This is a genomic window from Sphingobacterium phlebotomi (assembly GCF_008180195.1).
GTDB classification, from domain to species: domain Bacteria; phylum Bacteroidota; class Bacteroidia; order Sphingobacteriales; family Sphingobacteriaceae; genus Sphingobacterium; species Sphingobacterium phlebotomi.
This window is the reverse complement of sequence record NZ_VTAV01000011.1, coordinates 57,672-115,342: the sequence shown is the minus strand read 5'-3', so window position 1 is coordinate 115,342 and position 57,671 is coordinate 57,672. Positions and strand designations below refer to the sequence as shown.

Below are 57,671 nucleotides of genomic sequence, written 5' to 3'. Positions count from 1 at the left end.
GGTGAATCCTTTATCCTATTGTAACGTTGCGCATACCCTACTTCGAAACGCAAATTATATTTCGGGTTCAATACATAAGCAGCTTTTACATCGGCATAATAAAGGTCATTCCTTACCCCTTGTCCAATATAATTGCCATGCATATCGGGGATCGTTCGATATGATTGAAAAATATCGCCTCCCATGTTCGTCAATGGGTCAGGATCTGTGCCATAACGGCTGTACACCCCCTGTACAGAGAAATCGAAACGGTTCCACGAATAGTTGGCCATCCCAATGAGCTCTCGGAAATTAGCCCCTCTTGGATGTGCTAATGGTTCGCCGTTATTACTATAGTTGGATATAGACACAAAATGTTGATAGGTATACGGTCGTACGACATTATATTCTGCCAAAAAATTGAGATTCTGCACCTTAAATATATTGAAGCCTTTCACCCCTAGTTGCGTACCCCATTTATTATGCGCATAGCCATTTCCGGCGAAAAACTCTTTAGCCGTAAACTCTCCTAATAAGAATTGTCCATAAGCCGTAAGGTTATCCAGCACTTTATATTTGGCATTCAGCCCTAAGAACATCTTATCGGGCGAAGTCGAGTTATTAGATTCTACCGGACGTAAGAAAATGAGAGGATTAGCGTAATTAAAATCAAATCCACGATGCCCCGCTTCATTACGATTAGCCCACACAACGGCTTGGAAAAAACCAATCGACAAGCGATTTGTGGCGTTATAATCCAAATACTGGAAAGCCCCCCATTTGATACCATCACCGAACCGACCACCGGAGTTGAGCGAGTCTATGCGGGGGTTTCTCGGGTCGTTCATATAGGCCCATATCGATGTATACTGCACATTCCCGATCTTACCCGTGAATTTCAAATGCGCATAATTTGAAGAGAAGTCCGATAATAACAAAGAACGATAACCATCTCCAATATGGTTCTTGTCATACGCTAATGTTGCCTGGAAGTAGTCACTAAAGTCATAACTTAAGTTCGCTGTAGCATACATCCAATCTTTTTTATTGCCAGCTAAGTCTTTCACGTTTCCCTGTCCAGGAATCACGCCAGCTCTGTCGATATAATCGGTAAGGTAATTCGGAAAAACACCTTGATTTTCAAAAGCATTAGCATAAAAAGTAAATTTATCCTTGATATTCAATCCAACCTGAATACCACGGGTGTTCAACCAGGTCGTTCTTTTATCCGCACCGATCATTTCTTTTCCGATTACAAAATCAGGCAGAAAGTCCAAATAAAAGCTATGGTCTTCTTTATGAATTTCCACAAGGTGCTCATTGAATATTTTCCGCATGAAAATATTGTCCGACCCCACTTGATTCAAGCTTTGGATAGAATCATACTTGGCCAATAAATCTCCTTTAAAAAGAAAAGGTTTGGTCGCGGTATGCATCCGTGTATTCGGCGAATAAAGAAGTTCGTCGTATTTTTGATAGTGTTGATATGAATAGGGTTGGTTCTTAACCTGTGCTTTTATGACCGGCATTGTAGTAATCAATGCAAACGACACAAAAAAAAGAAAGTAATGAAACTTCATAGATGAGAAATATATTATACCTGTTCTTCCTAACAATTATTATTCCTAATTTTATTTAACACCAAAGGTAACGATATTAGAGTTGGAAAACTTACAAAGAAAAACCATCTTTGCCTAACAAAAGAAACGGGTAGAAATATAATGATAAATACTGCAAAGCAAGGCCCAATTGGCATATTTGACTCTGGTTTCGGAGGATTAACCGTTTTTCGGAAAATTAAGACCGCCTTGCCTTCATACGATTATATCTATTTGGGAGATAACGCACGCGTTCCCTATGGGACCCGATCGTTTGAAGAAGTTTATGATTTCACAAAAGAATGTGTATTCAAATTATTTGAGCTAGGCTGTAACCTCGTTATCCTTGCATGCAATACAGCATCTGCAAAAGCTTTGCGAACTATTCAACAGAACGATCTCCCTCCAGGAAAGAAAGTACTGGGCGTTATTCGTCCTACCACAGAATCCATCCATTATTACACCAAAACCAATGAAGTAGGTGTGCTTGCCACCCCGGGCACCGTATTATCTGAATCCTATAAAATAGAGATCACCAAGTTTCATCCGGAAATAAAAGTATATCAACACGCCTGCCCATTGTGGGTACCACTTGTTGAAAGAAATGAAATAGACGGAGCAATTGCAAGTGAAATTGTGAGAAAAGATATGCAGCATATACTTGGTCAGAACCCTCAGATTGACACCCTGATTCTAGCTTGCACCCATTACCCCCTATTGCTACCCCTCATAAACCAACACACGCCTCCTCATGTGCAGATCTTGCCTCAGGGCGAATTGATTGCAGCAAGCCTGGTCGATTACTTTAATCGTCACCCCGAAGTGGAGGAAACCTGTTCAAAAAGCGGTCGTATACAGTTTTTCACAACGGATAATCCCGTTGATTTTGAAGAGAAGGCAGCGGTATTTTTTGGAGAAAAAGTACATGCTCAATATATCTCCGTATAGACACAACAAAATATCTTACGCCCTCATCTGCAGCGCCACAGCATACAATTTCATTTGTTTTACCATGGATAATAAACCGTTTGCACGTGTCGGAGATAGATGTTCTTTCAATCCAATTTTGTCAATAAAATAAAGATCCGTCTGTGCTATCTCCTGCGGTGTATGCCCAGATAGCACTTTTACCATCAAGCTTACCAGGCCTTTGGTAATAACCGCGTCACTATCAGCCGTAAAATATACTTTTCCATCCCGCAGTTCCGGATATAACCACACCTTTGATTGGCATCCTTTAATAATATAATCGTCTTTTTTATATTCCTCTTTGATCAAAGGGACTTCCTTTCCCAACTGGATGATGTATTCGTATTTCTCCATCCAGTCTTGATAAAAAGAAAAGTCTTCAATAAGTTCTTCCTGTATCTCGTTTATAGTCATTTTTCGTATTTACTCCTACAACAACATGTTTAACGCTCTCTTCAATCCCTCGATTAGGGCGTCTACTTCTTCTTTGGTATTGTACATGGCTAACGATACCCTGACGGTCCCTGGAATATCAAAGGCGTCCATAACCGGTTGTGCACAGTGATGCCCCGTTCTTACCGCTATGCCCAACTTGTCCAATATGACCCCGATATCATAAGGGTGTACACCATCCACAACAAAAGAAATAACCGAAGATTTTTGTTCTGCTGTTCCGATAAAGCGGATTCCCTCTATTTCTGACAAGCGCGATGTCGCGTAAGCCAAAAGTTCATCTTCATAGGCTTTGATCGCATCCAAACCGATGCCTTCGATGTAATCTATAGCATCGCCCAGACAGATGCCTGCCTCGATATTGGGTGTTCCTGCCTCAAACTTAAAAGGCAGCTCATTATAGGTCGTCTTTTCAAAGGTCACATCCTTAATCATATCCCCCCCCCCTTGATAAGGCGGCATTTTATTTAACAGTTCTTCTTTTCCGTACAATACACCAACTCCCGTTGGACCATACATCTTATGCCCCGAAAAAGCGAAGAAATCCACATCAAGTGCTTGCACATCTATTGCTACGTGTTGTATAGCTTGTGCTCCATCGACCAATACAGGCACACCATGTTCGTGCGCAATATCGATCATCTCTTTTACAGGGTTCACCGTCCCTAAAGCATTGGATACGTACGTGAAAGAAACAAGCTTCGTCCGCTCCGAAAACAACGATTTGTAAGCTTCTATAGCTAACTCTCCGTTATCGTTCATCGGGATAATACGTAGCTTACAACCTTTTTCATCGCAAAGCATTTGCCAAGGCACGATATTCGAATGATGCTCCATAGCGGAAATGATAATTTCATCCCCTGCATCTATAAATGGACGACCATAGCATGAAGCAACAATATTGATAGCCTCTGTTGTTCCTTTAGTGATGATGATTTCATGCTCATGTTTCGCATGAATGAACGCTTGTACTTTACGGCGTGTTACTTCGAAAGCATCGGTGGAAATCTGGCTCAGATAATGCACGCCACGATGCACGTTGCTGTTCATATCGGCATAATAACGTGTAATGGCATCAATAACCTGCTTCGGTTTTTGTGTAGTTGCCCCGTTGTCAAAATAAACCAACGGTCTACCATTCACTTCTCTGCCCAAAATCGGAAAATCTGTCCGTATCTTCTCTATATCAAATATCATCAATATCTATACTCCTTAAATATCCTACAAAGTTAGTATATTAAGCACGAAAACACGTCAAGAGGATGTATTTTATTCTCAATTAATTATCTTTGTATAAGATATGCAAGAATTACCATTAAATATCCCTGAGGGCTCGAGAAAAGAGGTTATGGCATATTTAGAGCCGTTCATGCTGAATGAAATGAGCGAGTATCTAAAGCCTGTAGAAGAAATGTGGCAACCTGCTGATTTCTTGCCAGATGCCTCGCGCGATACTTTTTTTGAAGAAGTGCGAGATCTACAGGAAAGTGCAAAAGAGCTTCCTTATGATTTAGTCGCCGTACTTATTGGTGATACGATCACCGAAGAAGCCCTCCCCACCTATGAGTCCTGGTTAACTATGGTGGAAGACGTCGAGAAAAATGAACAAGGTGGATGGATGAAGTGGGTAAGAGCGTGGACTGCGGAAGAAAACCGCCATGGCGATTTGCTGAACAAATACTTATACCTGTCGGGCCGTATCGATATGCGGCAATTTGAAATATCAACCCAATATTTGATAAAAGATGGTTTTGATATTGGCACGGGTGCCGATCCTTACCGCAATTTTATTTATACCTCGTTCCAAGAGTTGGCGACGAATGTATCGCACCGTCGGGTAGCCGGTATTTCAAAAAAGTCTGGGGATAAACTATTGGCTAAAATGTGCGGCATCATAGCAGCCGATGAAGCCCGGCATGCAAAAGCTTACATGTCATTTATATCACATGCCATGAAAGTAGACCCCAGCGAGGTCATGATAGCGTTCGAAGATATGATGCGTAAAAAGATTGTCATGCCTGCCCATTTTTTACGGGAAGCCGGCGAGCCCCAGGGCGAAGCATTTGCACATTTCTCCGATGCAGCACAACGTATCGAAGTATACACGGCTTTGGATTATATCGATATCCTCCGGGAACTCAACAGCGAATGGGCTATCGATAAAGTGACGGATTTAAACGAAAAAGGGGAAAAAGCACGAGACTATCTGATGAAATTGCCCGATCGCCTCACCAGGTTAGCAGAAAGAACAAAAATCCCCGAGATGCAATATAAATTTAAATGGATTCATGGGTAATACAAAAAAGGCTTGGACAAAATCCAAGCCTTTTTTTTGTAGTGTATTAATCTTTTCGTAAATTTACTTGTCACACTAATAATTGTCATGAAAAAAGAACAATATACCCAGTATTCTTTCCTATTGGATCGAACCGCCAGACGGGTAAAACAATATGCGCAGTCTTCCTTTTCGGAAAAAGCTTTTGATATCACCATCGATCAATGGTCCGTTTTGAAAGTCTTATATAATGAAGACCCCATGACACATAAGGAGTTGGCTGAAAAGACAGGAAAAGATCAACCCACCTTAACCCGCATCGTTGATATTATCATAAAAAAAGAATTGGTAGAACGTGTGGGCCATCCAGAGGACAGGCGATGTTTGCTGGTACAGCTTACAACTAAAGGTCAAAAGAAAGTAAAGGAACTTTCTCCCGAGATCGCCCAGATTCGCATGAAAGCCTGGGAAAATCTTTCAGAAGAAGATTTCAAAAATTTCACCAAAATACTGAATACAATATATGATAATTTGACTGTATAAGTAACTAGTAAATCACTTCATAACTAAATATAACACACATGATAAAAACAGATATATGCATTATAGGAGCAGGTCCGGTTGGTTTATTCGCTGTATTCGAAGCCGGTTTATTAAAAATGAGGTGTCATTTAATAGATGTATTACCGCAAGTTGGCGGACAACTTTCGGAAATATATCCCCATAAGCCGATCTATGATATTCCGGGCTATCCCAGTATTAAAGCGCAAGAGCTTATCGATAAACAAATGGAACAAATCGCACCATTCCAGCCCACATTTACACTTGGGGAGCGCGTAGAAGGTTTGCGAAAGCAAGACGACGGTTCCTATCATGTTATCGGTTCGGATGGTACTGTCATCCACTGCCAGGTGGTCGTCATTGCTGGCGGGTTGGGCTGCTTTGAACCACGAAAGCCTGACTTGGTCAATCTAGCGCTTTATGAAAAATCGCATGTGCATTATATGGTCAAAGATCCAGAGCGCTTCCGCGATAAACGTATCGTAATCGCTGGCGGCGGAGACTCCGCGCTCGACTGGACGGTTTATCTTGCCAACATTGCAAAAGAGGTAACACTCGTACATCGCAATGATTCGTTCCGGGGCGCACCCGATTCTGCAGAAAAAGTCTATCGACTGGCGCAAGAAGGAAAAATAAGCCTACTCTTGTCGCATAATTTGGTTTCGCTTGGTGGAAACGGTCATTTGGAACACATTCACCTTACAAACAAGCAGAAGGAAGACATTGTGGTGCCTACTGAAGATTTTATTCCGTTGTATGGGTTAAGCCCAAAATTGGGACCAATTGCAGCGTGGGGATTAAATATTGATAAAAATGCGATAGAAGTCGACACATTTGATTACGCGACCAATATGGAACGAATCTATGCTATTGGCGACATCAACACGTATCCCGGAAAACTTAAATTAATTCTCTCTGGATACCACGAAGCCGCTCTGATGTGTCAAAGTGCTTTCCAATATGTTTATCCGGATCAAAAATTAAGTTTTAAATACACCACCGTAAACGGCGTTAACGCATTTTAAATGGAAAACATTATCCATATTACTGTCGAAGATCGTGATGGGGCAACGCAAACCATCGAAATTCCTACAGATATCAATTTAAGTCTCATGGAAATCCTAAAAGCTTCGGAATACAATATTTTGGCTACCTGTGGAGGTATGGCACTCTGCGCGACCTGTCATATACAAGTATTAAACGGCAGCGACAACTTGTCGGAAGCTACAGACCAGGAGCTGGATATGTTGGATACCCTACCGGATGCAGACATGGAAAGCAGGTTAGCCTGCCAATTGCATCTCACGAACGACAATGACGGGTTGCGGTTAAAAATTAAGGGGGCATTGCAATAACAAATAGCGTAAAAATTTACGCTAGGTTTTCGTACTTTTGCCCCCAAAATAGAACAAAATTAGTTTATCATGTTATTAGATCGTTCTGAAAGAAGCTTTCCGAGAGTGATTATTATCGGCGGTGGTTTTGGTGGTGTCGAAGTTGCCAGATGTTTAAAAGACAAAGAAGTTGAAGTATTGCTAATCGACAGGAATAACTTCCATACTTTTCAGCCACTGATGTATCAAGTAGCTACCGGAACATTAGCTGCGGATGCCATTTCGTTTCCTATCCGGAAAATGTTCAAGTCACAGCAGAATTTTCGATTTAGAATGGCTGATGTTACCGAAATCGATCATACGGAGAAGATTGTTAAAACATCGGTTGGCGACTATGATTACGATTATCTGGTTATCGCGACCGGCGCTACGTCCAATTTCTTCGGTAACAAACAAGTAGAGCAATACGCTTTGCCTATGAAAAGTATTCATGAGGCTTTAAATATTCGAAGTTATGTTTTGCAAAATCTGGAGGAGGCCGTGCTCCGCAAAAACTATCATGACCGGGAACGCTTTCTTAATTTCGTTGTGGTAGGTGGTGGCCCTACAGGTGTAGAACTTTCTGGAGCTATAGCCGAAATTCAACTCCATATGCTCAAAAAAGATTACCCGGAGCTGTCCAAAAATGAAATGAAAGTATATCTCGTAGAAGGTACCGGAAACATATTAGCGGCGTTGTCGGAAAAATCTTCACAGGACGCCGAACGTTACTTGCGGGATCTTGGGGTAAATATATTGCTCAACACACAAGTGACCGGCTATGACGGAGATACCATTAAGTTTTCTAATGGAGAAAGTATTCCGACTAAGACTGTAATTTGGGGGGCTGGTGTGATGGGACAATTTCCGGCAGGAATACATCCCGAAATTATTCAACGCGGTAACCGTATCCAGACAGATGGGCAGTGCCGCGTAAGTGGAATGGGCAACGTCTATGCTATCGGTGACGTCGCAGCGATGATTACCGAAGATACCCCTAGAGGACTCCCCGGTGTGGCTCCTGCCGCACAACAACAAGGTGCATATGTCGCCAAACATATCCTAAAGAACATGAACAATCAGCAGGCTGCTGATTTTAAATATTTCGATAAGGGTTCCATGGCCACCATTGGAAGAAACAAAGCGGTAGTAGATATGGGGCGTTTTCACATGAAAGGATTTATCGCTTGGCTTACCTGGATGTTTGTCCATCTGGTTTCTATTTTTGGATTTAGGAACAAATTGGTGACCTTTGTTAACTGGTCGATCAAATTTTTCACCAAAAACAGCGGTATCCGCTTAATCATAAACAAATACAAGCGACCAGACGTAGAAAAGGAAACGGAGCCCGAATATCATTCATAAAATAATCATGGAAAACAAAGCCATAGCCAAAATTTTCAAATTGTACAGTCAACTCATGGAGTTGTTCGACGAAAATCCGTTTCGAACAAAAGCTATGGCTTCTGCCTCCTTCAAGATTGATAAATTGCCTTTCTCAGCGGCAGGTGTTACCATAGATCAGCTTAGTACACAACCGGGCATTGGTAAAAGTACAGCCGAAAAGATTATAACGATTTTGGAAACAGGTTCATTCCCGGAGTTAGACAACCTTATTGCCCAAACTCCACAAGGCGTTTTGGCTATGCTGACGATAAAAGGATTAGGTCCCAAAAAAATTCGATCCATTTGGAAGGACCTAGGTATTGAATCTATCGGAGAACTCCTCTACGCTTGCAATGAAAACCGATTAATGGAAGCTAAAGGTTTCGGTCTGAAAACACAAGAAGAAATCCGCAAATCCATTGAGTTCTCCAATGCCAACCAAGGATTGTTTTTATACGCTAAAGTAGAGAAAATTGCAGCAACCCTGTTAGGAAGTCTGGTTTCTCATTTTCCAGATCAACAACATGTTTTTACGGGCGACATGAGACGGAAATGTGAAATCATCTCGTCCGTTGATATATTGACAACCTGTAGCATCTCAGAAATACAGTCTTTTTTGAGAGAGATGCCGGCGTACACTGCCGAAGAACAGCAAGATACTGCTGTTCAGTTAAGCGATGAACTAGGGGTTCGCTACCGTATACAAACCACATCCGAAGAACGGTTTGCGATCGATTTGCTGATTACAACAGGGAGTGAGACGCATATAAGAGAACTGCAGACCATCCGACGTACCTTACCAACTTTCGCATCCGAAGAGGCAATCTATGAAGCACTCGGCCTATCGTATATCGAACCCGAATTAAGAGAGGGGGCGGGAGAAATCAATTGGGCGAAAAACGGACAATTACCCCAACTTATTACATATGCCGACTTAAAAGGCACGTTACACAATCACTCCACCTATAGTGACGGCGTACATTCATTGGAACAAATGGCGATGTACTGTAAAGATGAACTGGGATTAAGCTATTTCGGTATTTGTGACCATTCCAAAACAGCCGTTTATGCGGGTGGGCTTAGCATAGAACGTGTAAAAGAGCAATGGATAGAAATTGAACAGTTAAATCAAAAACTAGCTCCTTTTCGGATTTTCAGCGGTATAGAGTCGGATATTCTGTCCGACGGTAGTTTGGATTATCCTGATGATATTCTTGCAAAATTTGATTTCGTTGTGGCCTCTATCCATAGCAATTTACGCATGGATGAAGAAAAAGCTACCCAACGGCTAATTACGGCTATCGAAAACCCATATACCACTATCCTTGGGCATCCCACAGGCCGTTTGCTACTCAGCAGACCGGGCTATCCTATTGACTATAAAAAGGTAATAGACGCCTGTGTGGCTAACCAAGTGGTCATCGAAATCAATGCCAATCCGTTACGGCTGGACCTTGATTGGCGTTGGCAAAGATATGCGTTGGAAAAAGGGATTTTGCTATCCATTAACCCCGATGCGCACCGTACCGAAGGCTTAACGGATATGCAGTATGGCGTATATGTCGCGCGAAAAGGCGGGCTATCTCCCGAGCGTTGTCTTAATGCTTTTTCTTTGGAAGAGATCGAACAATATTTCGCTAAGAAGAAAAGATAAAAAAAGGGCTCGCAAAATGCGAGCCCTTTCCTTTTATTATTTTTTATAATACTGCATCGCTTGCGGGATAAGTTTCTGAATATCAGAAACCCGTCTGGCATCACTAGGGTGTGTACTCAAGAATTCCGGTTGTGCATTAGCTTTTGATTTCGCCGCAGCCATACGCTCCCAAAAAGATACCGCATGCTGTGGGTTATACCCCGCCATCGCCATAAACATCAAGCCGAGCTGATCTGCTTCCGATTCGTTGCTACGCGAGTATTTCAATAATGCTAATTGGCCTCCAATACCATAAGCATTGTTTACCAATCCCTGCACAATCGTATTCTTTCCCGAAGTTGCAACACCTAATACCTGGGCTCCCACCTGTAAGGCGTACTGGTTAGACATCTGTTCCATCGAATGGCGGGCTATCGCGTGTGCAATCTCGTGCCCCATAACCGTGGCTAAACCGTCTTCATTAGCCGTGAAAGGCAAAATACCCGTATACACGGCTACTTTTCCTCCCGGCATGCACCAGGCATTTACATCACCGCTTTCTACCAGATTGAACTCCCAATTAAAATTAAATTGGTTTGCCAGACCTTCCGCTTTCAAGTATTGGTTCACCGCAGCGGCAATATTGTTTCCCACTTTTTTTACTAATGTGGCATTCGATGTTCCGGTCACTACTTTTGTATTCGGGTCACCTAAGAACTCCTTATAAGCCGCAGCCGCTTGCTGCTGTATCTGATCGTCACTCACAAGCGACAATTGCTTTCTACCCGATAACGGCACGGTAGAACACGCTGCCAAAATCGCAACAATTGCTGCTAAAGACGTATATTTTAAAATCTTCTTCATAATAGCTCCAGTTTGTTTACAAACGTAATATATTAAAAACAATATGATACAAATCCTATGCCTAAAACTTTGGAGGTGCCGTTTTTTCGCTACAAAAACTAGCTCTTCTTTTTCTTAAACAAATAAATTTTGGATTCGTGTCCTTTTAGCAGTCTTTCAATATTCTTTTGATGCGTGACCAATATCAAGGCACAGATGGCAATTCCATAAAGCAACACGGCCGGAACCGATGTGTGGAAAATAAATGCGATACTAAATGGGAAGGTAAATCCTGCCAGTATCGAGCTAAGCGACACATAGTGTGTGATAATCAATGTCAGCAAAAACACACTTACACAACATAATGCCGCCTCGGGATGAATGGCAATAACCATTCCGAATAGTGTCGCTACTCCTTTACCACCCCGAAAGCCGGCAAAAATGGGAAAAAGATGTCCCAATACCGCAATAACGCCTAGTGCCAATTGGAAGTTAACAAATTGCACAGAACTCGGTATACCGACAATGTTAGCATCTAAGAGATAAGGTAGATTGGTTGCTGTCCAACCTTTGAATATATCAACAAACATGACAATCGACCCGGCTCTTTTACCCAATACGCGAAAGGTATTTGTTGCTCCGGCATTCCCGCTTCCATATTCCCGCACATCCACTCCATAGAAAGCTTCACCAAACCACACCGCAGATGGGATGGAGCCAAACAGATAAGCTAAGATAACTATGCCTATTAGATAAATCGAAATCATATATTAATTTAAGCTTCCTAAAGATAACTATACAATTTTAGCTTTTAAGCTTAAATCCAAACTTTTTACAGAATGCGTTAATGCACCCACCGAAATATAATCAACTCCAGCCAACGCATAACCGCGGATTGTTTCCAATGTGATTCCACCAGACGCCTCTGTCACTAAACGGCCGTTCACCAGCTGTACCGCCTTCTCCACATCCTTCGGGGTAAAATTATCAAACATTACACGGTCCACATATTCATTGGTCAATACTTCTTCTAGTTCCTGAAAACTACGTACTTCTATTTCGATAGGGATAGATAAACCTTTCGTAGTTCGATAAGCCTGGGCGCGCGCTATAGCATTGGAAATTCCCCCAGCATAGTCTACATGGTTATCTTTGATGAGAATCATATCGTAAAGTCCAAATCGATGGTTCGCTCCCCCTCCAATACGCACGGCTTCTTTTTCCAAAAAGCGCAACAGTGGCGTCGTTTTTCGGGTATCCAACACCTTCGCTTCCGTTCCAACCAATTGTTTAGCGTAAAGATTAGTCCGTGTGGCAATTCCTGACATGCGTTGCATCACATTCAACACCAACCGTTCAGCCTTTAAAATACTGTGCACACTACCTTGCACAAAAAGCGCAATATCTCCTGGTTTGACTTCCAGACCATCTTCCAATACCACATCAATCTTTAAACTGGGGTCTATGATATGAAAAATATCTTTTGCCACGCTGACTCCCGCAAGCACACCCGTGTCTTTTACAAGCAGTTTTGCTTCTCCCCGTACATTTTCTTGAATAGTGGATAAGGAAGTATGGTCGCCATCTCCTACATCTTCTTGCAGTGCTAACGCCACAAACTGCTCCAGTTTACTCAACTCAACTGCCATTTATTCGAATTAAATTAATAAGCGAAGATGACAAAAATATATTTTATTATAAAATCCTATAGCAACTTTTAACAGCTTACTCCTACTCAATCCGTAACTCAGCAATCTTAAATTCCTTATTGTTAGTCTGTACAAATTTTATAAATACCCGATAGTTTGTGGAATTAGCTTTTAATGAAAAGACAACGAAAGAGGTAGTTGAACTATTGGCGCGCTGCATCTCTTTCAATTCATCCACTTTATTTGTCCGGAAAAAATCATTCAATAATAGCTCTGCTTGAAATTTTGTAAAGGCTCCCTCGTCTCGTTTCACAGAAAGATTGACGCTGTTATCGAAAATAGCTGCCAATTTCTTTGCGTTACTCTCCTTTAATGCTGTCGATGCATTTTTCACCACTTCGTCAAACGAGGTATTCATCGCAAATGCCGACATGTCCGACATACACCACAACACCAAAACAGTGTATTTAAATACCATGTTATACCTCATAAACTCTTCTTTCTATTTCTCTTCGACAACCTACTAAAACTATGCCAATTAAGCAATACGTTATGGCGTGCGAGTTATTGCCATTGTTCTATAAAATCAATAATTTCCTCTATTAAAATAGCCCTTGATGGCAGAGGAGAGCGAAATAAACTCATTTTATATTGTGCATAATTAAATTGCATATAAAAGTGAATTTATTTAGGTTTGTATGTGAGTAATTTAGAAAACAAAAGAGTAGCACTACTAATCCTAGATGGTTTAGGCTACGGCAAAGACGATAATTCAAATGCTGTACGGGCAGCAAAAACCCCATTTTTAGATCATTTATTAGCGACTTATCCACATTCTCGTTTAGAAGCTTCTGGAGAAGCCGTAGGGCTTCCGGAAGGACAAATGGGCAACTCGGAGGTGGGGCATATGAACCTTGGCGGTGGTCGTATTGTTTACCAAGAGCTCGGACGGATAAATAAGGCTGCAAAAGACGGAGAATTCAACGCCAATCCTGTAATTAAGGAGGCTTTTGAATATGCCAAGGCACAAGGAAAAAAGGTACATTTTATTGGGTTATTATCCGATGGAGGTGTACATGCCCATATTAACCACTTGAAAGCACTCTGTGATACAGCACAGGAAACCGGACTTCAGCAAGACCAAGTATTTATCCATGCTTTTATGGATGGACGTGATACCGATCCCAATGGCGGACTCGGTTATATCGAAGATTTACAAAACCATTTAGCCCATTCTACGGGAACTATAGCCAGTGCAATAGGACGCTATTATGCTATGGATAGAGACAACCGATGGGAACGTGTCAAGGAAACGTATGACCTCTTGACAAAGGGAACCGGTAAACCGACAACAGATGTAAAACAAGCCGTGAAAGCGTCTTACGACGATGGAATTACGGACGAATTTATCAAACCCATCGTGGTTACAGATGCGGATGGAAAACCGCTAGCGACGATCCAGGAGGGTGATGTTGTATTCTGTTATAATTTCCGTACGGATCGTGGTCGTGAAATCACCATTGCGTTGACACAACAAGATTTCCCTCAATACGATATGCATCCATTGTCATTATACTATGTAACCATGACATCCTATGATGATACATTTAAGCATGTACATGTCGTGTTCCACAAAGAGAATTTGACGAATACATTAGGAGAAGTGTTAAGCGGTCAAAACAAAACACAAGTTCGTATTGCGGAAACAGAAAAGTATCCACACGTTACCTTTTTCTTTTCCGGAGGTCGCGAAGAAGAATTTCCGGGCGAGCGTCGGTTGCTTATTCCTTCTCCAAAGGTAGCAACCTATGACCTTCAACCCGAAATGAGTGCGGAAGGCATTACGACAGCAATCTGCAATGATATAACGGAAAACAAACCAGATTTTATCTGTTTAAACTTTGCCAACCCGGATATGGTAGGACATACTGGCGTCTTCAATGCAGTCGTAAAAGCGGTTGAAACCGTAGATGCTTGTACCAAGAAAGTCGTGGAAACGGGGTTGGAAAATGGTTACTCCTTCATTATCTTGGCCGATCATGGAAACTCCGAGTTTATGATTAACGAAGACGGTTCCGTAAATACGGCCCATACCACCAACCTTGTACCCTGTATTTTGATAGATAAAGACTATCAACATGTAAAAGATGGAAAACTGGGCGATATTGCTCCTACCGTATTAAAATTATTGGGTGCTGATATTCCAGCAGATATGAGTGGCGATGTATTGGTATAAAAAGAAAAACACACAGAACAAAGCAGTAATAGCAGTAGCTGTTACTGCTTTGTTCTTATCATGCACTGCGAATCCAAAAGATGGAACAGGAATACGGGAAACGTATTTCGATATTCCGGGATACTTTAAAACGGAAATAGCGCGATTGACACAGGAAAAACCTGTTGTGGACAAAACAGTTGTCAAAGACAGCCTATCCGAAACCAAAGAAATACAAATTCCTGATTGGGAGAATGAGCTTTCTAGTTTTACCTCGATTGATTTAAACAAACCTGCTTACGCGGGCATCCTAAAAAAGGATAGCACAGCTAATAAAATAAAAATAACCTCCTCCGATCCTAAAATTGATATTGCTGCTGTTGAAATTGAGTATAGTGAAAATGGAGAACCAGCTGCATTTCGTATACAACGAAATATTCAGAATTCATTATACGAAACGCATGAAACACTCCATTATGCCAAGAATAAAGGATATAGCTTAGAAAAAAATCAGTCGGTGTTGATCCTTGGTGATAAGTACTATCACATCGAGGGCGTGTTTAAGAATCAAACCGTGCCAGAGAAATCACGCGGTCGCTGAAGCGCGTCAAGCGTCCTTCACTCTGCAAGAAATCCAAGCTAATGATAAATGCATATCCGACAATATCAGCTCCCAGTTTTTCCAATAGCTTGGAAGCTGCCACAACGGTTCCACCCGTAGCAAGCAAATCATCATGAATCAGTACCTTGCTTCCAGCGGCAAAAGCATCCTCATGCACCTCGATAGTCGCCTGTCCGTATTCTAACTTATAGGATTCGGATATCGTTTTAAAAGGTAATTTCCCTTGCTTTCGGATGGGAATAAAAGGAACATCCAATCTATTGGCCAACAACATTCCAAATAAAAAGCCACGGCTTTCTACCCCAGCGATGGCATCAATCTCTATTCCTTGCAGACGCTCAACCAACTGGTCGACAATCTCTCCGCAGAGCTGTTGATCTTTTAAAATAGGTGTAATATCTTTGAATACAATTCCCGGTTGCGGAAAATCGGGGATATTCCGAATTACCGATTTGAGACGTTCTTCTAGCATGCTTTTCAATTAAAATCCAAATAAGGTGCAATTTTACGCAAAAAATTATCATTTAAAGCATACATCTTCTCTAAATCAGCCAACGATGCGAAAGCACCATGCTGTTCTCGATAACGTACGATATGCGTAGCCTCCTTACGGGAGATATAGGGATGTTGTGTCAGTTTTTCTATCGGCAATTGGTTTATTGCCCACTTCTTAATAGTCGTATCGCCTATTGCCAAAGAAGATTCCATTTTTATATATTGCTCTTCGGAAATACCGTATACCTCTTTTACCTGGTCAACGCTATGAAAACCACCCAATGCATCCCGAAACTTGACAATGCGCGAAGCGAGTACCGGACCAATACCCCTAATTACCTGCAACGCAGCCGTATCCGCGACGGATAAGTCAACCATTATTTTCTTTATAGGCGGCTTTGTTGTTTCCTTAGATGGAAAAGCGACCTCCCTAGATTGAATGGGAACCGTTTCGGCTAACGTAATATATGGTTCGATTCGATTAAAGTCTTCATCAGAAACAACATACATCTTAGCGACATCCGCTTTTGTACGGAAACGTCCGCCTTTGGATTCATAATTTTTAATAACCTGTATTTGCCTTTCGGTAAATCCCAACATTTTCCATTTCTCCACAGGTAGATTATTTGGATCGAAAGGAAAGAGAGAACTCTCCGCTACCGCATGGGGCTTGTGTAATTCCGCCGTATTTGATTCAAACGTTTTTAGCTCTTCCTCTACGGTGGAAGAAATGAGCAAAACGTCATCCGTGGAGTGCCTAGTATAAAAGCTATATATAAAAGGCGCCAGCCCTATCAGCCCAATAAGAATCGACAACACCAGAAATCCCCGCCGTTCGTTCTCACTCATTCCAAAAAGGAGAGCCAATTTCTTCATTATCCGCTAGTTCAAGGTGCTTGCTTCGACTTCTTTTACCCGTGTACCATCCTGTAAAATTTTGGAAATGGCATTGAAAGGTCTCGACACCACCTTATCGCCTGCTTTTAATCCTGATTTAACAATAATATTATTATCGTCTTGGATACCTGTTGTTACCTCGGTCATGTTTACTACATCTCCGTTCAGTACAAACACATACTCTTTTACATCGGCATTGTCTACTGAATCCGCTTTATTTTTATTCTCTCGCACCGTCACGGCTTGAATAGGAACAACAAGCCCTTTATCCGATTTCGTATGAATCTGTACCGTTGCGGATAAACCGGGTTTAAACGGAGAAGAGTGTATATTATCCTCCGCTATCAAATCTTCATACGAAGATGCCTCAATACGTACCTTCACGTTAAAATTCGTCACTTGCTCGGCCGTCGTTGCTACGGTTTCAGAACCGGCGGAAGTAGAAGAACTTGAAATTTCAGTTACTACCCCCTTAAACTTACGCCCCTGGAAAGCATCCACTTCTATTGTTGCATCATTGCCCACCCTTACACGGTTAATATCATTTTCGTTTACTTCCACATTCACTTCCATGGTAGACATGTTGGCGATACGCATAATTTCCGTTCCTGCCATCTGTGCTGTACCCACGACGCGCTCACCGAGTTCTATGGATAACAAAGAAACTACACCATCTGCCGGTGCATATATTGTTGTCCGTGACAAGCTATTCCCCGCTTCCTGCAATTGCGCTTGCGATTGGTTTACCCCGAATCGGGATGCTTCTACTTGTTGACGTTGCGATTCCACTGTGGCATGTGCAACTTCATAATCTGCCCTTGCTTTGTCCATCTCCGACGCCGATATCACCTTTTTATTAAAGAGCTCTAAACTTCGGTTATAAATAGCCTCCGCGTTGATAAGGCTGGCCTCCTGTTGCTTCAACATCTGTTGCGATGCTGCTAAATTAGCTTTTTGTTGACTAACCATCGCCACCACTTGATCATAGCTGGATTGTAAAAGGTCTGGTTTTACACGACATAAAACGTCTCCTTTTTTGACGACCTGTCCTTCTCGGACATTCAATTCTATAATCTCGCCGGAAACTTCCGAACTCAATTTCACCTCAAATTCCGGTTGTACCTTCCCACTCGCGGAAACAAGTTCCGAGATGGTCCTCTCCCCCACCTCATCCACGGCGACCTGTTGGACACCCCCATCGCCAAACCAGCCGAACTTACTGCCTATTACAACCAGTATCAAGATTACTACTGCAGAGATGACCAATATTTTAGGTAGGTTGCTCTTTTTCTTTGCCATGAAAATATAGTTAAAAAGTTATAGGGTTTCCGATATAATAATCAATGACTTTTCCACGAAATACCATTTCGTATTTGCGGCGAATCATTTCAAATTCTGCGCTATTCATATTTGTCTGTGCGGTAAACATTTCCATAGAATTGGCCATGCCCACATCATAACGTTCCTTAATCGTTTCATAAGCGACTTTGGATGTATTAAAAGCCACCTGGGAGGCGAAATACTGTTTATTGGCAGATCTTAAATCTAAAATAGCCTGTGCAATGGTTTTTTCCAGATTTCTACGTGCCAACGCCTCTTCATTTTCCGCTTGTAAATAGCCTATCTTTGCTTTATTTACCGCTACCTTTGTCCGATTGTTATTAAAGATCGGGACTTGCAGACTGATTCCCCCTTGAAAAGACTTATTTTCATTAATCTGGTTATAAAACTTCATTTGTTCTCCCGTAATAATGTCTGTTGCCCTAGAGGAATAATTTGTTCCGTACCCTGCATTTAGGCTTAGCGAAGGGTAATAAGCGCCTTTCGCAATATCAATATTTTTGCGTGCCAATTCCTTATAGTAGCTGGCCTGTTCGATAGCCGGCTGGGTCAGCAACGCTTTTTTAAACACATCATCGAAAGAAGTAATCGCATATTCAGCCATAATATCCGCAATACTAGGTCTTTCCAGCGTAAAAGTTGTGTCGGGAGACAGTTCCATCAATTGTTTCAAATTGAGCAATGATAATTCATAAGCATTTTCAGACGACATAATGTTCAGCTCATCCGTCGCCACTTGGTTTTCGGCTTGCGCCAAATCTGCTAATGTTTTGTTTCCGACTTGGAACTGGATACTATCCTGCCGCAACTGTTCGCGAGAAAGTTTAACCTGTTGCACAGCCGCTTCAAATAATTCACCATTCGTAATGGCTTCTAAGTAGTTTGTTACGACGGACAATATCAAATCATTTTTGACTTTCTCCACTTCCGTGGCATCAACAGCGAGTTGGATTTTATTCGCTTTGATTTGGTTGACTTTTTGAAAGCCCTGAAATATCGCTACACTGGAAGATAATTGTCCGCCCGCACTCGTTGTCCAATCATTCCCACGAATCAATTGCCCCGAAGTTTGATCAAACGTCAAACCATAATTATAAGTATTGCTAATGCCAACACTCAAATTCGGATACAATTCCGATTTCGATTGATAAAGATTCTGTTCACTGATCTGATACCCAAATTCGGCTTGTTTAATTTGTAAATTACGTTCTAATGTTGTCTCTACGGCATCCTGTAATGTTACTTGTGCATATCCTATAGGAACCTCTACAACGAACAAAATGAAGAATAATACAATATAATAGGATATTTTTCGTGTCATTTGATTAATTAAGCATAAAATGATTTTTAAATTTGGGACAAAAATCTGATATTATCAACATGTATTTTGTTACAGCACCTTTTTTTTTAAGATGGTACTACCCAAAGGTAACGTTCAATAAGTCGAGAAAAGATCGGAAAATATACCTTACTTTCGATGATGGCCCCATTCCGGAAGTCACCCCTTTTATATTAGATACGCTTGCTGAACATCAGATAAAGGCAACTTTTTTTTGTGTGGGTGAGAATATCGAAAAGAACAGGGCCATTTATGACCGTATTCTCGCAGAAGGCCATCAGGTAGGCAACCATACCTACAATCATCTGCGGGGATGGGATACAGACGACAGCGTTTATCTGGATAACATCGCAAAATGCCAGCAACTAACAGGAACAATATTATTTCGTCCTCCTTATGCACGAGCAAAAAAGTCACAACTGAACGTGCTATATGAACAATATGAAGTAGTCTTTTGGGATGTCCTTTCTGGTGATTTCGACGCGCAAATAAGTCCTGAAAAATGCTATCAAAATGTGATTCGACATGTAAAAAATGGTTCTATTATTGTCTTCCATGACAATATCAAGGCCATGCCACGGGTATCGTATGCACTACCTAAAGTAATTACCTATTTGAAAGCAAAAGGTTATGATTTTGGGGTGTTGTAAATCATCTTACTATACGGATGGTCTATAACACATCGCTTTTGGCTCGTTGTTGATGTGTTTTATTGCACGCGTCATCACCGATCACTTATCTTACTATAGAGATGGTCCAGCGCGCATCACTTATGACGCATTGCTGATGTGTTTTACGTCAACTGTCATCACCGGTCGTTCATCTCACTATACCGATGGTTCATAACACATCTCTTATGACGCATTGTTGATGTGTTTTGCGTCAACTGTCATCACCGATCGCTCATCTTCCTATACCGACGCTTCATAACACATCACTTATGACGCATTGTTGATGTGTTTTGCGTCGTTGTTGATGCAAAACGGTAAGTATACACTCACCTTAAAATAGGTGTTTATGCCCCCGTAAACCTCGTTTTTTGACTAAAAAAAGCATGCAAGGGGCTATTGGGGTCATCGATATCCCGTATCGGATGTAAAATTGACCCAAATAGCCCCCTAAGTAGCGAATTATTTTTTGTACGGTGTGATCTTAAGGGTCTGATCTGATCCCCCTACGGCATCGAAATAGAGCTATCATCAAGATCATCCCAGTTGAAATCCATTTCGACAATTTGCAATCGAAATTCCTGTGCAGACGCGACAGAAAAATAACCGAGTGCGTTATTGGAAATATTCGATGTAGGGTTTCCCGGAGCGGCAGAGCCGGGGTTGGTACTCTGGTATTCGTTCCAATATTTAAAAACCTTTTCGTCTATACAATAGCGTCTTATGGAAATATAATCTCCCGGTTCCAATTCAGCATCCAAATCGGAAACTTGATGCGTAACATATAGACCATCGTTGAATTTATCTTGAAACACGGTAGAGAAACGATAATCTGCATCATTAATGGAGATGTCATACTTATAGTAATTAGGTATATCCAGTGGGTCGTTAAATTTGAAAGTTGCAAAATAATAGCTATCTCCAAGAATATTTTCCCGGATAATGCCCGTGGAGTCCACTTCTATGTATGTTGGCATGTTGCAAGAAGCACGAAAAGATTCCCCATCTACTTCCACAGATAAAGAATAGCTTTGTCCTGGCACCGGTGTAAAATCTCTGGCTACATAATTCCCATCTCGTTCATGTTCAAAAATTATATATCCGCCCCTGCTATTATCTATCACAAGTACAACCGCATTCGTCACGCCCACCGAGTTAACCGGTTCATTAAAAGCCACCGTTTTGGACACTCTTATGCGCTGGGTAGATTGCAAATCCGATAGATTCGCTTCAATCACCACCCGAGGATCTGCATCATTTAAGTTTACATCAATTATTTCTTCACAGCCGGAAAAAAATAAAAGTGTATATAATATATAGATATAGCGCTGAATATTCATATGATCAGAATTTAAAATTCCAAGTAACGGACGGAATAATACCAAAGAGTGCTATCTTGTATGCTTCCGTTATATTTGTATTATTCTTATTTTCACGGAAGTCGATAATATATGCATTCTTTCTATTGTAGGCATTATAAACACCAAATGTCCAACTCGAGCGAAAACGCTTATCCGAAGGGGCAGGCTCGTAAGTAGCCGATAAATCTAATCGATGATAATTAGGCATTCGATAGCCATTCCTTTCTGTATAATAAAACATTGTTTTTCCGTCAACTTCATATTTACCACTCGGAAACGTCACTGCATTTCCGGTTTGATATACAAACGTTGCGCCTAGCATCCATTTCTTCGAAAGTTCATACATACTGACCACCGAAACATCATGCGTTCTATCTTGACGTGCCCTAAACCATTGTCCAGCATCAATCTCATCAAATTTACGCTCACTTCTTGCAAGGGTATAACTGACCCACCCATGCAACTTTCCGGTACTTTTCCGAAGGTAGGCTTCAACACCATATGCCCGTCCAATTCCGTACAGCAAATCACCTTCCAGATACTGATTTGCCTGTAGGTCTGCCCCATTCCGGAAATCTATCTGGTTGCCCATGTGTTTATAATAGGTCTCTAACGAAAATTCATATCGATTGTCTTTAAAATTCCGAAAATATCCCACGGCAACCTGATTAGCGATCTGTGGTTTAATATTCAAACTGCTTACCACATATTGATCGGTAGGCAAACTTGCGGTGGTATTGGTCAATTGATGTAGATTTTGAGCAATACGATTGTAAGATGCCTTGATGCTATGCTGCTCGCTCAACAGGAAACTCGCCGAAAATCGAGGCTCTAAATTCAAATAATGCTTAGCTATGGTTCCCTTTCCGTAATATTGTTCCGCGGTAGCTTCTCCGTCATCATCATACGTATAAAACGTCCCCGGCCCCATCACCATAAAATCGGCGATGCGAAGCCCATATACCAACGAAAGCCAATCAGCAGGACTCCAGGTATGCGATACATAAGCCGCTGTTTCTATTCCCTGACGACTGTCTACATCAACGGAATTAACGGACGTATTCTCACCCGCCGTTATACTCGCCGGATAAATGGATTGTTGCAAAGCATGGATACCAAAACGCCAGGTACTTATCGGATTTTGATAATAGGAAAAATCCTGTTTGAAATTCCAGTTACGGATTTTCGATGCTATACCAAAATTATTATCATCGCTAGAGACCTGTACATTGTAAGTAAAATCACTGTATATCAACGAAGTATTGCTGAATAATTTATCGCTAAAAATATGATTCCATCGTACCGTCGCTGTGGCATTTCCCCAATCAAAATTAAAGAGATCGGAATAGCCTAAATCATCCTTACCAAAATAGCCCGATAGATAAAGTGTGTTCTTCTCATTAAACTTAAAATTGAGTTTCGCATTGAGGTCATAGAAATAAAGCTTACTTTTCTTGACGTCTTCGTCGTTTGACAGCTTTAGGAACATATCCGCATAGGTTCGGCGTCCGCTGATCATAAATGAACTTTTATCCTTAATTAAGGGTGCTTCTACTTTCAGACGGGAAGCGATAAGACCTATCCCTCCTTCCGTCGTTAATTTCTTCTGATTGCCGTCCATCATAGCAATGTCCAAAACGGAAGAGATACGTCCTCCGAATTGAGCGGGGATACCGCCTTTGTAAAGCTGTACATCCTTAATCGCATCGGAATTAAACGTGGAGAAAAAACCTAGTAAATGAGACGCATTATACACCGTTGCTTCATCTAGCAAAATAAGATTTTGGTCACCGCCACCGCCACGGACATAAAAATTAGACGTACCTTCTCCACCACTCTGTACTCCCGGTAATAGCTGTATGGTCTTTAACAAATCTCGCTCACCAAAAACAACCGGCACATTCTTAACTTCTTCCATCGTAAAGTTAAGCACGCCCATTTGTGGATTAGATACGTTATTATCCTTCCGCTCTGCGGAAACAATAACTTCCTCTAACGTATTATCTCCTCGACGGAGCTCCACGTTCAGTCGTTGGCTATTGCTTAAATCTATCTCTTCCACGTGGGGTTGGTAGCCGATGTAGCTGAAGGTAATTCGATGTTCTCCCTGCGGTAAGGTCAACGAATAAAACCCATAAGCATTGGTGCTAACCGCTTGTCCGCCGGGTTCTACCGAGATCACCGCACCAATCAATGTTTCTCCAGATTCGGCATCACGGACAGTTCCACTCAGCACAATCTGCTGTGCAAAAGCATCTATAGTACTAAACAGAACAACAAAAATCAACCACAACCTACTCATCTATCTGTTGATTTCTTTCTTAGCATTTTGATCTTGGAAACATTGCGCAAAAAAAGCCATTTGAAAATCTATCGAGCGTGCCCAATATTCACCGTTATGTTTACCCGGCATTGTCAGATAGTGATGCGGTATATTCATGTATGTAAGCTTATCATGCAATTTATTATTCACCTCAAAAAAGAAATCTTCTGTTCCGCAGTCTATAAATAACTGAAGCGATTGGGGTTTAACAAGATGCGTTAATTCGATAACCGTATGCGCATTCCAAACCTCTGGCCTTTCGTGATAATCACCAAGACGTTTCTTCATGTCCCAGTTATTTGGAAATGGACGAATATCCACGCCACCGGAGGTGCTACCTGCAAAAGCAAATAAATCCTGGTGGCGAAACGCGAGATACAAAGCACCATGCCCTCCCATACTCAAACCCGTTATTGCACGATTGGCACGGTCAGACCCGACTTGATATTGCTGTTCAACAAAGGGTATAAGTTCTTTGGTGATAAATGTTTCATATTGGTAATCGCTACTTTCCGTATCCCAATACCAACTACTGAAACCGCCATCAGGACAAACAACCAAATACCCATAGGTATCGACAAGTTGTTTAATATGGGGTGCAGTTTTCAGCCAACTAGCATAATTCCCTGAATACCCATGCAACAAATAAAGTGTAGACGTAGCTTTCTTATTCTCCGGAGAAATAACAACCGCTTTGATGTCTTTGCCCATCCGTGTACTCCGCACAGCGACTGTATCGACAGTTGCGGCATGTACTTGTAGTATACTAGCGATTGTCGCTAGTAAAAGAAAAATGTATTTCATATCGCTTTCTGCTACAAACCACCTGTAAATGCTGACAATATACGTGGATATTGCTGCGCATCTTTCGCCCACATTTTAAACGAGCGGTTGTACAAATTCAATTCCGCAAATACCTCCGCTTCTTCTCCTAGGCTGTTCGCAAAAAACAGCTTAAACGCATAAGTTCCATTTCCTGTTAAATCCACAACCATTTTATTGGAGGAAAAGACAAGGGGCTCCAATATAGCATCTGTCATCCCATTATCAACGGGTTGTTCATAAAGAACCGCTACAGCCTTTACAAATCTGTCAGACTCTTCGCCGATAGAGCTAAATTTAATGGCACCTTCCTGGAAAGCTTTGTCCTCATTTACATTCCCATCTTCAAAGATACCACCCGGAATATCTTTGGTTATTTCAATCTGCAATCCCAATGTATCCTTGTCATTCAATGATTTCCCGACATATACCATAGAGGAATCCGTTTCTGTCGATTTGACCAACGACAAGTATACTGCCGGATTATCCGTCGTAGACGTTGCCACAAACTGTGCAAGATTCGCTGTCAAGGCATCCTCTGTTGTTTTTTCGTTACCCTTTTGGTTATTTCCGCAGCTTGTTAATGTTGCCACCAACATCATGACCGCTGCTGCTTGTAAAATTGTCCTTTTCATCAGTATATTTTTTTTATTCCATTATACACTATGTCTAAAAATAGTTTAAGAAGCAAAATATACGAATAAATTGCTTACTGTACCAAAGCATCATATAATATTTCTACAGGATGGTAAGATTTTCTTCCCGTGCCATCTTTAATTTGATGACGGCAGGATGTTCCCGCAGCAGCAATAAGCGTTTGCTCATCGGTGGCCCGCACCGCCGGTAAAAGCACAAGCTCCCCTACTTTCATCGATACGTCATAATGTTCTTCCTCATATCCGAAAGAACCTGCCATACCACAACAGCCTGAAGGAATGACCTCAACACTGTAATTTTGGGGAAACGATAATAATTTCTCCGTGTAACCAACCAAATGAAATGCTTTCTGATAGCAATGCCCGTGTAATTTGACTTTTTTTACGCCGTTCGTAAATTGCTCTTGCTGAATCCTTCCGGCTTCTATTTCTCTAATAAGAAACTCGTCAATCATCAATGTACGATTCGCCAACTGGCTGGCTGCTTCGCGTAAATGCCCATCCACCAAGTCTACATATTCGTCCCGAAATGTGATAATAGCGGATGGTTCTATCCCCAAAAGAGGCATATCTTCCGTTATCACATCTTTTAAGAGTTCCACATTTCTTTCGGCTATTTTCTTCGCTTCCTGTACAAAACCTTTGGATAGGTATGTCCGTCCACTTTCCACATGCTTGGGTATAATGACTTCATATCCCAATGATGTCAGCAATTTATGTGCTGTTATACCAATAGCCGTATCGTTGTATTCCGTAAACTCATCGCTGAACAGATACACTTTTCGGTTTTGGTTTTGTGCGGGTTGCTTGCGTGCCCACTTGGACAACGTCGTGAAATGGACAGTTGGTAACGAACGCCTTGGGGCAAACCCCACAACAGATTTCACCACATTTGCAAGGAATGGTGTTTTAACCACCAAGTTATACAGCGGTGCGACATAAGAACCCAACTGCTGACTTTTCGTAAAATTAGCGATAACCGAAGAACGGAAAGGCACTCCGTGTGCATCATAATAATGCTGCAAAAACTCGGCTTTCATCTTGGCTACGTCTACACGTGACGGACATTCACTTTTACAAGCCTTACAACTTAAACACAGATCCATCACTTCCTTTATCTCCTCATGGTCAAATCGATTCGTTTTCGTCGAATTTGTCAAAAATTGACGAAGCATATTGGCCCTTGCCCGCGTGGTATCTTTTTCATCACGGGTCGCCATAAACGATGGACACATCGTACCGCCCGTAATTTCTGTTTTCCGACAATCGCCCGAACCAGAACATTTCTCCGCCAAGCGCAGAATCCCCTCATCTTTTGTAAAATCAAAATAGGTTTTTATCTGCTTCCCATCGACCACCTTGTCATAACGCAATGACGTATCCATCGGTGGAGTATTGACAATCTTATTTGCATTGAATACACCATGCGGGTCAAAAATCGTCTTTGTTTCCTGCAACAATTGATAGACCTGTTCACCCAGCACTTTCCCAATAAATTCACCCCGCAAACGTCCATCACCGTGTTCACCACTCAACGAACCATTATATTTCAAGACTAAATCCGTGGTACGTTCTAATATCGTTCGGAATTTCCGACGCCCTTCTGTCGTTTTCAGATTGATAAATGGCTCGATATGCAATTCACCCGCACCCGCATGTGCATAATAGGAAGCATGCACATTTTCTTCCCGCAGTAAAACTTGTATATCTTTTACGTATGCTGGTAGATCTTCGGGAGAAACCGCACAGTCTTCAATGAGATTAACCGGTTGCTCATCCCCAGGCAGATTCCGTATCAAGCCCAATCCGGCTTTGCGCACATCCCAGACCAGATTCGTTTGCTGCACACCTACGATAAAAGGATACGCATAACCTAGACGTCGGTCAACGAGGTCTTTCTGCAATGCTTCCGCCTTGCGGTACAATTCAGCTTCCTCCTCAGCACGAAACTCGATAATGAGTAATGCCTGCGGGTCTCCTTCAATGAAAAAACGATTATACTGATACGTAGGATGTCCTACGGTAAAGTCCAAGATATATTTATCAACCAACTCGGAAGCCTCCGGACGGTGGGATAGCGCGACAATATTGCCTTCCATACATTCGACCATATCAGCAAAATGTACACACAACAAACCGATTTCTTTAGGCGGCAGGGGCATTAAACTCAACTTGGCTTCGGTCACAATACCAATCGTCCCTTCCGATCCTGCCAACAAATTACACAGGTTGAATGGTTTCTCATGATCTACCAGAAAATCCAACGCATATCCCGTATTTCGTCGAGTCAGCGTTTTTTTAGGATATCCGGATACAATTGCCTGTTTATTTTCCGGAAGCGACAGCAACGTATTTAGCTTTCGATAAATTTCGCCCTCACGTGTCTGAGAAGCCAATTTCTCAAAAAGTGCTGCTTCATCCAATGCTTTAAAAATGACTTCTGAAGTGTCATCAAGTAATACCTTAGCTTCCAATAAGTTCTTGCGCGTATCCCCCCAGACGATAGAATGCAAGCCAGAGGAATTATTACCGATCATACCACCAACCATCGCACGGCTTGCCGTGGACGTTTCCGGACCAAACATCAATCCATGTGCCCGGAGATAGTTATTTAAATCATCACGAATAACACCCGGTTGTACACGCACCCAACGTTCCTTCACATTCAGTTCCAATATCTGGTCAAAACAACGAGATACATCGACTACGATACCGCTTCCCACTACCTGACCTGCAAGCGAGGTACCCGCTGTCCGCGGAATGAGGGTTAAACGCTGTTCATTTGCGAATAAAATAAGACTCTTTAAGTCCTCTTTGCCTTGTGGGATCGCCACGGCAAGCGGAAGTTCCTGGTATACGGAAGCATCGGTGGCGTATGCCAACCGCATCGTCTGATGCTTTGGATTTTCGGGTAAATAAAACAACTCTCCCGTTAGCTGGGAAGACAGTCGGTTTAACTCATCTATAATCTGCACGTTTGTTTCGTAGTTTGATAAAACAAATTTATGTTCTTTTTTCCGTAAAAAGAACCAGAATCTCGTCGCTGCGATATTTGAAATATTGGATAGTGCAAAAAGGGAGTTCCTACGTACTTCAAACATCCGGATGCGACCTTGAAAGTTAAGGAGAGGATTATGCAACTTTCGAAAAATAAATAAAAATAATATTCATTAAAAAACAATAATACAAGAATATAATTCTTTTACAGACATAATATTTTGAATATTATTCTTTTACCCGTATATTTGCAGCATGATGGCAAAATTAGAGTTTAGCTTGGATCAAATTGATTATCAAATCCTGCGTATTATGCAGGAAAATGCACGTACGAATAATGCGGATATTGCGCGAGAGCTGGGCATGGCGCCTTCCGCTATTTTAGAACGGGTCAAGAAATTGGAACAGAAACAAGTCATCCTACAATACAATGCGAAAATCAATCCGGATGCGCTGGATCAGAAGCTACTGTCCTTCATTTTCATTAAAGCACAAGATCCCATTGGAACGCAGAAAGTAGGGTTACTCTTAGCTAAGATTCCTGAGGTACAAGAGGTCCATGATATTGCGGGGGATGATGGCTATCTGATTAAAGTGCGTACCAATGATGCTGCTGGATTGGTAGACCTCATGCGCAACTCATTGGGAAAAATAGAAGAGATTATTTCCACACGTACTACCATCGTTTTAGAAACAGTAAAAGAGGAACAAAAACTCGTTATTCCGACAGAAGATTAAGATTAATATGACAAAAGGAAATCAAAATATGCCTGCTACAAGCAGTATCATTTTTGCTTATCTTGTAGTATACATTGTATGGGGTTCTACCTTTTTCTTTATAGAAAAGGCATTGCGGAGCTTTAGTCCCTTTGTACTGGGCTCTATTCGTTTTATCATCGCTGGCTCGCTATTGATGGGATATTGCTATTTCAAAGGGTATAAGCTTTTTACAAAAACAGCCGTGAAAGACGCCTTGTTTGTTGGCTTTTTATTACTCTTTGTCGATATGGCTGCGATTATCTGGGCCGAACAGTATATTTCCAGTGCTATTGTTACGATCATCGCGGCTGCGACAGCTATTTGGTTTGTTGTTTTTGACAAACCAAAATGGAAAGAGAACTTTTCTAGCTTACCTACGGTCTTAGGATTGATTTTTGGTTTTTTGGGTGTTTTTATGTTGTTTGCCGAACAGCTTTTTGCACAGGAGGATTCCTCGGGAGATAAAAGTATCAAAATTACAGCCATGTTTGTTTTGATCTGCGGAACAATTGCCTGGACAGTAGGGTCTTTGGTATCCAAATATAGTAGAGAAAAAAGAACACAACAAATGCAGGAACGTGGAGAAGAAGATATCCACGTCATGGTAAAAACGGCTTGGCAAATGGTCTGTGCGGGTATAGCATTTACGGTAGTTGCCTCTGTAAACGGTGAATACGCTCGTTTTCAAATACGTGATGTACTCCCCGAAGATTGGGGGGGCATTATTTACCTAGCTACGATGGGTTCTATTTTAGCATTTGGTAGTTATATATGGTTATTACAACATAGACCGGCGACGGAAGTCAGTACACATGCCTACATCAATCCTATCGTGGCTTTGGTATTAGCACACTATTTCACCGACCACCAAGTGACTTCGTTACAAATTATAGGGCTAGTCGTTGTATTAGGCAGCGTCTTGCTCATGAATTGGAACCTTTACAAAAACAACAAAAAAGTCAAAGTTTACAAACGTGCTAAACGGATAAAGAAACTGCGCGAGTTGGCACCACACAGCAGCATTCCACGTATTATGGCACTCTCCAACTTCAATCAAAGACACGAAAAGCAAAAAGAAACTGTAAACAAAGAAAATTAATAAAAAATATTTTTTTAAGCTGTAGCATTTCCTTCCTGTGTTCCGTATTAATTCCAAAACATATCAAGCGAATGAAACTTGCATAAGCTACTATCCAAAGGAAAGGCTAGTTTAAGTATATGAAAGTTCATTATCATATGGAAAAACACTTTAACACAATGAAAAAGTTATCACTACAATTTTGTTTTTTATTACTTATCAGTGTCTTCACATTTAGCAGTTGTTTGAAGGATAACGATGATGGCCCATGGAATGACATGCCTGCGGCTGGTCTCATGTATTTCGTAAATAGTTATCCCGATGCATCGTCAGGCTTATTGTACCGCTTAGACGGCAACATTATTGGCAACCCAATAAACGGCAGCCCCATGGTGTTGGAATACCAAACCTTCTCCGGTGCACAGTTATTACACCCCGGCAATCGTAAATTGACAATAACAAGCCACAACAATGACCAAAGCATTTTAATCGACACCACGTTAACTATCAAAGTGGACAGTGGCTATACCTCTTTTGTCTACGGTACGGATGAGGAACCTAGATTTGCCATGACACAGGATAAAGTCATCGAGAACCTTGGTCAAAACGAATCCGGCATACGTTTCTTAAACCTAGCAAGTGGAGTGAACGGTGTAAATTTACTTGTTGAAGGCGAAGACGAACCGTTATACAGTGACCGACCTATCGAAACAGGAGCCTCTGTGGTCGCAAATCAAGCTTTTCAAACGCAAAATAGTGGGGTATACACCTTTCGTATTACGGATGCAGATGGCAATGAGTTGGCAAAACGAGAATATAAAAAACAAAATGGAACAGGGTTGTTAGGACGCACTTATTACACCATCATGTTAATCGGCAAAAAAGATAATGAAGATACGCCGTTGTACATCGGTGTAGTCGAACATCGTTAATTTTCTTTTAATAACAGTAGAGACGCAAACTTCGATGCGTACTTCGAAGTTTGCGTCTCTATTATCATTCCCGCTGTTTCCACAAAATACCACAAACGCTAATCACCATGATACCCGCAGCCAGTATCAAAAAATGATTAGTTAATGGAATATACGTCCGCACGAATCCACCAATCCCCTGTATCATCAGCATGAATTCATTAAGCACAACACCAACAGCAAACCCCATCATCCATCGATGCGCCATTTTACTTAACCGCAAGGTTTGCATCTGAAAAGCAAACCCCAAGATAAAAAGCGAGACAATGACCAAAAGCACCAAATGTAGGTAAGCAATTACAATAGGTCGATAGCCGTATACCAACTGACTCAGTGATGGTATCACAGAAGCAGCCTGCAATGCTATTTTAAGAAAAACAGCTACCGCCACCCCTGTCCATATGATTTTAGTTGTCGGATTGATTATCTGCATGGAATCTCCTTTTCTAAGCGAAAGAAAAATATAGCGTATAAACCAACCCCATATGCCCAATTGTAAGACGACCGTGGCTACCACGACGGCGTATAGCCAATCCGGAAAAGCTTTCCACCACAACACAGAAAGAAAATAGGCCGGAATAACACAAGAAAAGAATAACCAAAAAAGCCGTTTGCTACATGCTACTATTCCATTGCTATCCCATAGCCAATAAAGAAATAAACCTATACAAGCAAACAGAAACCAACCATTGTACTGAAAATGGAGATAAAAATAGACGGATGCCAATTGCTTCAAGGGGTCTAATTGCTGCGTAGCCATTAGCCGGACCAACGAAAATGTACCTAATGACGATAAAACAGAAAAGAACAGCGAGGCTTTAAACCAATATTTCACAACCAACGGGCTATCGGATCGTCCTATTTCTCGCCAAGTGAATCCCGCAAAAATGAAAGATATCAGCAGCGTCAAAGTAGAAAAGATAATCGCAAATAAACCATACCCCTGTACCGTAAAACAAATAAGCATACCATAAGATGCCAATAGATTAGCAGTAATGATATATTGATAGCGTGTAGGTAGCCGGTTGTTCGAGCGTAGACGGAATATAGCCATTAGCATGAACACCATTAAAGCATGGGATACCCATCCGGCAAAAGCAAAATGTGAATGCGCGTGCATGATATACTTTTGATTAGCCCATGTCAAAGGAAAAATCATTTTTAGCCGCATCAAAAACCCGAATCCGGCCACAATCAACAGATTCACCGTAGCTATAATAAGCCAATGGCGAATAGTACATTTTCGAATAAGATCTAGCATATCACGAAATCCCTCCAATACCATCTGCTGGAATAAAAACTTTCCCCTTGACGATACTCAAACGCTCGTTCCGTTCCATATTTTTTATCGCACGTATAATGGTTTCCACTCGTAAACCGGTCATGTTCGCCAATTGCTGCCGGGTCAACATTAAACGATTGCATTCCTGGCAAATTAATTTCTTCTCTTGGTTCAGATATTGAATCAAAGCAGTAATGATCTCCTCCGGACAGTTTCGGCTAACAATATCCGTCAACATGAATTTAAAACGTAAATCACTCGCCATTGATCTGGAAAAATCAAAATGAATAGCCGGATAGCCCGCCAATATTTGCTTAAATGTATCGGCACGTAACCGTAACAAGATACAGGCCATATCGGATATCGCACTTGCCGCATATACACCATCGTCAAACAGCGGTAATTCGCCAAAAACATCACCGGGTTCAACAACCTTATGAAGCACTTCCCGTCCATCGTCTAGAAGATTACACCATCTTGCACGTCCCGACACCAGTTGATAGTAATAGGTCGCAACCCCGCCCTCGTTAAAGATAATCTCTCCCGGCTCGGTTTTCCGATACGCCGCTCCTTTTTCCAAAAGTAAATCGACAGGAATCATAACATTCGCTTTTATAGGTGATCCTTTTACAAAGGAAGGGGTTAGTGCCGACAAATCAACTGACACAGGTCACACGAATAAGTGATAAGAATCAATTAAGAACATAAATCATTAAAAAACAATAACTTACAACAAAAAACAACCATTTCATTAGGTACCTTATGACTGAACGCATAAAATGGACTTAACCCCGAAAGTAAATTTGTAAAACAAATATTACAGAGAGAATCAGGTAAAAATATAATTGAAAAGAACATGAAAAAAATCATCACCCTCGGTATTATCAGCATCTTTTTATATGCATGTTCATCCAATACCAACAACGATCAACAAAGCAAACGTTCATTTCCGGAAGAAAAAGCAAAAACTGCCAAGACCAGTGCATACGACCCGACACGTGGTGAAGGGAAATTTGAAACAATTGATGTAGGAGATAAATTGGATGTGGCTATGGCCAAAGAAGGTAAGACTATTGCTGACGTAAAGTGCGCCAGCTGCCATAAATACACAGAAGAACGTCTTGTTGGCCCTGGATGGGCGGGTGTGTCCAAAAAACACAAACCGGAATGGTTGATGAATTTTATAACCAATCCCGATCCGATGATTGATAAAGACCCCGAATTACAAGCACAACTAGAGTTATGTTTAGTACGTATGCCTAATCAGAACTTAAGTGACGACGATGCACGTGCTATACTAGAATTTATGCGTCAGAACGATGGCGTTAAATAGCAAAAAAGAATCAATTAATTGTTAGCATAAAATAATAAAACTATGAAACTAAAGCAATATCTAGTATTAAGTCTTGCTGTAGCAACCATGGCCACATCCTTTCAGGCGTGCAGGCCTAAAGGAGCCAGCAGTGCTGTAACAGGCGATGCAGCACAGAGAACATACATCCCTCCTGGACAGTATGATGAATTTTATAACTTCGCCTCTGGAGGCTTCAGCGGACAAATGAGTGTATATGGATTACCGAGTGGCCGTCTATTCCGGGTTATTCCCGTTTTTTCCGTAGATCCGGAAAAAGGTTGGGGCTTTAGTGAAGAAACCAAGCCGATGTTGCAGACCTCGCACGGTTTTGTTCCGTGGGATGACTTGCACCATATCGAGTCTTCTTTTACAGACGGTATGCCTGATGGCAAGTGGATGTTTGCCAATTCCAATAACACGCCACGTTTGGCGAGAATCAACCTACAGACTTTCCGCACCGATGAAATCATCGAAATTCCGAATACCGGTGGTAACCACTGTTCGCCGTTCACGACAGAAAATTCCGAGTATGTGATCGCTGCGACGCGGTTCAGCGTCCCACCCGACGGTCCAGATAGTGACGTACCTATCGATTCGTATAAAGAGAACTTTAAAGGGCACATCAGTTTTGTCAGCGTAGACAAAGAAAGCGGCGAATTTGATATTGCCTTTCAGCTGAAAACTCCCGGCCTGAATTTCGATTTATCCAGTGCAGGAAAAGGTATATCCAATGGTTGGCTATTTCTCAGCTGTTACAATTCGGAGCAAGCCCACAGTTTACTGGAAGTTAACGCTTCTAAAAATGATAAAGATTTCATTCTGGCTATTAACTGGAAAAAAGCAGAAGAATATTTCAAAGCTGGGCGAGGCACAAAGCAAACCAATGTGCGTTATGCCCATAACAGATGGGACGAGCATACCCATTCAGCGAAGCATGAAATGAAAACGGAAGTCACCGTTCTCGATATCGCAGATTTTGAAGATCTTGCTTATTTACTCCCCTGTCCTAAATCGCCACACGGTTCAGACGTAAGCCCAACAGGAGAATACATCGTCGCTAGCGGTAAACTCGCTGCATTGATTCCTGTATTCAGTTTTGAAAAGCTCCAAAATGCAATTAACAACAAAGATTTTGAGCGTGAACCATACGTTGGCATTCCTGTTGTAAAATATGAATCAGCGCTACATGGTGAGGTAGAGAAACCAGGATTAGGCCCATTACACACCGAGTTTGATGACAAAGGGAATGCTTATACATCATTCTTTGTATCTTCGGAGATCGTGAAGTGGGATATCAAAACATTGGAAGTTTTGGATAGACAACCCACTTTTTACTCCGTGGGCCATTTAATGGTCGCTGGAGGGAACGCAAAAAATCCTTACGGGAAATACTTGGTTGCCTACAATAAAATCACGAAAGACCGCTTCTTACCGACCGGACCCGAGTTATGTCATGCTGCCCAATTGTTTGATATTAGTGGCGATAAAATGGAACTTTTACTCGACTTCCCGACTATCGGAGAACCGCATTACGCACAAGCATTACCAGCAGACCTCCTCATGGAAAAATCGTTGCAGATATATGATATCAATGCAAATAAACATCCCTATAAAACAAATGGAGAAGCCGAAGCGAAAGTCGTGCGTGAAGGTAATATTGTACGTGTATACATGACCACTATACGCTCGCACATTACACCGGACGTTATTGAAGGTATCCAAATGGGAGACGAAGTTTACTTCCATGTCACTAACCTTGAACAGGATTGGGATATGCCTCATGGTTTTGCCATTAAAGGTGCAAATAATTCGGAGCTTTTGGTTATGCCAGGCGAAACGACTACGTTAAAATGGGTTCCTGACCGCGTGGGTATTTTCCCTTTCTATTGTACGGATTTCTGTTCGGCTTTACACCAAGAGATGTCTGGCTATGTAAGGGTTTCTCCAAAAGGAAGCAGCACACCTATTAAATACTACACAGGCGAAAGCACACCGACAACGTAACCATCTAACATATACTATATACAACGTGAAAAATTCAACGCTTATAACATCCGCCAACCGTATCATACTTATCGTATGCAGCCTAGCCCTAGCTGCGGTTATCTTTCTTCCGATTTGGCGTATTGAGCTGGATGCAGCGCAATATCCGGAAGGACTGGAATTACAGATATACAGCAACAAGCTAGCCGGTAATGTGGAAATTATCAACGGGTTGAATCACTACATCGGCATGAAGACACTTCATGCCGATGATTTCATCGAATTTACAATCCTCCCTTATTTGATCGGTTTTTTTACATTGAGCTTCCTAGCGGTAGCAATAAGCGGTAAAAGAAAGTGGGTATATGTATTGTTTGCAGCCTTCCTCCTATTCGGGATTGTCGCTATGGTCGATTTTTACAGGTGGCTGTACGATTACGGTCATGACCTTGACCCTAACGCACCTATTATCGTTCCCGGTATGGCCTATCAACCTCCGCTTATCGGCTTTAAGCAATTGCTCAACTTTGGTGCATTTTCCATTCCAGATATAGGCGGCTGGATTTTTATAGGTGTCGGTATATTGGTGGCTTATTGCACTGGCCGGGAAATATGGTTAGCGCAAGAAACAAAACAATCTTTCGCTCTGCTCGCATTTTGTGTTCTGATAGGTACGCAAGCCTGCACAAGTAATGCCGGCCCACAACCTATTAAATATGGAAAAGACCAATGCGTATATTGCAAGATGACCATCAGTGATGCCCGTTTTGGCACCCAGTTGGTTACCAAAAAAGGACGTGCCTATAACTTTGACGATGTGCAATGTATGATTGCATACGTCGAAGACGGTGATATAAACCGGGAGGATATTGCGGCCTTCTATCTGCCAGATTTCAACACCAGCGAGCTTAAGCCCGCGGAAGCAATGTTCTATTTGAAAAGCGAAGCTCTAAAAAGCCCTATGCGAGGTGATATCGCCGCATTTGTAAGCAAAAACGATATGGAAGAGACATTAAAAGAAGTTGGCGGTACGCCACTCACATGGGATGATCTTTGGGAATAAAGATAGGACCATGAAAAATTTTCTATTTTTTATATTGATTACTTGTGTTTATTCATGTATGGTAGTTGGCACAACACGTGCCGCTACCATTCATGTTGGTAAACAGCATGCTATCTCATCCATCATACGAGCCATCGCAAAAGCAAAAAATGGTGATACGATCATGGTGCATGGTGGGCTTTACCAAGAGGAAAATATTCTCATTACCAAAAGTTTGTCTCTTATTGGTATCGATCATCCTGTCATTGACGCACAAAAAAAACACGAGTCTGTGTCCATAGAGGCGAATCATGTTACCATAAAGGGATTTACGATTAAAAATTCCGGTCATTCTTCTATAAAAGACATTGCCGCCATCAAAGTCTATAATGGCCGACATGTCTCCATACAAAACAACATACTGGATAATAACTTCTTTGGGATTTATCTACAAAATGCAAAAAATTGTCACATTGAAAACAACCGGCTTAAAACTTACGGGGAAACAGAGCGTCTGGTTGGAAATGGTATTCATGCGTGGAAGAGCGACAGCATAACCATTCTCAACAACGAGATCGCAGGACACCGTGACGGCATATATCTAGAATTTGTAACCCATACACAGGTCGATCGGAATGTCGCGCAAAACAACCTCCGTTATGGTCTACATTTTATGTTTTCACACGACAACCAATACCACTATAATACATTCAAAGCGAACGGAGCTGGTGTAGCGGTGATGTATACCCAACGTGTGCGCATGGAACACAATATCTTTGAAGAAAATTGGGGCGATGCTACCTATGGACTCCTCCTCAAAGACATCACCGATAGCCATATCCAACACAATACATTCGTTAGAAACACGACAGGTATCTTCATGGAAGGTAGCAACCGTGTTCAAATACAACAGAACAGCTTTGAAAACAACGGTTGGGCTATCAAGATATTCACCAGTTGCATGCACAATACATTAAGCAGAAATACCTTTATCCAAAATACATTTGATGTTGCCACGAACGGAGGTAAAATGACCAATACCTTTACTGGTAATTATTGGGATAACTATGAAGGATATGATCTCAATAAAGACGGCATTGGCGATGTACCGCATCATCCAGTCAGTCTTTTCTCCATGCTTGTCGAACGATACCCTGCGGCAATGCTGCTTTTCCGTAGTTTTATGGTCACGTTGTTTGACCGCAGCGAAAAAATGATCCCCAGCCTAACACCAGAAAATTTAAAAGATGAAGAACCCTTGATGAAACCAGCTACGTGATGATTAAAATTGAAGAACTTTCTAAACATTTTGGTAAGATCCAGGCATTAAAGGACATCAATCTATCCTTAGCGCCCGGCCAATGTATTTCGCTCATCGGTCCTAACGGCAGTGGAAAGACAACATTGATCAAATCTATTCTTGGCATGGTGGTTCCCAGTTCCGGCAGTATTTATTTTGAAGGTAAAAATATAAACCAAGAATGGGCTTACCGTAGCGACATCGGCTATATGCCACAGAAAGGTGAATATCCGGAGAATATGCGCATCGGCCAGGTATTGGATATGATGATCGATATCCGTAAAACACCCGCTCACCTACTCGACAACGAACTCTACGAAAAGTTTGAACTGGAGAAAATGCTGGACAAACGCATGCGCACTCTTTCCGGAGGAACGCGGCAGAAAGTAAGTGCCTGTATCGCTTTTATGTTTAATCCCAAGGTGTTGATTCTCGATGAACCAACAGCGGGACTGGATCCCGTAGCCACGGAAATTCTTAAAGAAAAAATTATCCGGGAAAAAGAAAAAAACAAGCTTATTCTGATTACCTCGCACGTACTGAGTGATTTAGATGATCTTGTCTCCCAAATTATCTATATGCAAGACGGCCAGTTGCGTTTTCACAAATCCCTAGCAGAATTGAAAACCGATACTGGAACCGACAAATTATCAAAAGCTATAGCCCATGTCATGGGATATAAAAACATACCTACTAAAGAAGTTATCCATGAACAATAAGATTATCAAATACGTCATTTCCGATTTGTTGCGTAATCGCACCATACTGTTCTATACACTGGTGCTTCTTGCCCTTTCACTAAGTATCTTCCTCATGGAAGACAATACCGACAAAGGTATCGCGAGCATGCTCCAACTGGTACTTTTTGTTGTACCACTGGTCTGTATTGTATTTTCTACCATCTATCTATACAACAGCACTGAATTTATTGCGTTGCTGGTCAGCCAGCCTTTAAAAAGGCAGCGTATATGGCTCAGCATATTCATCGGGCTTGCTGTCGCTATGGCATTTGCTTTTTTTGTTGGTGTGGGTATCCCAACCTTCATCTTTGCTTACAGCTTGTCTGGCGTAACGCTCGTCATAGGCGGCCTATTACTGTCGCTGATATTTGTATCCATCGCCATGTGGACGGCGGTACGCATCCGTGATAAATCAAAAGGAATTGGCCTAGCCATTATCCTATGGTTATACTTCGCCTTAATTTTCGATGCGATGTTATTGTTTATTCTATTCCAATTCGCCGATTACCCCATCGAAAAGATGATGATAGCGGTATCTATGCTCAACCCGATAGATATCAGCCGCATCTTGATTTTGTTAGAAATAGATCTCTCCGCAATGATGGGCTATACAGGCGCTATTTTTCGGGATTTCTTCGGCACCCATATAGGGATGTTGATTACGTGGCTAGTGATGTTCCTGTGGACGGCTTTACCTTTGTTGTTCGCCACACGGTATTTTAAGAAAAAAGACCTTTAATTTCTCTTATCCTGACATCATCCTGACATGTTTTCTCATCCTTATGAGCACACGCATAAAACACTACACATCAACGACATAACTTTGTGTAATAATTTATACTTAACACATCAAAGTCATGATAAAAACAGCCATATTAGATGTCACAGCCATCGAACCCAGATTAAAACATCCGACCATTTTTGATCATTTTGATGCCTTAGAACAAGGCGAGTCTTTCATTATTCTAAACGACCATGATCCCCGTCCGTTGTATTATCAATTATTGGGCGAGAGAGGAAATTTCTTCCAATGGGAATACTTGGAATCCGGACCAGAATGGTGGCGCGTTAGCATTGCTAAACCAGCAAAGGAAAACAAAGAAGAAACGGTAGGTGAAATTGCTGCCGCAGACATGCGGAAAGCGGAAGTTTTTAAAAAATTGGGAATAGATTTTTGCTGTGGTGGAAAAACAACGTTGAAAGAAGCTGCTTCCAGAATCGGGTTGAGCGAAGAAGAGCTTCGTGAAAAATTAGTCACAGCCGACAAACAGGGTGGTATCCCCGTACATCTTGATTTTAATAGTTGGGATATTGCATTTCTTGCCGATTATATCAAAAATATCCATCATGGATATGTCCGTGAATTTGGCCCGACATTGGAGCAATTGGCGGATAAAGTCGCGCTACGCCACGGTAACGAACACCCGGAGCTATTGGAACTTGCCCAACATATGCAGGTATTTATGCGTGACTTATACGAGCATTTGGAGAAAGAAGAAAATATATTGTTCCCGCTCACAAAAGAACTGTCTTCTTTGACAAAAGAAGAAATTGCCTACCTCGTAAGCGAATTGCGTAAAGAGCATGAGGATGCAGGTGCTGAGTTGACAGCTTTCAAGCAATTGACTAAAAACTATACACTTCCAGCAAATGCCTGCAACTCTTACACCTATCTATATGATAGCATGAAAGCTTTTGAACAGGATTTACTACAGCATATCCATTTGGAGAACAACATCTTATTTCCGAAAATGATCGACACCTGTCGTAAAGAGTTAAGTACCTTATGAGAGTTATCACACCCAACACCCGAATAGCAGAGCTTATCCGCGCCAACGGTCAAAGTATCGGGGCTATCGCGGCCTTATCCAAGCCGCTGCAAAAACTAAAGAATCCGCTGTTACGGAAAGTTCTCGCGTCGCGCGTAACGATTTCCGAAGCTGCCAAGATAGGCGGTTGCAAATTATCGGATTTTAAACGGGTATTGGAACCACTAGGCTTCTCGTTGTCGTTAGAAACAAATGAAAATCTACAATCACTTAGCCAGACGGCCGCTTCCGAGAAGCCCGTCTGGTTAGATAAGGCAAAATGCACCCACTTAGATGTAAGGCAGGCGATTGAGGAAGGAAATGACCCCCTACGGGAGATCAATGAACAATATCGGAAGTTGCCCACCGGAAGGATTCTCTGTATCATCAATACATTCATTCCCAGTCCGCTCATCACTCTATTGGAAAAGAAAGGTGCTAAAACATTTGTCGAGCAAGTCGACGAGCACGAATATCATACCTATTTTCTAAAAGAACGTCCTATGGGAAAACAGGTTCAAGAGACGCCAATATCCACACTAAGCTGGGAAGATTTTCAAACCTTGTTACAACAGTACCAAGAACTAAATATTATCCAATTGGATGTACGTGATCTTCCGATGCCACAACCGATGGAACGCATTTTAAATACCTTACCGGAACTCGATAACGGTAAGGTGCTTTATGTAGGGCATCGTCGCGTTCCGTTACATCTTCTGGAGGAAATGGAAAATTATGATTTCGTCGTCAAGCTTTGCGGAATGTCTGACGGCGATGTACGTCTTTTGATACACCGAAAGTAATATGATCATATAGCAACCAACGCTAAATATGGCTGATATCTTTATAAATAAAGCGCCGAAAGAACTTGCTGTTATTCCATTCTATGGCACGGCGGCTATTTTCTTTATCGTGCTCTGCGTTTTACTTTTCCTCTCCGCCTCGGAGATTACCGGTCATTATTTTAATCCGCGCATATTAGCCATCGTCCATACTGCAGCATTAGGCTGGGGAACGATGGTGATTTTCGGGGCGGCGTACCAACTACTCCCCGTCATTTGCGAGCGGGAACTTTTCAGCAACCGTTTGGCCTTTCTATCGTATATATTGTTAACAATAGGCACCTGTGGAATGATTTGGTCTTTCTGGAGATTTGATATGGGGTGGTTCATGATCCTATCGGGCATCTGTGTGCTGTGTAGTAGCTATCTCTATGCTTTTAATCTGTACCAAACAGCCAACGATTCCAATAAATCGCAGGTATATCAACACTTTTTACTGCTATCAGCCTTTTGGCTCTGCTTTACCACAACCGTAGGCCTATTGCTGGCTATTAATCTTCGGTATACTTTTATCCCGCGAAATCATTTAGAGATACTCAAGTTACATGCACATGCTGGTATAGCGGGGTGGTTTCTACAATTGATCTGTGGTGTTGGTGCGAAGCTTATCCCGATGTTTCTGCTAGGCAAATCCAAAAGAACAGGGCTGTTATACGCTGCACTGATCTTGCAAAATGTTGGGCTTATCCTTTTCCTGGCAGATGGTTATTTTAACCCCGTTGCCTTGCGTATGTCCATGTACGCTGTATTCGTTGCGTTGGGAACCGTTTGTTGGTTGCTCTATATCCTCGACACATACCGGCATCGCGCCCGTAAAAAGGTAGAGTTGTTAATGAAACATGCCGGTCTCTCCTTCGTATGTTTAAGCCTTGCCTTTATGTTTATCCCGGTTATCCTTGTATACCCACAAACGAAATGGGCTGCTCTTTACGGCACGTTTATCTTTTTAGGATGGATTACCGGTATTATCCTCGGAAAAACATTTAAGACGCTCCCCTTTATCATTTGGAATAAACGTTATAAAAACTTAAACGGGAAGGCAAAAATCCCCATGCCCAAGCAGCTGTATCACGAGAGGTTAATTCCTTACCAATATTATCTATATCTTGGCGCTTTATTGCTCATGTGTATAGGTATTATCCTGGAACAACCTTTTCTACTGCAGATGACAGGTATCTTATGGATTATCGTATCGCTGCTATACGGCTATAATGTCTTCCGTATTATATTTCACAAAACCACCATAGCGCTATGAAGATATCCTTAACGAATAAATTTGCGCAGGAAGAAATGCAGGCAAATCTGGCACTGATGCAGGTGATAGACCCCGAATTGAATGTTAACATCGTTGATCTCGGTTTGGTATACGGCGTTGACTTTCGCGACCCACAGACCATCACCGTGACGATGACGCTTTCAACCCCCCACTGCCCTATGGGTGATGCCATAGAACAAGGTGTTATAAATGTGCTGCACGAAGCTTTCCCTGATCGCGAAGCTAAAATAAAATTAGTGTGGGAGCCTGAGTGGAGTCTGGACAATATCAGTGAAGCAGGAAGAGAACAATTGGGATTATAAGTAAAAAACAGATTGTTTTTTTATCTTTAGAACGAATATAATCCTCATACTATGAATAAAGCACTATTTTTCATCTGTTTTTGTCTATCGTTTTCATGGTCCGGTGCGTCAGCACAACAAAACCCCGTCTTTCCGGGATGGTATGCCGATCCCGAGGGTATCGTTTACGACAACACCTATTGGATTTTCCCGACCTACTCCGCACCTTACGAACAACAGGTATTGTTCGACGCTTTTTCTTCTAAGGATTTAGTAAACTGGAAAAAGCATCCTCGGATTATTGACACAGCGGAAGTGAAATGGGCGCAGAAGGCCATGTGGGCGCCTAGTATTATCGAAAAAGGTGGTAAATACTATTTTTTCTTTGCAGCGAATGATGTTCATGAAGGCGAAATTGGCGGAATTGGCGTATCCGTTGCCGACAGGCCGGAAGGTCCTTACAAGGATTTGCTGGGAAAGCCATTGATTGATGACATTGTCCATGGCGCACAACCTATTGATCAATTTGTATTTAAAGATAAAGATGGTCAATATTACATGTACTACGGCGGATGGAAACATTGTAATGTCGTGAAGCTTAGTGACGATTTTAAAAGTTTAGTACCTTTTGAGGATGGCACCATCTATAAAGAAATAACACCTGAAAATTATGTGGAAGGTCCGTTTATGTTTATTCGCGACAATAAATATTATTTCATGTGGTCAGAAGGCGGTTGGACCGGACCAGATTATAAAGTCGCCTACGCTATAGCGGATAGCCCGTTTGGTCCGTTTAAACGCATTGCAACCATTTTGGAACAAGATAAGGATATCGCGACTGGTGCGGGGCATCATTCCGTTATCAAAATCCCTAATGAGGACACCTATTATATCGTTTACCATCGCAGGCCATTAGATAAAACCGAAGCTCATGAACGCGAAACCTGCATTGAACGCATGACGTTTGACGATCAAGGTTTTATCAATCCCGTGAAAATGACGTTTGAAGGGGTAAAACATGTTTTACATTAATGTTCCATAAAGAAGGTTTTCTTCTTCATTTTTTCTTGATAAAAAACGAAGCAAAAAATCAAGGCTGAGTATGGTTCGGCTATCTTTTCTTGTCTATTCCTAAACAGAATTGAACTCGTTTCACTCAAACAAAATTCTGTTTTTTACGGAATAGCCGGCGCAAAGACGACCGCCGAACAATACAAGGCCGATTTACTCCGCTTGGACGCTTGTCACTATTGATCGCGTTAGCTTCCGCCATTCCCCTCCATTGGAGGGGTGCCCGTTTAACGGGCGGGGTGGTCTGTACGATCCCTTAGCTAATCCAATTTTACAATCCCATTTTTAATGGCGTACATGGCCAGACCGGTTCGAGTTTTGAGCTGCAGTTTTTCGCATACGGCATTACGGTAGCCGTCTACCGTACGAACACTGACGCACATCTCATCTGCAATCTGCGCGTAGCTCTTTTCCGAACAAATCTGCTTGAGAAATTCCGTCTCCCGATCCGTAAGCTTAACAAAGGTCCGGATGTCGCTTTCCTCGGTCAGTGCCTGTATGGAAAACAGCACTTTGCGGGTAATCAGTTCATTAAAGAAATAACCTACAGCAAGCACTTCCTCAAATGCCCGTTTGAGCTCACTGGGTTCAGCATCTTTGAGCACGTAGCCTTTAGCACCGTGTCGGATCATTTTGATAATGGCCGATTCGGCATCCATGGTACTCAGTGCAAGCACTTTAATGGAAGGATGATTGGTACGCAGCCATTCCGCCGTGGCGTAACCGTCCATTTCGGGCATGCTGATATCAAGCAGGATAATGTCGGGCAATTGCTCCGCTTGCAAACGATGGATCAAATCCCGTCCGTTGGAAGCTTCCAAGATAACTTGATAGCCGGAGAAGCTGTTGATAAGACTGGCCAGTCCCTTGCGAAAAAGGGCGTGGTCGTCCACGATGGCGATATGTTTGGTATTCGTCATGATGTTTGGTATTCGTTATAAGGAACGTGCAGTATAATAGTTGTACCTTCTCCGGAAGCACTCTTAATGTCGGCATGCCCCCCCATAAGCGCCGCCCGGGTTTTGATATTTTGCAGGCCGAGGCCTCCTGTCGCGGCTTTTTCTATATCGAAACCGAGACCATTATCTTGAATATGAATGCGCAACCCGATGTCAGCAAAGTCGAACAAAACCTCTACTTCACTAGCTTGCGCATGTTTCAAGATATTTTGCAGACTCTCCTGCACGATGCGAAAAGCAATAGTTTTACGCTGCTCCGGCAAGGAGCGCTCCTCCCCCAACGTACGTAGGTTACATTGCATCAAACCATTACGCCCGATACGGTGCAGTTCGTGGCTTACAGCCTGTACCAGCGATATCCACTGCAGTCGTTCACTGCTCAAGCTTTTGGCGATATCACGCAGATCAGTCATGGCCTGCCCAACATTGGATTTGATATCTTCGAGCAAATCCTTGTCGGCTGTAGTATTTTGCCCAGCGATGTTAAGCTGTACTTTGGCCAAGCTCAACAGTTGCCCCACGTTATCGTGTATCTCGCGACTGATGGAATCAAAGGTTTCTTCCTGCATTTCCAGCCGCGACTCCAGCAATTGCTTCTGATAGGCTTCAGACATCGCTTTTTTCTCTTCCCTGTATCGGAATTTGCGTCGCTGATGGTTGAACATAATCAATACCATTACGCACAGCAAGGCCATGAACAGTACAACCACCGTAATGATGACGGCTAAGATCTCTTGGTAATGGTCAACTGGCATATAAAAGCATAGGTAAACAGGTAATACATGACTATATTAGAGATTTGCAAAGGGACATGCAACAGCGTAGCTAAGTTTGTATAATATGCCGTTAAAAAACGATACATCCCCATATATGGTACACTGCACACATAAAAGAAAATCAAACCAATAGCAATCCAAAACTTCTCGTTATACCGCAACATGACAGGCTCGTCTGCCACCAGCAACTCGTAACAATAGATAACGGCCCACAGAATGGTACACACACCGCCAATAATAAACACATAACTGTTCCATTCATTAAGCTTAAAGATAAAGAACACGAATACATACCAGAATACTGGATACAGGTACATAAAAACTTGAATACCTTTTCGAACCCTGCTCGATTGAACAATCTGTCGAAAATAATAAGCCAAAGCCAAATATTGTCCCAACATAAAACAATTGTATATCTGCGCATTTGCTTTATCCGGCAAAAATTCTCTTTTATAGAAAACACTCCACTCCACTAAGCCTGTATATAGCACGACAAGCGCAATGATCCTAGTAGGTGAAGTCATTCCTCGCTTTAAGGTAACGATGGCTGTTAATATAGCCATCGTTAATATCCCCAAATAAATATAATACACGAAGTCCATCAGGCGACGTATTTTACTTAACTGGGTCTGGATTTCGAGGTGGCGGAGGAGGAATAGGGCTCCCTGTATTCAAACCACTTTTATCCTTTTCTTGCTGGCGACGAGTGTCTTCATACCTCTCGGGGTCAATCTCTTCAAAGCTGGTATCCCGGCCATCCTTTGTATACGTAAACATAATAGAAAGCCGTTCCAGATATTTGGGTTGTGTATCCCTGCTTCGAGGAAAACCAACTTCCGCTTCTTTATCGGCATAGGAAACCAGCTGAACTTTTAAGCCGCTAATCCGGTCTTTGTCTGTCTGATACTGAAATTCACCCAATATTTCGGTGATGGTTTCCTGATCAAAAAAAACATACTCTGTTTCGATATCCCCATCGCCGGTAGATCCTCCTAAGACGGGTTGTATGCCATTTTGATAATTGTTCCGCAATGTATTTCCCTCTTCTACCGAAATTTCTTCTAGCCGACCCTCTTTGTTCAACAAAAAATACCCATTCGGGAGATTAAACCACTTTTTAATGCCCGCAAAGAGTAATACGAAGTCTGCCTTTCCCTCCGTCTCTGCCCCGAAGCATACGGCCAAATTGCCCTTCTTTTCGATGAGCTTTTCAATGTCTGTAATAAACCTCTTTACATCAAGGATGGTAAAGTTATCCGGAGCTTTGATTCTAGCATCTAACTTGTCAAGCATCGGTTTCTTTCTGGTCTTATACCAGTTTTGTCTCGCGTCTCCAACATGCTTAGGGATAAACGTTCTCGTGGGAAGTTTTTGGTAATCCATAGTTTGATATTCTAATAAAGTAAAAAAACTGTTAGTTAAATTATAACCCCAAGATACAATATTAATTCATGTTTTTACAACAAGCATGTAAAAATGATATAGTGCAGATTGTCATATTACAAGATAAAAATACGCTCTATCATTTTTAAACGGCATTTTCCTGCTACCAGAGTTTTATTGATTTTTTTCAAATACCGTAATCCCCCTCTTCACAGGAGGGGGATTTCACGGGGGTAAATACCGCAATGCCACGCTTGATGCGCATACCGCGATGGCGATAACTTTGCTTATATCAAATGGAGAGATAGCGCGTATTAGCCGAGGACAGACTAAAAGATGCTATCGGGTGTAGATGGGTAAACGAACTAATCTTATAAAGACATGAAAACGAAATCACTTTACGACACGGTAAAAAGCGGATCTCCTCAAATAGAAATCATGGAGAGAACACCCTTTACTTTGTATACTACTTTCACATCAGCCTTGCTCATGATAATATCATCAAAATTCGCTGCATTCTTAGCGACCAATCTCCAATTTTCATCGTCCAGTCCGCGAACATACCGGACCACATTCATGCGCGAAGAGAGGATAAGATATATATCGCCGAATACGACAGCTTCTTTATCGACTTTCTTGACAAATACAACACTCCCATTACCTATTTCCGGACTCATCGCGTCGCCGGGATTGACGAAAGCAAAATCGCTTCCTGCCAAAACAGGAATCTCCAGCTGGTCCGTCACCGCAAGGGTTGACAAGTCAGCGCCAAAGGCATCCAGACCAATGCTGTACAAGGGGATCTTAACCGGCTCCGAACCCGAAGACACCATTTGTCCTTCGCCGGTCAATAGCCAAGATTCATTCACCTCCGGAAAACGTTCAACGATGATACTTGCCAAGTTTTTACTGATGGCATAGTTTCCTTTTTTTATCTGATATAACCTTTCGGCCCTATTTAAACCGATTTCCTTGGCAAAGGAATTGACATTTAGTCCGAAATATTGTATAACCCGGTCTAATCTTGCCCAATCTGACATATTCAAAATTCTATTTGTATAAAGATATAAAACATCATGCATAGTTTACAAATTTCAAGCCAAAACATAAATACCGACATAAAATCAATAATTAATTGCAAATTTACAATTTATTATTGCTTTTATATAACCAATTCCATTATATTTGCACGCAAACACAATTAATAAAAATGTTATACTAATAAAAAGAAGACAGAAATAATTATACTAACACCAACTACTGCCAACCTATAAGCTATGGATTCAATAAAAAAAATAAAAGATGAAAAAAGCGGAAAAGAAATCACGGAAAAAGAAGTAATGAACTTATTATTAATTAATAACGTACCAATAAAAGATAAAGATTATGTAAAAGCACACTTGATTATAGAAAAGAAAAGTAAGACAGATTATTATGAAATCAAAGTCACAGACATCGATGGATCTATTCACATCTTTCAAATCGAATTAAAAACTTATTCCTAAAAAAATAAAATTAAAAAAATTTGTATTACAATATTATATTGTATATTTACAGAAAATTAAAACTAAATAATCAATCGGAGACATCAAATCAAAAGGATTAACCGAAATCAAATTAATTAATAAAAACAAATATGAAAATCAGACAACTATCCAAGGTAGCCTTAGCAGTCGCACTCAGCAGCGCGATCATGTTTGAAGGCTGTAAGAAGTACGATGATGACATCGCACAACTTAGAACGGACATCGAGCAAGCTAATTCTGCGCTCGGTGATCTTCAATCACAACTGACCGCATTTGCCAAAACAAAGATCGTCGTGTCAGTCGAAGCGATTAGCGGTGATCCTGGAGGACAAAGGATCACTTTTAAGGATCTTGACGGCACGACCAGCTCCATCGACATTCCGAATGGAAAAAATGGTACAGACGGTGTCACACCAAATATCCGAATCAACAACGAGACAGGGGAATGGGAAATTGACAAGGGAAATGGTGAAGGCTTTAAAACTACGGGCATAAAAGCCAAAGGCGACAAAGGTGATCCAGGTGACAAGGGGGATCCAGGTGACAAAGGCGAACCAGGAACACCGGGACAAGGCGGATCAGGAACACCAGGCGAACCGGGAGCTCCGGGCAAAGACGGCTCTGTTGTGACTATTGAAACCGTCGGCGGCAAACAGTACTGGTACATCGATGGCGAAAACACCGGTGTCCAAGCTTATTACGGCGACATCGCACTTGTCGCGACAGAAGGAGGCTATAACGTGGTATTCACAGACGATTCAGGCAATCCGGCAAATAACGTATTCTTAGCGACAGAAGCGGTAGCAGTAGGTAGCCTAAGTTTAATACCATCTCTCCATAATTCTAATACACCAGTGGTATTATTCCCACGTATCGTTGATGACGTAACCAGCAGAACAACGGCTATGCAAGGTTACGCTACGATCACGTATAACTTAAATCCATTTGGCGTTGCCACAGCCAACTATCAAGCCAACGGCTTATTGACCGAAAAAACGGAAGAAGTATCTTTCCGTTCTTCTGGAGCCGCGCCAAGCACAAGCTTCGAAAAAGTGGGACAGGAAGTGAAAACTTTCGGTGACATTACGGTGAAATACAAACCCGTAAATAACACCGGCAACAGTGTATTCCCGAACCCATCAGGCAACGAGCACCTACACGTTGCTTTGCAGGTAAAAAATCTCAAAGCAGCAGAAAACCAACAATATGCGGCGTCTTCTTTCAACCTAGCTAAGGAAGAGATCATCGAGAAAGACGAAGTTTCGATCGAGAAAGCTGTTAAGAATGCAACTACCGAGGCTTGGGAATTGCGTGCAGGTGTTAGCCCTAGCTTCAATAGCGGTGCATTTACAGAGCCTGGCAATAACAGTTCTGCACTTGCATTGGCTGTTGGTACGGCAACAAGCAAATCAGATCACGACTTTATTCTACATGTTGTTGACGACGCACAAAATAAGAACGATGGCGGAATTGAGTTAGAGAAAGAACTAAGAGGATTCTTTGCCCGCACACAACTCAATAATCAGATTGTATCGATGGACGACAATGGTCTTGATGGATACGACCTACGTTTCTCTCTTGCTTCCGGTGGGCCAGCTAATCAAGGTAACTGGATTACCATTGATGCAAACACTGGTTTGATTAAAGTAAAAGAATCTACTCCAGGTCATACCAATACCGCTGCTGTAGGTAATACTTCTATTGTGAAAGCCGATTTATATTCGACAGGTCCTACTGGCGGTAATTTAATTGCAAGCCGTTACGTTAACGTAGGTTATACGCAAACCACCGCAACAGCGATCAATATCAATGGTAAATCTACTTTTACCTTGTCTGGAGCACCTACACAAACACAAGCGGTTACATGGCCTAACCCAACGCAGTCGTTGGATAATGCCTATAACTTAGTCGGAAAATCCGCACCAGATTTCCACGCAACATACAACTTTACCCCTTCTGCGAACAATCCTGCAGGTTTCACATTTGTTGACGCAGATAACACCACACAGTCTGTAACACGTAAAGTAGAGATCGATCAGAATGTGGTTAATCCAGGAACTTATACCCTATACGGCGTATACGAATCCTCGGTATCGACAGAACCAGATGTAAATGTAAAAGTTGATGTTACGGTAACTTTAAATGGGGACATTAAATTCAATGCGAAAGACGGATATTGGGAAAACAATGCAGTACGTGTATTCGGTACTCCGGAAGGCTCCGCTAACTGGCAGTTGGCTGGTGATCTCGATGAATATATATTCGTGACAAGCAATATCACTGGAGCTTCTGTATCGCATAAATTCACCGTCTTACCTGTTGTTACCTCTCCAGCAGTCTATGTCACAGGGTTTAATCCAGCAAACAACACGGAAACAAACCTAAGAACATACACAAGTGCAAATGATGGCAATATCGGCGGCGAATACTTCCACTTAATCAATCCATCTGCACCTGCAACAGGATCACCTGAAAATCGTAGTGCTTTCAATTACATCACTGGTTGGAGCTATGTTAAATCAGCGACAAAAGTTCGCGTGGATTACTTCCTGAATGCCAACCCTGTACCTTACAAGTCCGAAACTATCGACGTACGGTTCAAGAATCCAGTGAAAACACTCGAAATTGAACAAAACGGTAGTGCCCAAGTAACAGATAAACAAGGTGGTAACAACAATCAAGATGTAGACATCCGTCAGTTCTTAAAATTGACAGATTACCGAAATGTTGTTCTTTGGGATTTTGATCACACAGCTCCTGTGACACATACAGTCAACAGTGAGTATCTGAATCGTTATGGAATCACGGCACTTGGCGGTACTGCTACTACTCCAACTGTTGCTCCAGCAAGCGTAACATTAACTAAAGCGTACTATAACGCCAATCCTGGTACTGACATCAAGAACATCCTGCCACAGTTTACTTTCGCAGAAGTTGTTGCCAACGGTGACGGTTCGGCTGTATTGCGTTGGAGAAACGAAGGAGCTAATACGATCACCCAGGCGATCACATTAGAATACACCGTAAAAGTCAACAACAGATACAACAATGGTTCGGTAAGCAACAGCGCTGCTGACATCACAAAAGTTGTTAAAGTGGTTGTTAATCCGCAACCGTAGTGTTGCAACATTAAACGCAGAGTAGTTCTCTCATTAATAACAATAAGAAGGTGGTATGGAAACATACCACCCTTCTTTTAAATAAAAATTATGAACAAATTATTAACCACCATACTATTTGTATCTATAATTACACCTTTCCTAGCGCGTGCACAAACGCTATCATCTGCCGAGCAAATCGGAAGAAAAAACATGGTCAAGTTCAACACACTAACGCTACTGGGGGGTAAGTTTGCTTTTGAATACGAACGTTTATTGACCGACCGTATAGCCGTGGGTGCCACGCTCAGCGTACGTCCTGAAAAAAATATTCCGTTTAGCGCTACCGTAAAGAATTTTGTTGACGACGAAGAGCTAAACGATCTCATCGACAACTTCAAAAGCTCCAATTTCTCTATTACACCCGAAATTCGCTTCTATGCTTCGAGACGCGGACCTTTTCGCGGCTTCTATATCGCACCTTATGTGAAGTACGCCAGCTATGGAGCTTCACTTCCTTACGATTTTGAGGTGGAAGTAGAAGATCAGGGTACAGCATATTATAGTCGGACGGAGACCATCCCTTTAAAAGGAAGTATCCAAGCCTTTACAGCGGGAATATCGCTGGGCACGCATTTTAAATTATCACGAAACATTTATTTGGACTGGCGCATATTGGGGCCAGGATACGGCACGAGTAAAGGAGCAGTTTCCGGAAAAATGACTTTGAATACGGATGAGCAGTCAGCGTTACGCGAAAGTATGGAAGAACTAAAAGCCGATATGGGAGATCTTCCTCTGGGTATTACACTCGATTATGAAGTGAACGAAAATGGGGCGGACATCAAGATATTGCGCAGTCCGTGGGCAAGTATCCGCACCGGCTTATCCATAGGTTATCGTTTTTGAATTAACCGATACCATTTAACATCTATGATGAATACAGAAATAATAGAAACGATAGGATATATGACTGCCTGCGGTATACTGTTTTTTATCGCACAGCGCGTAAAGGCCATACTTCAAAGAGAACGGCCCAACTGAACTCCATCAAAAATTCTCTACATTTGATAAACTAACAAAAGACACGCCATGAGAACCACCTTGTTTTACTTTATTTTTTGCCTGCTCTATATTTTCCAGGCATGTAAAGATCCAGACATCGAACGCATCGAAGAAGACAAGTTCCGAACGGTATTGGTATACTTGGCGGCCAACAACAACTTGGAACTCGAGGCTTATAAAAACATAGAGCAGATGGAAAAGTCATTAGGAGATGTGGACGGCAACCTAATTGTTTATTTAAAACTGCCCAACAATAGACCATCACTCTATCACATCCAGAAGAAAGATGGCAAAAATGCCGAAAAAACAAAAATTAAAGATTACGAACCGCATGATTCCAGTGATCCCACTACCATGCGTCTTGTCTTAGAGGACGTCAGAAATCTATTTCCGGCAAAAACATATGGGCTGGTGTTATGGTCGCACGCCACGGGCTGGGTACCTAGCAGCCATGGCAATATTAAACTAAAATCCTTCGGAGACGACGGTGGTAGTCAAATGAATATTAAAGATCTCTATTCCGCAATACCCTACAACTTCGATTTCATCCTATTTGACGCTTGTTCAATGGCCAGCGTAGAAGTGCTATACGAAATCAAAGAAAAAGCAAAATATTTCATCGCTTCACCCGGTGAAGTCATTGCCAACGGTATGCCGTATGACAAAATCACCAACGATCTTTTCTCAGCCGACATCGATATGTATCGTCTTTTAGCAAAAAAATACCATGCCCATTATGACAATCTTTCCGGCCTGCATCGATCAGCCACCATCTCTGTTATTGATGCTTCTAAGCTAAAAAATCTCGCACAAGAAACTAAACAAGTGCTTCTTTCGCAACAACCTGCTCATGCAGGTTACAACCGTGACCAGATACAGCGTATGGATTTTGACAGGCTCGGCAACCCGCTGATTGCATTCGACTTCCTAGATTTCATGGAACAGAATTACAGCCATGCCACATCCTTTCAAAATTTAAAAACTGCACTGCAAGAAGCTGTCGTATACAAGGCTAACACACCACTTTTCAACGGTTTTACAATCGACAAAAATTCAGGTTTAACCTGTTACATTCCACATCCAGACAATGAAGAAACAGCACATGCCTATTACCGTACCCTGAAATGGTATACCGACAGCGGTTTCGACAAATTATTATAATTGCTCTCTAGCCATACGCTTTTCAGTTCTGCATAAAAAACTGTATTTTCGTCTGTTGATTTATAGCGGAATAAGGCATGCAGTTAGTAAAATTAGAGATTAAAGGATTTAAGAGTTTTGGTGACAAGATCACCATTAACTTTAACGAGGGTGTCACCGCCATTGTCGGGCCCAACGGATGTGGCAAATCAAACGTCGTAGATGCCGTTCGGTGGGTGTTGGGTGAACAGAGTACACGTATGTTGCGTTCAGAGAAGATGGAAAACATTATCTTTAACGGAACGGCAAACCGGAAGCCAGCAAACCTAGCCGAAGTATCCTTAACCTTTGAGAATAACAACAAACTACTCCCGACTGAGTTTTCGACCGTTACCATTACCCGTAAGCTGTATCGTAATGGCGACAGCGAATATCGTTTGAACGATGTGAAATGCCGTTTAAAAGATATTACGGACCTCTTTCTGGATACTGGTTTGGGTGCGGATACCTATTCGATCATCGAACTGAAGATGATTGACGAGATCATCAACAACAAAGACAACTCCCGTCGGAATCTGTTCGAAGAAGCATCCGGCATCTCCAAATACAAAGTGCGTAAGAAACAGACCTTATCCAAACTCAAAGATACCGAAGCCGATTTGGACCGCGTTGATGATCTTCTTTATGAAATCAACAAAAATTTAAAACAGCTCGAAACACAAGCTAAAAAAGCGGACAAATATTTTCAGCTCAAAGAGGAATACCGCGAAGCCAGCGTGGGACTAGCTTATTACCGTTTGGAAGGATTCAGCACAGATTTAGAACGCATTGCTGAACAAGAAAAGGTGCAACAAGAGCGTATCAAGGAAACATCGGCTAAAATAGAAAGCCATGAAAACCAACTACGTACTTTACGTGAAGACATTCTTTCTAAGGAAAAAAATCTCGCGACACAGCAAAAAAGTACCAACGAATACGTGAATAAGATTCGATCCTATGAATCGGATAAAAAGATAAAGAATGAACGTATCATTCATTTGCAGGAAAAAGAAACGCGGATTACGGCAGAACTTAACAACGACAAAAAGCAACTGGAACACGTTCAATACACGATAAAAAGATTGAATGAAGAGCTTTTTGAGGAACAAGGGAAACTGGATGTTTTTCGGTTAGATATTGAACGTAACCAGACCGAAGTGGAAGAGCTTAGGGGGCAACAGTCATCTGCAAAAGCGAAGCTAGACAGCTTTACACAGCAGAGCACCGAGCTTCAAAATGGTATTTATAAACTGGAAAAAGATATTGCTGTATTGAATATCCAAAAGGAAGCGTTACAACAGGAATCGGTACGTACGATGACGGATGCATCTGCTAAGGTCGAAGAGCTAAACGAGTTCAACAAAGCAGTGGAAGATTTGGAAGGACGTGTGGAAGAGCAGCAAAACCAATACGATGCGGTTACGCAAGCTGAAAATGAATTGCAGCAGCAAATACAAACCGTCGAAGAACAATTGAACGAAACGCGGGCACAGCTAAACCGGGAATCCCGTTTGGTAGATGCGAAGCAAAATGAGTACAACCTGACCAAGTCTCTGGTAGATAATCTCGAGGGATTTCCAGAATCCATTAAGTTTTTACGCAAAAATGCAGGTTGGAAGAAATCCTATCCCCTCTTTTCGGATATTCTCTTTTGTAAGGAAGAATACCGCGTTGCTATCGAAAACTACCTAGAGTCGGTGATGAACCACTATGTGGTACAAGACCAAAAAGAAGCCGTGCAGGCCATTCAGCTATTGAGCGATGCATCTCGCGGAAAAGCAAACTTCTTCGTGTTGGACGCTATCCAAACGGTCAAAACCAAGCCTCAAACGCCCGAAAATACGATTCCAGCGTTAGAGGTCGTCAAGGTGGATAAAAAATATAGCTTGCTCTGCGAGCAACTTCTACAACATGTATTTTTACTAAAACCAGAGGCTTCCGATAGCTTGGCAGAGACCTTACCTCAAGATGATCTGGTTATCTTACACCCCGAGGGAAAATTCTCCAAAAACCGCTTGGGGTTGAATGGAGGTTCCGTCGGTCTGTTTGAAGGGAAGCGGATCGGTAGAGCGAAAAACTTGGAGAGCCTATCCAAAGAGATCAAGGAGCTGAACCAGAAAATCGAAAAACTACAGCAGGACGAGGCAGATAATGTCGACAAATTAGCCGCATTGCGTATCGCCTCCCAAAAGGATGTTATCGATGAACTTCGTATGGTATTAAACCGCCTGAACAACGAATTGATTTCGGTAAAAACCAAACAAGAACAATATCAGACATTCATTACCAACAGCCAAAACCGGAAGCGGGATATTGAAAGCAAGATTACGGTCATCCAATATGAATTGCAAAAGGCGGAACCGGAACTGCAAATATGGAAAGTAGAAGCAGAATCGGGCCAAAAACAATTAGCAGAATTGCAAAATGCCTATGCTGAAATTGCCGAGGTGTTGAATGAGAAGTCGGCTTCCTTTAACCAAGAGAACATCCGTTTTCACCAACAGCAAAATAAAGTATCCAGCTTACAAAAAGATCTGGAATATCGAGAAAGTCAGCAAGAAGCCTTTGAAGCTAGAATAGAGAAAAATTCATTGGAATATGAACAGGTGAGCGTAGATATGAAAGATACTTCTCATCTTGTGGACCATAACGATGAAGACCTCGTAGCGATGTATACACAAAAAGAGGACCTTGAAAAAGGTCTTCAAGAAATTGAAGAGGATTTCTATACTACACGTCGTATCATCAACGAATTAGAAGAAGAAATTACGCAATTACGCCGTAGCAAAGATCAGGACGATTTCCTATTATCCGAATTAAAAGATAAGAAAACAGCTTTACAGATCGATCTCAATAGTTTAAAAGAGCGTTTATCGGTCGAGTTTAATATTGACATCAATTCCTTGCTTGAAGGTGATATGTCGGAAATTTCGGCTAGCCAAGAAGAATTGGCGACAGCCTGTGATAAGCTCAAAAAACAACTGGATTCGTATGGCTCAATCAACCCCATGGCGAAAGAGGCTTACGATGAAATACAAGAACGACATAACTTTATCTCGAAAGAAAAAAGTGACCTGTTGGATGCAAAAGCTTCCTTGATGGCGACCATCAATGAGATAGATCAAACAGCCAACGATAAGTTTATGTATGCATTCAATACCGTCCGGGAGAACTTTGTCAACGTATTCCGCTCGCTATTCAACCAAGAAGATTCCTGCGATATGGTATTGACCGATCCAGCTAATCCATTAGAATCGGACATTGATATTATCGCGCGTCCGAAAGGCAAGCGTCCATTGTCGATTAACCAATTATCCGGTGGCGAGAAAACACTAACCGCTACGGCATTGTTATTCTCACTGTACCTGTTGAAACCTGCTCCGTTCTGTATATTCGATGAGGTGGATGCTCCGTTAGATGATACCAACATCGACAAGTTCAAT

Annotated in this window: 52 protein-coding genes (2 of these 52 cut by a window edge); 29 read left to right on the top strand and 23 right to left on the bottom strand. The window is 41.9% G+C overall.

The window, feature by feature from the left end:
- On the bottom strand, positions 1-1,559 hold the 5' portion of the coding sequence (locus FXV77_RS15050) for a gliding motility protein RemB (RefSeq protein WP_246162482.1). 70 nt of this gene lie to the left of the window's left edge; 1,559 of the gene's 1,629 nt are visible here — the first part of the coding sequence; it begins with the start codon at positions 1,557-1,559; its stop codon lies off the left edge, out of view.
- 141 nt (positions 1,560-1,700) lie between these two features.
- Here FXV77_RS15050 and murI point away from each other — a divergent pair, with 141 nt between their 5' ends.
- Positions 1,701-2,525: a glutamate racemase gene (gene murI, locus FXV77_RS15045; RefSeq protein ID WP_148920059.1), complete on the top strand. Its 825-nt coding sequence runs from the start codon at positions 1,701-1,703 to the stop codon at positions 2,523-2,525.
- A 15-nt stretch (positions 2,526-2,540) separates the two neighbouring features.
- Here murI and FXV77_RS15040 read toward each other — a convergent pair whose 3' ends face one another.
- Positions 2,541-2,960 (bottom strand): SufE family protein, encoded by a 420-nt coding sequence (locus FXV77_RS15040; RefSeq protein WP_148920058.1) that lies wholly within the window; start codon positions 2,958-2,960, stop codon positions 2,541-2,543.
- A 15-nt stretch (positions 2,961-2,975) separates the two neighbouring features.
- The gene (locus tag FXV77_RS15035) at positions 2,976-4,196 is read right to left on the bottom strand and encodes a SufS family cysteine desulfurase (protein WP_187444149.1); all 1,221 of its coding nucleotides are present in this window, start codon (positions 4,194-4,196) and stop codon (positions 2,976-2,978) included.
- 103 nt (positions 4,197-4,299) lie between these two features.
- Between FXV77_RS15035 and FXV77_RS15030 the strand changes: the two genes are divergently transcribed.
- The 6 genes from FXV77_RS15030 to FXV77_RS15005 all read left to right on the top strand — a co-directional run bounded on the left by FXV77_RS15030 (position 4,300) and on the right by FXV77_RS15005 (position 10,248).
- On the top strand, positions 4,300-5,295 hold the full coding sequence (locus FXV77_RS15030; RefSeq protein ID WP_148920056.1) for an acyl-ACP desaturase: 996 nt from the start codon (positions 4,300-4,302) through the stop codon (positions 5,293-5,295).
- An 87-nt stretch (positions 5,296-5,382) separates the two neighbouring features.
- A complete protein-coding gene (locus FXV77_RS15025) occupies positions 5,383-5,817 on the top strand; it encodes a MarR family winged helix-turn-helix transcriptional regulator (RefSeq protein ID WP_148920055.1) in 435 nt (144 codons plus the stop codon).
- A 38-nt stretch (positions 5,818-5,855) separates the two neighbouring features.
- Positions 5,856-6,860: an NAD(P)/FAD-dependent oxidoreductase gene (locus tag FXV77_RS15020; RefSeq protein ID WP_148920054.1), complete on the top strand. Its 1,005-nt coding sequence runs from the start codon at positions 5,856-5,858 to the stop codon at positions 6,858-6,860.
- Entirely contained in the window at positions 6,861-7,190 is a 330-nt protein-coding gene (locus FXV77_RS15015) for a 2Fe-2S iron-sulfur cluster-binding protein (RefSeq protein WP_148920053.1), read from the top strand.
- 69 nt (positions 7,191-7,259) lie between these two features.
- Positions 7,260-8,573 carry an NAD(P)/FAD-dependent oxidoreductase gene (locus FXV77_RS15010; RefSeq protein WP_148920052.1) on the top strand — a complete coding sequence of 438 codons (1,314 nt, stop codon included), beginning with the start codon at positions 7,260-7,262 and terminating at the stop codon, positions 8,571-8,573.
- A 7-nt stretch (positions 8,574-8,580) separates the two neighbouring features.
- Positions 8,581-10,248 carry a DNA polymerase/3'-5' exonuclease PolX gene (locus FXV77_RS15005; protein ID WP_148920051.1) on the top strand — a complete coding sequence of 556 codons (1,668 nt, stop codon included), beginning with the start codon at positions 8,581-8,583 and terminating at the stop codon, positions 10,246-10,248.
- Positions 10,249-10,284: 36 nt separating this feature from the next.
- Here the strand turns inward: FXV77_RS15005 and FXV77_RS15000 are convergent, their stop codons facing one another.
- The 4 genes from FXV77_RS15000 to FXV77_RS14985 all read right to left on the bottom strand — a co-directional run bounded on the left by FXV77_RS15000 (position 10,285) and on the right by FXV77_RS14985 (position 13,209).
- Positions 10,285-11,091, bottom strand: a complete 807-nt coding sequence (locus tag FXV77_RS15000; protein WP_148920050.1) for a M48 family metallopeptidase — start codon at positions 11,089-11,091, stop codon at positions 10,285-10,287.
- A gap of 98 nt (positions 11,092-11,189) precedes the next feature.
- On the bottom strand, positions 11,190-11,837 hold the full coding sequence (gene plsY / locus FXV77_RS14995) for a glycerol-3-phosphate 1-O-acyltransferase PlsY (RefSeq protein WP_148920049.1): 648 nt from the start codon (positions 11,835-11,837) through the stop codon (positions 11,190-11,192).
- Between the two features lie 27 nt (positions 11,838-11,864).
- Positions 11,865-12,719: a carboxylating nicotinate-nucleotide diphosphorylase gene (gene nadC / locus FXV77_RS14990; RefSeq protein ID WP_148920048.1), complete on the bottom strand. Its 855-nt coding sequence runs from the start codon at positions 12,717-12,719 to the stop codon at positions 11,865-11,867.
- An 82-nt stretch (positions 12,720-12,801) separates the two neighbouring features.
- Positions 12,802-13,209 carry a DUF4783 domain-containing protein gene (locus FXV77_RS14985; protein ID WP_148920047.1) on the bottom strand — a complete coding sequence of 136 codons (408 nt, stop codon included), beginning with the start codon at positions 13,207-13,209 and terminating at the stop codon, positions 12,802-12,804.
- Between the two features lie 210 nt (positions 13,210-13,419).
- Between FXV77_RS14985 and gpmI the strand changes: the two genes are divergently transcribed.
- Complete coding sequence (gpmI, locus tag FXV77_RS14980; RefSeq protein WP_187444148.1) at positions 13,420-14,955, top strand: 2,3-bisphosphoglycerate-independent phosphoglycerate mutase; 1,536 nt, start codon at positions 13,420-13,422, stop codon at positions 14,953-14,955.
- The gene (locus tag FXV77_RS14975) at positions 14,942-15,535 is read left to right on the top strand and encodes a hypothetical protein (RefSeq protein ID WP_148920045.1); all 594 of its coding nucleotides are present in this window, start codon (positions 14,942-14,944) and stop codon (positions 15,533-15,535) included. Before gpmI ends, FXV77_RS14975 begins: the two co-directional genes overlap by 14 nt.
- On the opposite strand, the gene FXV77_RS14970 is transcribed toward FXV77_RS14975, so the two are convergent.
- From FXV77_RS14970 to FXV77_RS14955, 4 genes are read right to left on the bottom strand one after another with little or no spacing between them, the layout of a single operon-like run.
- Positions 15,495-16,028 carry an adenine phosphoribosyltransferase gene (locus FXV77_RS14970; protein ID WP_148920044.1) on the bottom strand — a complete coding sequence of 178 codons (534 nt, stop codon included), beginning with the start codon at positions 16,026-16,028 and terminating at the stop codon, positions 15,495-15,497. The two genes, FXV77_RS14975 and FXV77_RS14970, sit on opposite strands and share 41 nt — an antisense overlap.
- A gap of 5 nt (positions 16,029-16,033) precedes the next feature.
- A complete protein-coding gene (locus FXV77_RS14965) occupies positions 16,034-16,927 on the bottom strand; it encodes a helix-hairpin-helix domain-containing protein (protein ID WP_148920043.1) in 894 nt (297 codons plus the stop codon).
- A 6-nt stretch (positions 16,928-16,933) separates the two neighbouring features.
- On the bottom strand, positions 16,934-18,247 hold the full coding sequence (locus FXV77_RS14960) for an efflux RND transporter periplasmic adaptor subunit (protein ID WP_148920042.1): 1,314 nt from the start codon (positions 18,245-18,247) through the stop codon (positions 16,934-16,936).
- A gap of 10 nt (positions 18,248-18,257) precedes the next feature.
- The gene (locus FXV77_RS14955) at positions 18,258-19,610 is read right to left on the bottom strand and encodes a TolC family protein (RefSeq protein ID WP_148920041.1); all 1,353 of its coding nucleotides are present in this window, start codon (positions 19,608-19,610) and stop codon (positions 18,258-18,260) included.
- A gap of 59 nt (positions 19,611-19,669) precedes the next feature.
- Here FXV77_RS14955 and FXV77_RS14950 point away from each other — a divergent pair, with 59 nt between their 5' ends.
- A complete protein-coding gene (locus FXV77_RS14950; RefSeq protein ID WP_148920040.1) occupies positions 19,670-20,278 on the top strand; it encodes a polysaccharide deacetylase family protein in 609 nt (202 codons plus the stop codon).
- Positions 20,279-20,802: 524 nt separating this feature from the next.
- Here FXV77_RS14950 and FXV77_RS14945 read toward each other — a convergent pair.
- The 5 genes from FXV77_RS14945 to FXV77_RS14925 form a co-directional block, all read right to left on the bottom strand.
- A complete protein-coding gene (locus FXV77_RS14945) occupies positions 20,803-21,636 on the bottom strand; it encodes a DUF4249 domain-containing protein (protein ID WP_148920039.1) in 834 nt (277 codons plus the stop codon).
- Between the two features lie 4 nt (positions 21,637-21,640).
- Positions 21,641-23,959 carry a TonB-dependent receptor gene (locus tag FXV77_RS14940; RefSeq protein ID WP_148920038.1) on the bottom strand — a complete coding sequence of 773 codons (2,319 nt, stop codon included), beginning with the start codon at positions 23,957-23,959 and terminating at the stop codon, positions 21,641-21,643.
- On the bottom strand, positions 23,960-24,784 hold the full coding sequence (locus FXV77_RS14935; protein WP_148920037.1) for an alpha/beta hydrolase: 825 nt from the start codon (positions 24,782-24,784) through the stop codon (positions 23,960-23,962).
- Positions 24,785-24,795: 11 nt separating this feature from the next.
- Positions 24,796-25,437: a hypothetical protein gene (locus FXV77_RS14930; RefSeq protein WP_148920036.1), complete on the bottom strand. Its 642-nt coding sequence runs from the start codon at positions 25,435-25,437 to the stop codon at positions 24,796-24,798.
- A gap of 74 nt (positions 25,438-25,511) precedes the next feature.
- Positions 25,512-28,559 (bottom strand): FAD-binding and (Fe-S)-binding domain-containing protein, encoded by a 3,048-nt coding sequence (locus FXV77_RS14925; RefSeq protein ID WP_148920035.1) that lies wholly within the window; start codon positions 28,557-28,559, stop codon positions 25,512-25,514.
- 151 nt (positions 28,560-28,710) lie between these two features.
- On the opposite strand from FXV77_RS14925, the gene FXV77_RS14920 reads away from it, so the two are divergent.
- From FXV77_RS14920 to FXV77_RS14910, 3 genes are all read left to right on the top strand, one after another.
- A complete protein-coding gene (locus FXV77_RS14920) occupies positions 28,711-29,193 on the top strand; it encodes an Lrp/AsnC family transcriptional regulator (protein WP_246162481.1) in 483 nt (160 codons plus the stop codon).
- Between the two features lie 7 nt (positions 29,194-29,200).
- The gene (locus FXV77_RS14915) at positions 29,201-30,313 is read left to right on the top strand and encodes a DMT family transporter (protein WP_148920034.1); all 1,113 of its coding nucleotides are present in this window, start codon (positions 29,201-29,203) and stop codon (positions 30,311-30,313) included.
- Positions 30,314-30,471: 158 nt separating this feature from the next.
- Positions 30,472-31,224, top strand: a complete 753-nt coding sequence (locus tag FXV77_RS14910) for a DUF4397 domain-containing protein (protein ID WP_187444147.1) — start codon at positions 30,472-30,474, stop codon at positions 31,222-31,224.
- Between the two features lie 64 nt (positions 31,225-31,288).
- Here FXV77_RS14910 and FXV77_RS14905 read toward each other — a convergent pair whose 3' ends face one another.
- Both FXV77_RS14905 and FXV77_RS14900 read right to left on the bottom strand, forming a co-directional pair.
- Positions 31,289-32,524, bottom strand: a complete 1,236-nt coding sequence (locus tag FXV77_RS14905; RefSeq protein WP_148920032.1) for a hypothetical protein — start codon at positions 32,522-32,524, stop codon at positions 31,289-31,291.
- 1 nt (position 32,525) lies between these two features.
- Positions 32,526-33,146: a Crp/Fnr family transcriptional regulator gene (locus FXV77_RS14900; RefSeq protein WP_148920031.1), complete on the bottom strand. Its 621-nt coding sequence runs from the start codon at positions 33,144-33,146 to the stop codon at positions 32,526-32,528.
- Positions 33,147-33,401: 255 nt separating this feature from the next.
- Here FXV77_RS14900 and FXV77_RS14895 point away from each other — a divergent pair, with 255 nt between their 5' ends.
- The 11 genes from FXV77_RS14895 to FXV77_RS14845 all read left to right on the top strand — a co-directional run bounded on the left by FXV77_RS14895 (position 33,402) and on the right by FXV77_RS14845 (position 44,203).
- Positions 33,402-33,878, top strand: coding sequence for a c-type cytochrome (locus FXV77_RS14895; protein WP_148920030.1), 477 nt, complete (start codon positions 33,402-33,404; stop codon positions 33,876-33,878).
- 42 nt (positions 33,879-33,920) lie between these two features.
- Positions 33,921-35,903 carry a Sec-dependent nitrous-oxide reductase gene (gene nosZ / locus FXV77_RS14890; protein WP_148920029.1) on the top strand — a complete coding sequence of 661 codons (1,983 nt, stop codon included), beginning with the start codon at positions 33,921-33,923 and terminating at the stop codon, positions 35,901-35,903.
- 25 nt (positions 35,904-35,928) lie between these two features.
- Positions 35,929-36,945, top strand: coding sequence for a nitrous oxide reductase accessory protein NosL (locus tag FXV77_RS14885; protein WP_148920028.1), 1,017 nt, complete (start codon positions 35,929-35,931; stop codon positions 36,943-36,945).
- A gap of 10 nt (positions 36,946-36,955) precedes the next feature.
- Positions 36,956-38,203, top strand: a complete 1,248-nt coding sequence (locus tag FXV77_RS14880) for a nitrous oxide reductase family maturation protein NosD (protein ID WP_148920027.1) — start codon at positions 36,956-36,958, stop codon at positions 38,201-38,203.
- Positions 38,203-38,943 (top strand): ABC transporter ATP-binding protein, encoded by a 741-nt coding sequence (locus tag FXV77_RS14875; protein WP_148920026.1) that lies wholly within the window; start codon positions 38,203-38,205, stop codon positions 38,941-38,943. Before FXV77_RS14880 ends, FXV77_RS14875 begins: the two co-directional genes overlap by 1 nt.
- On the top strand, positions 38,933-39,703 hold the full coding sequence (locus FXV77_RS14870) for an ABC transporter permease subunit (protein WP_148920025.1): 771 nt from the start codon (positions 38,933-38,935) through the stop codon (positions 39,701-39,703). Before FXV77_RS14875 ends, FXV77_RS14870 begins: the two co-directional genes overlap by 11 nt.
- Before the next feature lie 118 nt (positions 39,704-39,821).
- Positions 39,822-40,754 carry an iron-sulfur cluster repair di-iron protein gene (ric, locus tag FXV77_RS14865; protein WP_148920024.1) on the top strand — a complete coding sequence of 311 codons (933 nt, stop codon included), beginning with the start codon at positions 39,822-39,824 and terminating at the stop codon, positions 40,752-40,754.
- Positions 40,751-41,575: a DUF2249 domain-containing protein gene (locus tag FXV77_RS14860; RefSeq protein WP_148920023.1), complete on the top strand. Its 825-nt coding sequence runs from the start codon at positions 40,751-40,753 to the stop codon at positions 41,573-41,575. The genes ric and FXV77_RS14860 overlap by 4 nt, the downstream gene beginning before the upstream one ends.
- A 28-nt stretch (positions 41,576-41,603) precedes the next feature.
- Positions 41,604-42,869: a hypothetical protein gene (locus FXV77_RS14855; RefSeq protein ID WP_148920022.1), complete on the top strand. Its 1,266-nt coding sequence runs from the start codon at positions 41,604-41,606 to the stop codon at positions 42,867-42,869.
- Positions 42,866-43,192, top strand: a complete 327-nt coding sequence (locus FXV77_RS14850; protein WP_148920021.1) for a metal-sulfur cluster assembly factor — start codon at positions 42,866-42,868, stop codon at positions 43,190-43,192. The genes FXV77_RS14855 and FXV77_RS14850 overlap by 4 nt, the downstream gene beginning before the upstream one ends.
- Positions 43,193-43,243: 51 nt before the next feature.
- Positions 43,244-44,203 (top strand): glycoside hydrolase family 43 protein, encoded by a 960-nt coding sequence (locus FXV77_RS14845; protein WP_148920020.1) that lies wholly within the window; start codon positions 43,244-43,246, stop codon positions 44,201-44,203.
- 299 nt (positions 44,204-44,502) lie between these two features.
- Here FXV77_RS14845 and FXV77_RS14840 read toward each other — a convergent pair whose 3' ends face one another.
- The 5 genes from FXV77_RS14840 to FXV77_RS14820 all read right to left on the bottom strand — a co-directional run bounded on the left by FXV77_RS14840 (position 44,503) and on the right by FXV77_RS14820 (position 48,400).
- Positions 44,503-45,162 carry a response regulator transcription factor gene (locus FXV77_RS14840; RefSeq protein WP_148920019.1) on the bottom strand — a complete coding sequence of 220 codons (660 nt, stop codon included), beginning with the start codon at positions 45,160-45,162 and terminating at the stop codon, positions 44,503-44,505.
- Positions 45,159-45,956, bottom strand: coding sequence for a sensor histidine kinase (locus tag FXV77_RS14835; RefSeq protein WP_148920018.1), 798 nt, complete (start codon positions 45,954-45,956; stop codon positions 45,159-45,161). Before FXV77_RS14835 ends, FXV77_RS14840 begins: the two co-directional genes overlap by 4 nt.
- Positions 45,926-46,540, bottom strand: coding sequence for a hypothetical protein (locus FXV77_RS14830; protein WP_148920017.1), 615 nt, complete (start codon positions 46,538-46,540; stop codon positions 45,926-45,928). Before FXV77_RS14830 ends, FXV77_RS14835 begins: the two co-directional genes overlap by 31 nt.
- Before the next feature lie 52 nt (positions 46,541-46,592).
- Complete coding sequence (locus FXV77_RS14825; RefSeq protein WP_148920016.1) at positions 46,593-47,360, bottom strand: hypothetical protein; 768 nt, start codon at positions 47,358-47,360, stop codon at positions 46,593-46,595.
- Positions 47,361-47,785: 425 nt separating this feature from the next.
- Positions 47,786-48,400 carry a S24 family peptidase gene (locus FXV77_RS14820; RefSeq protein ID WP_148920015.1) on the bottom strand — a complete coding sequence of 205 codons (615 nt, stop codon included), beginning with the start codon at positions 48,398-48,400 and terminating at the stop codon, positions 47,786-47,788.
- A 237-nt stretch (positions 48,401-48,637) separates the two neighbouring features.
- Between FXV77_RS14820 and FXV77_RS14815 the strand changes: the two genes are divergently transcribed.
- The 5 genes from FXV77_RS14815 to smc all read left to right on the top strand — a co-directional run.
- On the top strand, positions 48,638-48,865 hold the full coding sequence (locus FXV77_RS14815) for a hypothetical protein (protein WP_148920014.1): 228 nt from the start codon (positions 48,638-48,640) through the stop codon (positions 48,863-48,865).
- Positions 48,866-48,996: 131 nt separating this feature from the next.
- Positions 48,997-52,005 (top strand): collagen-like triple helix repeat-containing protein, encoded by a 3,009-nt coding sequence (locus FXV77_RS14810; RefSeq protein ID WP_148920013.1) that lies wholly within the window; start codon positions 48,997-48,999, stop codon positions 52,003-52,005.
- Between the two features lie 90 nt (positions 52,006-52,095).
- Entirely contained in the window at positions 52,096-52,893 is a 798-nt protein-coding gene (locus tag FXV77_RS14805; RefSeq protein ID WP_148920012.1) for a DUF3575 domain-containing protein, read from the top strand.
- A 183-nt stretch (positions 52,894-53,076) separates the two neighbouring features.
- Entirely contained in the window at positions 53,077-54,210 is a 1,134-nt protein-coding gene (locus FXV77_RS14800) for a clostripain-related cysteine peptidase (RefSeq protein WP_148920011.1), read from the top strand.
- A gap of 77 nt (positions 54,211-54,287) precedes the next feature.
- A protein-coding gene (smc, locus tag FXV77_RS14795; RefSeq protein ID WP_148920010.1) for a chromosome segregation protein SMC crosses the window boundary here: on the top strand, positions 54,288-57,671 show its 5' portion. It continues 153 nt past the right edge of the window; only the first 3,384 of its 3,537 coding nucleotides appear in the window; it begins with the start codon at positions 54,288-54,290; its stop codon lies beyond the right edge, outside the window.

What these genes read in the sequence shown, in the direction of transcription:
- murI (WP_148920059.1), top strand. Translation starts at nt 1,701, where the DNA reads ATGATAAATACTGCAAAGCAAGGCCCAATTGGCATATTTGACTCTGGT.
- FXV77_RS15040 (WP_148920058.1), bottom strand. Translation starts at nt 2,960, where the DNA reads ATGACTATAAACGAGATACAGGAAGAACTTATTGAAGACTTTTCTTTT.
- FXV77_RS15035 (WP_187444149.1), bottom strand. Translation starts at nt 4,196, where the DNA reads ATGATATTTGATATAGAGAAGATACGGACAGATTTTCCGATTTTGGGC.
- FXV77_RS15030 (WP_148920056.1), top strand. Translation starts at nt 4,300, where the DNA reads ATGCAAGAATTACCATTAAATATCCCTGAGGGCTCGAGAAAAGAGGTT.
- FXV77_RS15025 (WP_148920055.1), top strand. Translation starts at nt 5,383, where the DNA reads ATGAAAAAAGAACAATATACCCAGTATTCTTTCCTATTGGATCGAACC.
- FXV77_RS15020 (WP_148920054.1), top strand. Translation starts at nt 5,856, where the DNA reads ATGATAAAAACAGATATATGCATTATAGGAGCAGGTCCGGTTGGTTTA.
- FXV77_RS15015 (WP_148920053.1), top strand. Translation starts at nt 6,861, where the DNA reads ATGGAAAACATTATCCATATTACTGTCGAAGATCGTGATGGGGCAACG.
- FXV77_RS15010 (WP_148920052.1), top strand. Translation starts at nt 7,260, where the DNA reads ATGTTATTAGATCGTTCTGAAAGAAGCTTTCCGAGAGTGATTATTATC.
- FXV77_RS15005 (WP_148920051.1), top strand. Translation starts at nt 8,581, where the DNA reads ATGGAAAACAAAGCCATAGCCAAAATTTTCAAATTGTACAGTCAACTC.
- FXV77_RS15000 (WP_148920050.1), bottom strand. Translation starts at nt 11,091, where the DNA reads ATGAAGAAGATTTTAAAATATACGTCTTTAGCAGCAATTGTTGCGATT.
- plsY (WP_148920049.1), bottom strand. Translation starts at nt 11,837, where the DNA reads ATGATTTCGATTTATCTAATAGGCATAGTTATCTTAGCTTATCTGTTT.
- nadC (WP_148920048.1), bottom strand. Translation starts at nt 12,719, where the DNA reads ATGGCAGTTGAGTTGAGTAAACTGGAGCAGTTTGTGGCGTTAGCACTG.
- FXV77_RS14985 (WP_148920047.1), bottom strand. Translation starts at nt 13,209, where the DNA reads ATGAGGTATAACATGGTATTTAAATACACTGTTTTGGTGTTGTGGTGT.
- FXV77_RS14975 (WP_148920045.1), top strand. Translation starts at nt 14,942, where the DNA reads ATGTATTGGTATAAAAAGAAAAACACACAGAACAAAGCAGTAATAGCA.
- FXV77_RS14970 (WP_148920044.1), bottom strand. Translation starts at nt 16,028, where the DNA reads ATGCTAGAAGAACGTCTCAAATCGGTAATTCGGAATATCCCCGATTTT.
- FXV77_RS14965 (WP_148920043.1), bottom strand. Translation starts at nt 16,927, where the DNA reads ATGAAGAAATTGGCTCTCCTTTTTGGAATGAGTGAGAACGAACGGCGG.
- FXV77_RS14960 (WP_148920042.1), bottom strand. Translation starts at nt 18,247, where the DNA reads ATGGCAAAGAAAAAGAGCAACCTACCTAAAATATTGGTCATCTCTGCA.
- FXV77_RS14955 (WP_148920041.1), bottom strand. Translation starts at nt 19,610, where the DNA reads ATGACACGAAAAATATCCTATTATATTGTATTATTCTTCATTTTGTTC.
- FXV77_RS14950 (WP_148920040.1), top strand. Translation starts at nt 19,670, where the DNA reads ATGTATTTTGTTACAGCACCTTTTTTTTTAAGATGGTACTACCCAAAG.
- FXV77_RS14945 (WP_148920039.1), bottom strand. Translation starts at nt 21,636, where the DNA reads ATGAATATTCAGCGCTATATCTATATATTATATACACTTTTATTTTTT.
- FXV77_RS14940 (WP_148920038.1), bottom strand. Translation starts at nt 23,959, where the DNA reads ATGAGTAGGTTGTGGTTGATTTTTGTTGTTCTGTTTAGTACTATAGAT.
- FXV77_RS14935 (WP_148920037.1), bottom strand. Translation starts at nt 24,784, where the DNA reads ATGAAATACATTTTTCTTTTACTAGCGACAATCGCTAGTATACTACAA.
- FXV77_RS14930 (WP_148920036.1), bottom strand. Translation starts at nt 25,437, where the DNA reads ATGAAAAGGACAATTTTACAAGCAGCAGCGGTCATGATGTTGGTGGCA.
- FXV77_RS14925 (WP_148920035.1), bottom strand. Translation starts at nt 28,559, where the DNA reads ATGTTTGAAGTACGTAGGAACTCCCTTTTTGCACTATCCAATATTTCA.
- FXV77_RS14920 (WP_246162481.1), top strand. Translation starts at nt 28,711, where the DNA reads ATGATGGCAAAATTAGAGTTTAGCTTGGATCAAATTGATTATCAAATC.
- FXV77_RS14915 (WP_148920034.1), top strand. Translation starts at nt 29,201, where the DNA reads ATGACAAAAGGAAATCAAAATATGCCTGCTACAAGCAGTATCATTTTT.
- FXV77_RS14910 (WP_187444147.1), top strand. Translation starts at nt 30,472, where the DNA reads ATGAAAAAGTTATCACTACAATTTTGTTTTTTATTACTTATCAGTGTC.
- FXV77_RS14905 (WP_148920032.1), bottom strand. Translation starts at nt 32,524, where the DNA reads ATGCTAGATCTTATTCGAAAATGTACTATTCGCCATTGGCTTATTATA.
- FXV77_RS14900 (WP_148920031.1), bottom strand. Translation starts at nt 33,146, where the DNA reads ATGATTCCTGTCGATTTACTTTTGGAAAAAGGAGCGGCGTATCGGAAA.
- FXV77_RS14895 (WP_148920030.1), top strand. Translation starts at nt 33,402, where the DNA reads ATGAAAAAAATCATCACCCTCGGTATTATCAGCATCTTTTTATATGCA.
- nosZ (WP_148920029.1), top strand. Translation starts at nt 33,921, where the DNA reads ATGAAACTAAAGCAATATCTAGTATTAAGTCTTGCTGTAGCAACCATG.
- FXV77_RS14880 (WP_148920027.1), top strand. Translation starts at nt 36,956, where the DNA reads ATGAAAAATTTTCTATTTTTTATATTGATTACTTGTGTTTATTCATGT.
- FXV77_RS14875 (WP_148920026.1), top strand. Translation starts at nt 38,203, where the DNA reads ATGATTAAAATTGAAGAACTTTCTAAACATTTTGGTAAGATCCAGGCA.
- FXV77_RS14870 (WP_148920025.1), top strand. Translation starts at nt 38,933, where the DNA reads ATGAACAATAAGATTATCAAATACGTCATTTCCGATTTGTTGCGTAAT.
- ric (WP_148920024.1), top strand. Translation starts at nt 39,822, where the DNA reads ATGATAAAAACAGCCATATTAGATGTCACAGCCATCGAACCCAGATTA.
- FXV77_RS14860 (WP_148920023.1), top strand. Translation starts at nt 40,751, where the DNA reads ATGAGAGTTATCACACCCAACACCCGAATAGCAGAGCTTATCCGCGCC.
- FXV77_RS14855 (WP_148920022.1), top strand. Translation starts at nt 41,604, where the DNA reads ATGGCTGATATCTTTATAAATAAAGCGCCGAAAGAACTTGCTGTTATT.
- FXV77_RS14850 (WP_148920021.1), top strand. Translation starts at nt 42,866, where the DNA reads ATGAAGATATCCTTAACGAATAAATTTGCGCAGGAAGAAATGCAGGCA.
- FXV77_RS14845 (WP_148920020.1), top strand. Translation starts at nt 43,244, where the DNA reads ATGAATAAAGCACTATTTTTCATCTGTTTTTGTCTATCGTTTTCATGG.
- FXV77_RS14840 (WP_148920019.1), bottom strand. Translation starts at nt 45,162, where the DNA reads ATGACGAATACCAAACATATCGCCATCGTGGACGACCACGCCCTTTTT.
- FXV77_RS14835 (WP_148920018.1), bottom strand. Translation starts at nt 45,956, where the DNA reads ATGCCAGTTGACCATTACCAAGAGATCTTAGCCGTCATCATTACGGTG.
- FXV77_RS14830 (WP_148920017.1), bottom strand. Translation starts at nt 46,540, where the DNA reads ATGGCTATATTAACAGCCATCGTTACCTTAAAGCGAGGAATGACTTCA.
- FXV77_RS14825 (WP_148920016.1), bottom strand. Translation starts at nt 47,360, where the DNA reads ATGGATTACCAAAAACTTCCCACGAGAACGTTTATCCCTAAGCATGTT.
- FXV77_RS14820 (WP_148920015.1), bottom strand. Translation starts at nt 48,400, where the DNA reads ATGTCAGATTGGGCAAGATTAGACCGGGTTATACAATATTTCGGACTA.
- FXV77_RS14815 (WP_148920014.1), top strand. Translation starts at nt 48,638, where the DNA reads ATGGATTCAATAAAAAAAATAAAAGATGAAAAAAGCGGAAAAGAAATC.
- FXV77_RS14810 (WP_148920013.1), top strand. Translation starts at nt 48,997, where the DNA reads ATGAAAATCAGACAACTATCCAAGGTAGCCTTAGCAGTCGCACTCAGC.
- FXV77_RS14805 (WP_148920012.1), top strand. Translation starts at nt 52,096, where the DNA reads ATGAACAAATTATTAACCACCATACTATTTGTATCTATAATTACACCT.
- FXV77_RS14800 (WP_148920011.1), top strand. Translation starts at nt 53,077, where the DNA reads ATGAGAACCACCTTGTTTTACTTTATTTTTTGCCTGCTCTATATTTTC.